Origin of the sequence: Treponema sp. OMZ 790 (genome assembly GCF_024181285.1) — a bacterium.
GTDB lineage: Bacteria > Spirochaetota > Spirochaetia > Treponematales > Treponemataceae > Treponema_B.
Map to the genome: position 1 here is coordinate 2,132,475 of NZ_CP051201.1, position 57,671 is coordinate 2,190,145.

Here is a 57,671-nt window from a genome sequence, read left to right on the forward strand (position 1 = left end):
TTTCAGCCAGGAGCTTGTAGAAACCTTGGCAGAATATTCAGGCGTTCCCGTATGGAACGGATTAACCGACCTCTTCCATCCCACTCAAATGCTTGCAGACCTTCTTACAATCGAAGAAAATTTCGGATATTTGAAGGGGCTTAAATTCACATACATGGGAGATGCCAGAAACAATGTAGCCAACTCCCTCATGATAGCCTGCGTAAAGATGGGAATGCACTTTACGGCATGTTCGCCCAAACACCTCTTCCCCACTGAAGACTTGGTAGCCGAAGCAAAGAAAATCGCTGCCGAAACAGGCGGAAGCGTAACCCTCACCGAAAACGTAAATGAGGGAACAAAGGGTGCCCATGTTCTTTATACCGACATTTGGGTATCTATGGGTGAACCCGACAGCGTATGGGAAGAGCGCATTAAGCTTTTAAAGCCCTATCAGGTAAACAAGGCCGCTATGGACAATGCAGACAAGGATGCAATCTTCTTACACTGCCTCCCCTCTTTCCACGACCTAAAGACAACAAAGGGTCAGGAGATTCACAAAAAATTCGGTCTTCCCGAAATGGAAGTAACAAACGAGGTTTTCGAATCTCATAAATCAGTTGTTTTTGACGAAGCCGAAAACCGCATGCATACAATCAAGGCTGTTATGTATGCCACAATGTGCTAATATTTTTTATATTTGCTAACCTGAGACTCTTTCTAAAAACTTTAGGAAGAGTCTTTAATTTTTTGGAGGTCAGCCTTGTGATTCTTGAACTTAAAAATATTTCAAAAACTTATCCTTCGGGACGAAGGGCCTTACAAAGCATTTCTTTTAAAATAGAAGAAGGGGAAATCCTTGCAATAATAGGCCTATCGGGAGCCGGAAAATCTACAATGCTTAGATGTATAAACCGCTTGGTCGAGCCGGATGAAGGAGAAGTTATTTTTTTAGGAGAAAAAATAAACAGGCTTAAAGGGAAAAAATTAAGACAATACCGCTCAAAGATAGGAATGATTTTTCAAAATTATAATCTGGTCGAGCGTCTTAATGCCGTCGAAAATGTTTTGCACGGCTGCCTCGGCTCAATTCCTTCTTACCGCGGAGCCCTAGGCCTTTATACCGAAGAAGAAAAGGAAAGAGCCTTTGCCCTTTTAAAAACTGTGGGCATGGAAGACTTTGCCTTTCAAAGATGCAGCGAATTAAGCGGAGGTCAAAAACAAAGAATAGGCATTGCAAGAGCCTTAATGCAAAGCCCCAGCCTTTTATTATGCGATGAGCCCATAGCCTCCCTTGACCCGCAGTCGGCAGAAACGGTTTTAAATTATATCAAAGAATTCGCAGTAAACAAAAACATTGCCTGCCTTATAAGTTTACACCAAATGGAAGCAGCAAAAAAATATGCCGACAGAATCATCGCACTCAATAACGGAAAAATAGTTTTTGACGGAAGGCCTGATTCTTTAAATGATGAAATCCTCCATAAGGAAATTTTTACACAGTCCTCTATTACAGATTCTTCTATTGAGAATTCTTATGTTACAAATTCTTCTAAATGCAGCGGAGAAAAAACTTTATGAAGTTCGATTTAAAAATTCACGCAGAGGAAAAAAGGCATAGAGGGTATTATCATAAAAAAACGGCCTCATACTCTTGGGAAAAAAAGCAAATCTTTTTTGCAAGAAAAAAACTAAAAGCAATTTTAATTCTTTTAAGCCTTATTTTAATTTATTACTTTGCGGCAAATATAACGGGCTTTAAAGACCTTAAAGCAGTTTTTAAATTTCCCTTTGCAATAGCCTGGCTTATAAAAAACTTTATACCCGACAATGAAAGTTTAAAACATATTCCGATTATAATAAAAACTTTAGGCGAAACCTGTGTAATAGCGGCCTCGGCAACTACCGCAGCGGCTTTTTTTGCCCTTATCTTAGCCCTCCTCGGCTCTCAAACCACAGGAATAAATAAGCCCTTTAAAATAATCCTTACCCTTATAGCTTCGTTTTTAAGAAACATTCCGCTGGTAGCATGGGCAATGCTTTTATTGTTTTCGTTTAAACAAAATAATTTTACCGGTTTTTTAGCCCTCTTTATAATTACCTTGGGTCATCTGGTAAGGGCTTTTAAAGAGATGATAGAAGAAACGAGCGAAGAATCTTTTACGGCTTTACGGGCTGCGGGCGTTCCGTATTTTCCGGCTCTCTTTAATGCCGTATTCCCAAGCATAGCACCCGGCCTTGTTTCGTGGCTCTTATATACGATCGAAACAAATGTGAGGGACTCGGCCCTCATAGGAATTTTAACCGGAACGGGAATCGGTTTTTTATTCAATCTTTATTTTAAAAGTTTCAGGTATAACAGCGCAGGCCTTATTATTTTATACCTTGTAATCATAGTTTTACTTATCGATATTCTTTCAAATAAAATAAGGCGGATTCTTTTATGATTGAGCAAGCAAACAAAATTAAAAAAATAAAAATAAGAAGATTCTCAAAGCAAAGAGTATTAATTTTATTTGTTCTTGTTTTTTTATCCGGCCTTACAATTATAAGTTTATTTCAAATGGAAAAGCCCGACTACGGAATTCAAAAAGCTTTTTTACAATTTACGGAATACTCAAAGGATTTATTTTTTTTCCCAAAGCTCTCGCAAAAATATTCTTATGCGGAAATATTTTTTTCTCTTTTGGTAAGTTTAAGCCTTGCCCTTTTAACTACCGTGTTCGGAGTGGTGCTTGCTTTCTTTTTAGGAATCGCTGCATCGGAAAATCTTTCAAACAAGTGTCTTGTAAAAATCATAAGAACGGCAATGTCCCTTATCCGCTCAGTGCCGACAATTATTTGGGTTTTAATATTTTCGGTAACCGCAAACATCGGAGCGGAAGCCGCCGTCCTCGGTATGAGCTTTCACAGCACAGCCTACCTTGTAAAAGGCTTTTCGGAAAGCTTTGACGGCATAGACAAAAAAACGATTGAGGCCTTAAAAGCCTGCGGGGCAAGCTACATCGAAATTATAAGTCAGGCAGTTCTCCCGACTTCGATAAACAATTTAATCTCGTGGAGCTTCTTTAGATTTGAAATTAACTTCGGAAATGCGGTTGCTGTAGGAGCTGCTGCAGGGGCCGGCGGAATAGGTTACGAGCTTTTTATGGCAGGCTCTTTAAACTTTAATATGAGTGAAGTCGGCTTTATATCCTATCTTATTTTCGGAACGGCTATTATTTTGGAAATATCTTCGACAAGGATAAGAAACAGGATTAGACATTAGGCCTTTGAGTTTAACGGGGCAGGAAAAATCAAAAGAGTTTTTTTCTCCTGCCACGCTAAACATTCCGTTAAAACTTTTAAGCAAAAGAACTACTTGGCGTTATTTTCGACAATTTTTACAACAAGCTCAATTCCCTTTTCGATTGATTTTGTGGGAATGAGCTCGAAGCGGCCGTGAAAATTATAACCGCCTGCAAAAAGGTTAGGACAAGGAAGCCCCATAAAAGAAAGGCGGGCTCCGTCAGTCCCTCCCCTGACCGGAACTATATGGGGTTCAATACCGACATCAGTCATAGATTTTTTTGCAAGCTCAATTATTTCCATGTGCGGCTCGATTCTTTCTTTCATATTGTAATAGGAATCTTTTATTTCCATCTTGATTATGTTGCCGTATTTTTTATTTAAAAAATCTACAGCAGCCTTCATAAGTTCTTTTTTGTGAAGGAAGCTTTCCATAAAGTGATCGCGGATAATGTAAGACATCTTTGTAAAATCAACGCTCCCTTCAATAGAAGTTAAATGAATAAAGCCTTCATAGCCTTCGGTGTATTCCGGCTTTTGTTCTTCGGGAAGCATGTTCTCCAATTCTCTTGCCGCAGAAAGAGAATTAACCATCATATTCTTTGCAGAACCCGGGTGCACATTCTTTCCTTGAATTTCTATCTTAACGCTTGCAGCATTAAAGTTTTCGTATTCGAGTTCACCCAAGGGGCCGCCGTCTACAGTATAGGCAAAGTCCGCTCCGAATTTTTTTACATCAAAAAGATCGGCTCCTCTTCCGATTTCTTCATCGGGAGTAAAACCGATTTTTATTTCGCCGTGTTTAATTTCGGGATGAGCCAAAAGATATTCTATAGCGCCCATGATGATTGTAATACCGGCCTTATCGTCTGCACCCAAGAGGGTTGTTCCGTCGGTTGTAATAATCTCCTGACCTTCAAGCTCTTTTAAGAAGGGAAAATCTTTGACGGTCATGGTGTACTCATCGTTCAGTTTAATATCCCCGCCCTTGTACACAAAAACTTTCGGATTTACGCACTTGCCGTCCAAATCGGGAGCCGTGTCCATGTGGGCTATAAAACCGATTGCGGGAACCTTTTTATCGGTGTTTGCAGGAATCGCCGAATAAACATAACCGTGCTCATCCTGCTCAGCCTTTAAGCCCATCTCGGTCAATTCTTTTACAAGATATTTTCCAAGTTCAAGCTGCCCGGGAGTACTGGGACAACATTCATTTTCTTCATTGGACTTAGTGTCCATCGAAATGTATTTTTGAAATCTTTTAAGATAATCCATAATGTCTCCTATAAAAATGTTGTAGTTTACGATGAACAGCCTAGCACTTTTAAGGGCTTGTGTAAAGTAGGGAGAAGTAGAACAATGTATATGTCTTGGAGAATTCTAAGGTAAATATAAAATACGCAAAATGTAAGCTATAGCTTAAAATTTATTTTTATTGTATACTAATAAGTGGAGTGTTAAATTATGCAAAAAAGTTATTACGCTTTTTTAAACCATACTAATTCTGATATCGTAAAAAAAGATAATCCGTATCCGCATTTTAAAACCTATGCATTTTCTTCCGAAATAGGAAAAGGCTATTCTGCTATTTATGATGTAAGCTCTTATGCACATATTTGTATTGCCGATCATATTTACTATGAGGATTTTAAATATACGGTACCATCGGATGAAGGTATTTATCTTCAACAATATGATTCTATTGCTTCCGACAAAAAATATCCTGCAGGAAGGGTATATGCCGGAATGCAATACATTCAACATTACACTAATGTTAAAACGGTTCAGTATGTTATAAAAAAGGAAACCCCTGCATCTATTATCGGGCTTCAATTAAAACCCGAATATTACGGTGCATATTTAAAAAACACCTTCGGCATTACTGAAGAAAATTTTTGTACAAAAATTTCTCTCTTGCCGAAAGAAAACTATATCCCTGAAATTTCTTTTATATTGAATCAGATACGGAAATTTTCAGGAACCGAAGCGAGTGCAAAACTTTTTTTTAAAAGCAAAATTGACGAAATTGCCGCCCTTCTTTTACGAAGAACCGAAAACATACAAAAAGCGGAACACTCCGTTTTTTCAGCCGACCATGCAGCTATTATGCAAACGATTGAGTTCATAAATAAAAACTTACACAAAAGACTTCCGCTTGAAACGCTTGCAAAAATGTCGTGTATGAGTCCTTCAAAATTTAAATATGTTTTTAAAGCCGTTACCGGTTTCTCGCTTACCGATTATCTTGTTAATAAAAAGATGGAAAAAGCCTGCTCCCTGCTTTTAAATACTAATATGTATGTTGCAAACATCGCCCAAAGTCTCGGCTACCGCAGCACCGGATATTTTTCCGCCTGCTTTGAAAAGTACACAGGCATGCTTCCGAATGAATATAGGATGAGGTGAAAGGTTAATTTTCTTCGGTGTAATACAGTTTGTAGAACTTACCTTTTTTGTCTGTTCCTTGTTCAATGTTTTGAGTGTTGCCATCGATAACGATTTTTATTTTTTTATCCAGTTGAATAACCCGCCTGAATGACCGTTGTTGTTTTTTTCGCGCTGCTTCGGAAACAGGAAAGTTATCATCTATTGAAATGCCTGTTTCATCTTCATAGCGTTGCCTATACTGCCTGAATTTTTCGATGGTCTCTGGTTCAGTCATAACTTCATCGGTAAAGTCGTCAATATCAAATTCATCTTTATCCTTAAAAAAATCCAAAGATTTATTTAAAATATCGATTTGATCGGTTTTTGAAAACTTACCTTCTTTTGGCAACTCTTGTGTAACGAAGTTTTTTGCTAAGGTTATAAAATTCTGAGTATTGGTATACTCATTTTTTCGGAGACGGACATGAAGGAAGTCTTCAAGCCAATAACGAGCTTCAACGCTTTTTCCAACATTATCTACTATAGCAACTACATAACCATTTTTTTGTTCTTTGTTAAAAATGAGACAACCCTTATCCAGTTTTTTAATATTGATACCCTTTTCGCTTCGTAAGTTAAAATTACCGTTTTCCTGCAAAACTTTTAAAAAGGTGTCTTTATTTTCAGATTTAAATAAACCTACTGCATCGAGTTTTTCGCCGTCTAAAATACAGTCCTTGAAATAGACAATATAAAATTCTCCACCCTTAATTTTAGGGTGAGTACTTTGTTCGTAGAGGTGGCGAGCCAAATTTTTGGATTGTTCGTAAAGTTCTTCCTGATTATCAAAAATTTTTGAAACATAAGTATATACTTCATTCAAAGCTAAATCACTTTCATGGTAAAACTGATAAAATTCCTCAGAAGTGAAAGGGGTGAGGAAGTAGGATATTAAATTCTGTTCTAACTTATGGTCAATTACGATGGTGTTTTTTGACAATGAAATACCTTCATTAGCAATTTTGTTTCCTACAAAATGAAGAGAATTTGTCGATATATATGCATCTAAATATGTTATCACAATTATTTTTCCTTTATATCTTCTAAGAATTTATTGTACACAACAGTCTTTTGTTTATCCATCTCAGATAATAATTGAGATTTTAATTTTTTCTTTGTCTTTACATCAACCCTTTTTTCGGTATTGAATTGTGATATATTTATTTCAAATTCTGCATTACCAATTTTCGAAGTAAAATCAGGAAATCCTAAATTCAAACTCATTTCTCCCTTTGAAGCTTTATAGGAATATGAAAATGTTGCCTCAACACTCCATAAAAGAATTGATTTATGATATTTTGGATCTTTCATAAAAAATTTCTTATCTAAATTATCACCTGACAATAATATTTTTTTCATATTATCCATCCATTTGATTTCATCAGGTAGAGGCATATCTTCTTCAGGTTTAATGGATATATCTTTTATATTTTTACAAATAAAATAATCTGTATCTAATTGAGTTGTTAATCTATAGAAAAAAATAAATCTACTTTCATTGGTAAATTCTGAAAAAATAATCCTCTTTAACTTTTCATTTTCAGAAATAAGACCTTTTTGTTTGTATTTTTTGACTTGTGATTTTACAATTTGTTCTGCCAAATCTTTTGTTTCAGGTGATGTATAGGTTATTCTGATATGCCCCTTGCCTTGTTCATTAATAATTTCTATTTTCCCCGGGAATTTATTTGTTTGCTCAAACCAAGATTTATTTCTATCATGTCTTATAAGCATAAAGTCCGCAGTGAGATAATTTGGATTATCATTTATTCTTGTAAAATGTATAGGACGTTCAAGTTCACAAGTAGGCAAATATTTTCTTATAAAATCATCTTCATTAACTGATAAAATATCCTGAATAAATATTGAGTCGCCCGAACCCCATGCTATTTCTCTTGATATAGTTTTTTCATTGTCTTCTTTTTCAGAAAAAGAATGCCGTACTTCTTCAAATTCTTTTGGAGATAATAATAAGGTCTGTAAAATAGGTACGGTGTATACTTTTTCTTGATTTAAAGCGAAAATGCCTCTTTCTTTTAATATTCTGTGTATATCTGCTTTTGATATTACATTCTGATTTGCATATCCGCGTAACATTTCTCCATAAGGGATAAATTTTTTTATATCTTTATGTTGTATGTTCATAATTAAAAGCCTCCTAAAATATCTTTATAATTTTTTACTTTTACTGTATCAGTAAAAATTTTATCTTGAAATGATTGTTTTGCCTGATTACTATCATTTTTATGTTTTAATTCATTATAATCAGGAAATGCAAGAATCACTTCTCCAACTAGATTTTTTGAAATATCCTTTGCTAAACCCATTAAGCGTATACATTCATCGGTTTCAAAGTTATCTATACTCGCTAAGAGTAGACAGGTTTCCTTATGATTGTCTTTATTTTCTAATTTTATTGGAATAATACTTGAATTAAGGTATTCAACAGGAAGAAAAGTTCCAGTATCAGGTCTTTCTTGAGGATTCACATTCCGCCCTGTTGAAGGATACCAAAATGAGTATTTATATTTTGAATTACTTTTTACAAAACTCATTACAGTTAATATAAAACAAGCTCGCTTATTATCGATAATATAAATGATGTTATCTCTAATAACATCTAGTCTTGCTGTAGCAACTTTCGCAATTAGATCATCGGTGCTTGATTCATCATTATTTAACCAAAACAATACACCAACATTATTCACAGAAGTAAAGTTAAACCTTTGTATGATATTTTCCTTTTGAGTAGAGTTATCAAAACAGTCGATAGTATATATTAAATCTTTCATAAAATCTTTAAATTTCGTTGTTGGACTATTTGGATATTTTTTTGTTTGAAATTTAGATGATATAATGATATTATTTAGTTGTCCATCAACAAGAGGACTCATGTATGAATATAAAAAATCTATTCCATGCGTTTTCGATGGCTTACCTTTTGTATTAGTATGTTCTTCATTTGAACACTTTATTTCAATACCTTTCTGTAAATCAGCCCATCCCACAACAGATAAAATTTTTTCTACCAGATTCTCTCCATATTCTCCGATTTTCTTTGACCATTCTCCCATGTTTTATATCTCCTTATATAATTTAAAATTATCTGATTATTCTACAACCACTTCTCCAATATCATTTTTTTCTTGTCTGCACAAGCGGACAGTACCGATTTTGCAGCAGTGATAGCGGTTTCGTAGTTTTCTATTTCTTGTACAATGCGCTGCTGCTCCTCAAGCGAAGGTACAGAGATTGAAAAATTTAAAATATGATTTTTATCTCCTCTAGGCATTTTTACTCCTCGTACATTTTTCATAATGTATTCAAAAAATGTGTTCTGCTTCATAGCATAATATATATAACGTGCATTTATTCCTGAAATTGGGCGGAAAACCAGTACATCTGGGGAGCAGCCTCCTTTTTTATTCGAAAACCAAATTTTTTTAAGATAGGGTCGAATATTAGAAACTAAAATATCATTTTCTGCATATTCAATTACGCTATCTATATTAGGCACGCCATTATATACACAAACACCATCACAATTCTGTAACATATTATCTGTACTAATATAATCTTCTAAAGTGATTGCTGAGAATTGTATCCTGTTAGTTGTATATGGGGCAATCCTTTTTAACTGAGCTATTTCTCCTTTTACTTCACTCATCATTTTTTCAATATTCCGTTTGTTTTCTTCAATAGTGTGTTGAGCAACACTGTATTCTTCATCAACTTTTTCACATTCAGCAACAATTTGTTGTTGGATAGCAAGCGGCGGAAGAGGGATTTGAAATTCTGCAATATTATTGGAAAGATTCTGAATATTTGTACCACTACTTTGAGAACGAATTGCGTCGCGCATCGTTTCAGTATTTAGCGTTTCATATAAAAATTGCGGAAGCAAATTTTTATCAAAAACTCTTAAAATCCCCATGAAGCCGCCTGCATAATAAGATTGATTTTCTTTAATAAATGCAATCTTTCCAACATGTTGTTTACTGCCACTTGAAAAACACATAAAGCAATCATTTTTTTTTAATTGTTTTTCTTTATCAAATGAAACCATATCAGATACAAATATTTCTTTTATTATTTCAAATTGCCCTTCAAGCGTAATATTATCTGCTGTTAGAACAATATTTTTTGTTTTCTCTTGTGTTTGATATTTTTTATCAAAAGTAACTCCTCGTATAATACTGACAATTTCTCCCAACTTTACCAGCGGATACTTACTCTTTATTTCAATTTTTTTATCTGCGGTGAGTTTAAGCGCTTTATCAAACTTTACTCGGTTAAAATCAAGCATAAAGTGTAAAGGGATGAGCGAAGCAAATTCTTTTAGATTATCCGGGATTATTACAGGTTTTTTTTCAAAAGCGGTACGGATAAGCGTATTCAGTTTTGCGGTGTCCTCCAAGTCGGAAGGATTAAAAAGCGGTGTTCTAATATGCTGTATGCCCTTATTATGTGCAAGCTCGTCATCTTCTTTTTCATTAGTAATGCCGAGATATTTTATCCCCTCATTACCCTTTGCACCGCTCCATTCGTAGCCTAAAAAAGCTTTCATTTCTTTACTTGCGGCAGGCGATCGTATCACCGCCACCTCTTGCCCGTTCGTCATAGCCAAACAAAAAAACAAAAGCTTTTCCTGTTCAATTTGACAAACCGAATAATAAATATGTTTTTCAAGCTCATCGCTTTGCATTTCTTTTGTATATTTGCCGCTTATCTTCTTTTTTTGAATAGCTTTTGCTTTGGCATCATTTGAAAACTCTGTAATATACTCCTTAAATATTTCATAAGAGCCTAATACTTTTTTCCAATCAGCGGTATAGGTAAAAAGAGCCTTATAATCTTCCGGCTTTACGCCTATATGCGTACAATAGGATTCAAATAGATGATAATCTTCAAAGACAATATCTTTACGTGTATCATTATGAAACCAGCTGTGTATGCGGTTTTTATAATGGTCATCAAGTACCGGATGTGTTTTCTTTTTACGCAAAAAAAGTGTTACCGTATTTGTACCTGTTTGACCGAATGTTCCCGAACCGAATTCCGCAATAGCGATAATATCAAACGTACACAAAATAATTTCACGGCATTTAATATACATACCGCCGTTACTTAAAATACTAGAGGGAAGAATAAGAGCTGCAATGCCTTCATCACACAAAAGCTGTGCCGCACGTTCTATGAAAAACGTTTCTATGGCATTATTTTTAACCGTATCGTTTACGAATTCCGTTAAACGAAAGCGTTTTTTATCGGCAGCGTTTAAGGTTTCTAAAAATCCTTTTACGCTGTACGGCGGATTAGAAACTAAAATGGAATAACTGTTATCTTTGACGCTCTTTTTGCCGGTTATACGTGAAAGAGCATCGGCATAGATAATATTTATATCATCCTGCCCGTACATAAACGCAGCAACTTTAGAAACCTTAGAAAGACGGTATTCTTTTTCGATACCGGTAATTGCCGAATAATATTTCTTTAAATGTTTCTTTTCGACAAATCTTTTAATCTGCTGAGCGTATTCATTTAAAAAATGCCCCGCTCCGCAGGCATAATCAATAACACGGGGCGCTTGTTCCGTTCTGTTTATCATCGTTTGTAAGGGCAAAGATGAAACGATAAAGCGCACAAGCGGCTGAGGGGTAAAAAACTGCCCTTCACTTTGCTTTACTCCCTGATTTAAAAAACCTTCAAATAAATCGCCTAAAAACTGATTTTGTTCCTCCGTTTTTAATTTAATATTTTCAAGCATTTGCACTACTTTTAAGAGGATAACCGCATTTTGGCGGAAAAGATTTTCATTATGTACTTCGATAAAAGAAAAGTCGCTGTTTGTAAAAAACTTTAATTGCTTAAAATATTTTAAAACGGTATCGCGGGTAGCATCGGGATCATTTTTAAAAAGATAAAATGCATTGTATATATCATCATTATCAATGTAGATAACATCTTCCGATAAAAACTGCTCCATACCTATCTTATATAATTTTTGCAGGCGGTCTTGTAAGCTAAAATAATCATCATAGGCAGCGCCTTTCCAATGAAAAGCGAGTTGTTTGGAATTTTCTTTTTCATCAACAACCTTTGCTAAAAATAAATTGACTAATTTGTCAAAAGCATTTTCTCTGCCCGATACATTATGCTGCCGTAAAATTTTTGCAAATTCGTGATATTTTTTCTGCATTGAAGCGTAATCAATTTCTTTTAAATCTCGAGCGGTGTAATTTTTCTTACCTATGTTATACGCTTGCATATCATCTTCAAAAAGCCCTACGGAAGAAAAGTCTTTTTTATATGTTTCTTTCCATACATCAAAAAGCTCTTTGTTGTTTCCAGCCTTTGCATAGCTTTTGGGATTTTCCAAAGTTTCTAAAAGTTTTTCATTATCTTTTACCTTTATCAGATGATATTCGGTTTGTATTTTACCGTCTGCAAAACCACTTGTATAAAGACAGAGAAAACTTGTTGCCCGCTCTTGCTGAAAGTAACTGAAAAGCTGAGCGCCATCTTTTAAAGTTGTCTCCCACGCATGATTAAATTCGTCCCCTTGCGTTTTACATTCAATAATTAAAAGAGATTTTTTTGCTCCATCCTGATCTATTGTCCTGACCCAGATATCCGCCCTTCCGCTTTTGCCCGAATGTCCGAGCTTCCAAAGCGGTTCAAGCTCCATATCGCAAGGTTTATACCCCTTTTCAAGCAGACGGCACACACATTCAAGCACGACAAAATTCTCATTTTGGCTGAAATTCGTCGTTGTATTTGCACCGGTGTCTATTTCAGGAGGATAGATGATTATTTCTTTGGAAAAATCGACTTGAATATCACAATTATGTTGTTCAAAATGCTTTGAAAATATTACATCCGATTGAATAAACCTTAGTTTCTTTAATACTTGCTGAAAGTTTGTTTTTGTTATCATCTGCCTATGCCCTAAATTCTCTTAAAATACCCAACGGTTTTATTATACCCGTTTTATGCAAAAAAACAAAGAGGGCATGATGTGCAGATGTGCGATTTTGATAGTAATTAATTTATAGAAAGAAATACCGGTTTTCCCGGACTCCTTACAAACAAAGAACGGCCGTCAGTTATTGGATTCTTCCCACAATTTTCTATATAGGCCTTCTTCTTTTATCAGTTCCCCATGTGTGCCGCACTGGGCGATGTGCCCGTTTTCGATAACCAAAATTTGGCCGGCGTTGCGGAGACTTGTCAGCTTGTGGGCAATCATGATGACGGTTTTATCTTTGAGCAGTTCCTGTAAGGCTGCTTGTATTTTGGCTTCGTTTTCGGCATCGACATTGGCGGTAACCTCGTCCAAGAGCACAATCGGGGCGTTTTTAAGAAAGGCACGGGCAATCGAAATGCGCTGTTTTTCTCCGCCCGAAAGCCTCAAGCCCGCCTCTCCGATAACCGTATCGTAGCCCTTTTCACTTTGCATAATAAAATCGGTGCAGCCGGCACGCTCAGCCGCCTGATACACTTCCTCCAAAGAAGCGTCTTCCCGGCCGAGTTTGATATTATTCAATATCGTGTCGTTAAATAAAAACACATCCTGAAACACAAAGCTGATATTGTGCAAAAGGTTTTCGTAATTGAGTTCTTTAATATCGGTGCCGCCGATACTGATTTGCCCCTTTTTTATATCCCAAAAACGGGCAAGCAGATTCACAATAGTCGTCTTGCCGCTCCCCGAAAGGCCTGCAAGAGCGGTTACCGTTTTTTCTGGAACTGAAAAGCTGATATTGTGCAGCACCTCTTTTTCGGCGTAGGCAAAAGAAACATCTTCAAATTGAATATCGAAGGTGTGCTGTTTTTGAAGATCGAGCAGCAGGTTCCCTGAAAGGTTTTGCATTTCCGGAACCGCTTTGATGGCATTCATACGGTCGATTGACTGCTGAGTCATTTTAGAAAAGATACTGAAAATCCCCATCGCTTCAATACCGCTGAATAAACCGAAAGAGGCAGTCATCAACAAAAAGATGTGCGCAAAAGAAAGTGTTCCCCGTAAAAAAAGCAGGGCGGAAGAAAAAACTATTCCCGCCGTAACAAGCCGTAAGCAAAACTGAAAAAGAGAACCGACAGGAATATGAGCGAGTTCCGCGCGGATGGAAAAATCCCGTAAATTCTTTACCGCTTCAGCCGTTTTTGAAAACCGCTTTTCCGCCATGTTGTATATTTTAAGCACATGGATCCCGTTGATAAATTCAACAATATCGGCGGTAACTTTTCCGATAAAGTCCTGCCGGTTTATTTTTAATCTGTCTTGCAATGTAGATAATTTTTTGTACATGTACCATACCGGAATAAACAAAAAAGCGGTGAGCAAAAAGATGCGGTAATCGAAGACAAGCAAGACAGTAAGTCCGATAGCAAAAACAGGAATACCCACGGCGATTTTTTCGATAACGACCATGCCTTCAATTTCCAAAAACGCCGCATCGGAAGTAATGGTCGAAACCAAGTCGCCCGTGTTTTTTTCATTGAGAAAGCCGAGCGATACCTTGCGTAATCGTGTTCCTAAGTTTTTACGCTCGCGGCACATTGCCTTATAACCTGCCCCGCCGCGGAAATAGAGCGTAAAGTAACGCAGTACAATTCTGATAAACACCGCTGCCGCCATAATGCCGATGTACCGGTACATAGTGCGGACATCAAGCGTTCCCGAAGCGGCGGGATTAAAAAGCGGTACGGCGTTTACGATTTTAAAGGCGATGATAAAAGGTATCATAATAAAAAAGCCGTCGATAAAACTTAATACAACGGAAAAAACAATTTCCTTTTTTTGATTTTGCATAAGGGCCAAAAAAGCTCGCACCGTTTTTAACATAAATTTCCTCCCTGTCCTTGATAAAGCTTCTTATACACTGCCGAATTTTTTAATAATTCTGTATGTGTACCTTGAGCCTCTACCCGTCCATTTTCCATAACGATGATTGAATCACTTTCTTTGACGGTGGAAAGGTTGTGGTCTATCGTGATGACGGTTTTATTTTTACACAGTTCCTGTAATGAAAGCTGAAGCTGCCGGCGGTTTTCCGCATCGGTGTGAGTAGTCGCTTCATCTAAGATAAGTACCGGTGCATTCCGCAAAATCGCACGGGCAATGATAATGCGCTGCCGCTGCCCGCCGGACAGTTTTGTTCCTTCATTGCCCGCATAAGTGTTCCAGCCCTTTTCAAGCCGTTCGATAAAATCCGAACACTGTGCAAGACGGGCAGCTTCTTTTACTTCTTCATCGGAGGCGGCGGGCTTACCCATTCGGATATTTTCCAAAATACTCATGTTGAATAAAAAAGTGTCCTGCGTAACATAGTTGACATGTTCCATTAATTGAGCAAGAGTCATATCTTTGTAATCGATTCCGCCGATTGTGATAGACCCCTTTGAAACATCCCAAAAGCGGGCAATCAAATTGGCTATTGTTGACTTACCCGAACCGGAGTGCCCGACAATCGCCGTCTTTTCCCCCTCTTTAAAAGTTAGCGATACATCGTGAAGCACATTCCCCTTAGGAGCATTGTTCGCATTGCCGGTTTTATCGGCAGCCGTAATTTCATTGTATGAAAAGCACACATTATGAAACACAATTTGGTTATTCGGAATATGCAGAGCAGCTGCTGCGGCAGTTTCTTCCAATTCGGGAGCGGACAGCACTTCTTCAATCAGCTTTTTACCGTTTCTTATGTGATAAAAGTTGTCCATAAATTCGGTGAACTTTAAAAGCGAAACTCCCAAGCCCTCTGCAATGATGACGGCAAAAAGATAGAGCGGCGCTTCAATCAAACCGGAAGTAAAAAGCAGTCCGCCGACTGAAAGCACGCTCACCGTAATCGACGACAAGAGTACAAAGGCGGGAGCGCTTACAAAATACATTTTGTTGTACAGCTTTAAGGTTGACCTTTCGTAATTGTCGATGGAATCTTCAAACTGAGAATAGGCCTTTGCTTCGGTGCCGAATATTTTGATTTCCTTATTCCCGCGGATATATTCGATAACCCTGCCGTTCATGTTTTCGAGGGTGGCATAATAGGTGTTGGCAAAATCGTTCATAATGCCGATATACATCGGAAGATAAAAAACCAAGGTTGCTGCAGCAGGTACCAAAACGGAAAGAGCAAGCCGCCAATCCGCTGCAAAAAGCATCGCTGTAATGCTTAAAGGGATGAGGATATTCGAGGTGGTTTCAGGCAGTGCGTGTGCAAGCGGAAATTCAAGCCGTTCAATACTATCGATGAGCATTCCATGAAAATAGCCTGCACCCTTGTTCCGCGTAAAACCCAGCGGCATCTTTATCATCTTTTCGGTAAGAGCAAGCCTTATTTTTTCCAAAACGGAAAAGGCTGTCTTGTGCGAAATCGCCGTCGATATGCTGTGCAGCACCAGTTGAAAAGCAAAGGCTGCAATGATAACGCCTACATAAGCCGACACTTCTGCAAGAGAAGTTCCGCCTTTTGCCAAACGCATAAGAAGACGGTGCACCGTGATATACGGCACCATCCCGCAGCCGACCCCCAGCACCGCAAGACTTACGGACACCGTATACGCGGGAATATTCGGCACAATAAAATCTTTAAATCTCATGGTTTGTTTATATATCTTTTTAAAGAAGCTGTCTGCAAAACCGGTAAAAGTTTGTCCGATAGCAATATATTTTGGCTGAGAGTGATAGAGTGGAATAAATTATTACATCAGTTATTGACATTATTCTTGTGAGTGCTTGACACTTACGCACTTAGCAATTTTATCCTTTTTATTTAAGACTTTATGAATCTTACATGGGAGATTGCTATTTTTTTTCAAATATACTATAATAAGCGAGTTTAGGTAGAAAAAACAATGGAAACATTTTATAGAAAGGCATTAGAAGATTTAAACACAAGACATGATGGATCAACTATTTTTGAGGAATTTTGTCATATTATCGTAAGAATAATCTTACCCGATTATCATTTCTCAGCACCTGCTGGCGGAAAAGGAACGAGCGATGGAGGCCGGGACGGATTTGATGCCAATAAGAACGCGAGAATGGCATGTTCTATTCAAAAAGAATATAGCAGCAAAATTAAAGATGAATTAAAGAAAACTTTAAATGAAAAAGAGCTGTTTTTCTTTTCAAATCAAGCAATCAGTGAACTTGACAAGGTAAAATATGAGAAAACAAGCAATATAAAATTACATATTTTTTCATTAGAGGATTTGGTTACAAAAATTAAAGCTATTACTTCTCAAGATGATGAGAGAAAAGTTGATTATTTATTAAGACTTTCCATTGAGTGTTTCGACTTTGTAAAAGATAAACTCCGTTTACATGAAAAAACTATACAAACTACTAACAATGAAATTTATACTTCAAAACTCATGATAGAAAACACAGATACTATTCTAATAACGAAAGACCCTGTCGGAGAATATTTAATTTCACAGTTTAAAACTATAGGATTCTCAAATTTACCTCATTTTTTTCTAAAAGGGCAATGCGGAATCGGGAAAACTTTTTTAATGAAGCAAGCCCATAATACATTATTAAACTGTGCAGAAAAGGATTTAAATTTTAAAGCATTACCTCTTTTTTTCGATCTTAAAGACTTTCCTGATGAAAATTTTAAAATTCCAAATAAAAAAAATATTTTTCTAATTTTTCTAGACGGATTAGATGAAATATCGGAAGAAAATAAAATAACTCTCAGTCATAAAATACATGTTGCTCTCAACGAATATCAGAATATACGCTTTATCATTGCCGGTAGAGATGGGGCCTTCAATATCGAGATTTCAAATGCTGTAAAAAATAATCAGAGTTTAATATTAACCCCATATAATGACCGTTTCGATGAAAAGTTAGCATACTTAATGAAAAAGTATAACGATTCACCTGTACGAGATTTATTAACTATCCCGTTGTATAGAAATTATTTTATAGAACACAACGATCAAAAATTTAATTCTTCGGTTGAATTCTACAAATCATTTGTTTTTAACCAATTGGAAACCGATAAAGAAAAATTTGATGAAGCTGAAAAAATCCCAAAACGGATGAACAGAAAATCAAAAATAAATATTGAGCATCTAGCAAAAAAATTACAAAAATTATGTTACCAATTATTTTGTAAATCAAAATTAATTCTATCAAAACAAAATATAATGGAATATTTTACTGAAGATGAATATCTCTATCTTATTCAATCATCTCTACTTCATTATACTGATGATAATACAATAACATTCATTTCTGCATTTTATTTTGAATATTTTACGGCATGTTTTTTTGAACTAAAATCATATTCAGATATTAAAAAGATATTTTTTATTAATGGCGGAAAAGATATCAATGTGCGACATTTGAATATATTTATGCTGTTTTTAAATATTCTTGATAGAAAATCAAAAGTATATAAAAAAATTTGCATTGATTTAGAGAAGCTCAGTCCGTGTTATATCTTGCTCACAGATTTTGAACTTTTGCCGTCTATAGAACGGTATAAATATTATATTTCGATACTTAATTACTATGATGAAAATAAAAAACACATATATTATACACGATTTTATCAAAGTGCCGATTTACTCGCAAACATACCATCTTTGTCAAGCAAGATGATGATGCTTTTACCTGAAAGTTACTATGAAAAAGCTTGCGCATTGCATATTGAAAAAATTCAAAATTTCTTGAAAAAACCTCATCAAAATACCTTGATGAATTTTGCAAATGCAATTATTCTACTTGGAGTTTATGATCAAAAAATATGGAATGCTTCGCAGCAAAATAAAATAAAAGATATTACCATACCATTATTTCAATTCTTTTTAAATAATCCTCTCGCTAAAAAATTATCAGGGCTGTTATCAGTAGATAGTATTTTATATTTGTATTCAGCTTATGACTGGACAAAAAACTGGAATTTGGAACATTGGAATGATTTTTTTAAGACTGTCAGTACCGACTTCAATAGTTTAGAATCTCCGATAACCGGCGAAAAAGAATTTTCATTTAAGTTGAAAATGTATAATGAATTTCAAGAAAATCCAAATATAAATGTATTATTATATCCTGTTATAACCTATCTATTAAAAATGGAAGCCATGGATACACCTATTGCATCTCCCGTGCCTACTGAACTAGATGATACTTATAACACTCCGATGCTGTCAAACAATTATGATTTATTTTATTTAAAACATAATTTAGAAAATACAAAATTAACTCCCAAAATAATCATAGACATATTTTCTTTTATGGCTGAAAATAAAATAGAAACTTATACAACAACTAATCTTGAATATAGTGATGTCATAAAAATTTTATATCAGAATTTTAAGGAAGTTGCTAATATTCTAGAAGAATATGATTTTGATATAACATACAAAATACTTCTATATCTTTTAGACACAAGATTTCATGCCTTTGATATAAACAACATACATACTATTAACGATACCTTAAAAAAAAGGTATATCAAACGCTTATGTAAAGATATAGTAGGAAGAAAAATAAATTATGTATTCTTAATGCCAAAACTTTTTAGCATACTGTTGGATATAAATGATCAAAAGCAAGCTATAACTTTATTTGAAACATTAAATTGTCCAGACTTTATAGGCATTTACAAAGATGTAGTGTATTCCATAATGTACGATAAAATTCAAACTCATATATTAACATCATATATACAGAATATATATGAAACATCTGATGTGTTTGAACAAGAACGGTTTATTAGAAAGGAAAAAGAAGAAAAACAAAAACAACTTACCTTAAATATAGAAAAAATGACAGCTCAAGAAGAAGAGGTCATGCTCAATAAGGGTAAATTACTGTCAGAAATAGATAGCGTATTTGAATTTCTGGATACGAACAATGCTTTCCATCCTAATGAAACAGAAAGAAGCAGACTTTTATATTTATGTCTTGAGTATATACATGATGAAATTGAACTTGATAATAAAAATACTTACAAAACACCTCCGGTCTTTTCATCATTTGTAATAAATTTTTTATTCGATGTATCGCATAATGATAAAAAGATAGATAGAGAAGCTTTAAAAAAATATATATACAGATGGTTTGAAGCAGATAAATACTATTGGCGTTTTATGTTTTATCTTTATATAAAAAACAACAAACATGAAGAGGCTAATAACTTTATCCGTAATCATAAGCTCTTATACGAAAAAATAGAGAAGAGCATGAAACAAGAAATAACTGAATTTATGGAAATATGCAGTATTTCTGATTTTACTAACAGAGAACTAGAACATCCGCTACTTACTCCTTTTATTTATTACTTGCAAAGCATTTATAATAATACATGCCCTAATTGGTTTGATACAAAAAATATTCTTGTTTTTTGTTTTATTTCATGCTGGTATTTTTCACTCTCTCCCGGAATGAGGATTACTACAGATTTTACTTGCGGAAAATTCTCGAGTATATATGATTGGCTTTCGAATGTATTTAGATGTACTAATAATGATATGTTAGAATACTGTTTAGAAAATTTAGATATAATACAAAGTGATCATATATCAGCCCAATGCATTGATTTTATATTAAAAAATATAGATAACGATAGATTTAAGAATAAAATAGAAAGTCTGTTGTTATCAAAAACCAAACATGAAATTCTTGATTACAAAAAAAAGAACTCTAGTTCTACTGTGAATACAGTATTATCAATCTTTTGGAAAAAATGTAAAAATAATCAATATGTAAAAGCAATTCTTGAAATGCAGCTACTGGATATTGAGCAAATAAATGAAAAAAATAATCATTGTCAAGCAGAAATAGAAAACTATATTATCAAATATGCTTCATGCGAACAAAAGCAAATTCTTATTAAGGAAGTGAAAAAGAAACTTTCCAATGAGAATATCGTCATTTTTTTAGCAAAATTAGGATATAAAAAAGCTATATACATTGAAATTGATAAATATCTTAAAGGCAAAACAATTGATCAAGATATATGGTCTGATTTTGTTTTACCTTTTGGATTTATGAAGAAAAATACTATATTACTCAATGCTTTTATATCACTATTTACTTATTCTATTGCTGAAAGCAATGATAGAAGGCAATGTTTGTTCCGTATTTCATGTAGAAATATTCGACTTCACCTGACAAAATGGAATTTTTTTGTATTTAAAATAAGGACAGATAACCTAATAAAAAAATTACAAGAGGAGAATAAACACTATCAATTTATAGAAAATTTTCAAAAAGAGATGATGCAATATCTCTTTTCAAATAAATAATCAGATTTATTTTGTCGTAAAATTTGCTCTTGGTACCTTTACAGCACTGTAAGTTTTACGCTAATTTTGCCTTGAAACAAACATACCCTATAAGATAAAAAGCATACAAGGATGTATGCTTTTTATCAGGCTTTCTTTTCTTCCCTTTTCCAATCCTCTACTCCATATCCTTAAAATGCCTTTTTAAGATGAGCTTTCCGATATATACGCCTGCAATACCGAAAACGATAGCGGATACTATGCCGATAACGGCGAAGGTTCCGGTAAAATATTTCACATATTCAAGTATCTCTTCTCGGCTCATACCCATTTCCTGCCACTTGGCCAATTCCCGTTCCAAAAAGAAAAGGAAAGGGAACACGCCTCCGGTAAAATATGTAGCCTGTGTAAGTCCGTGACCGATACCGACCGAAAGCGTTTTGAATCCTGTTTTTGCGATAATCACATCGGCTATCAAACCTGCAATGACAACAAAAATTAAACAGTTAATACTTCCCATTCCGGTCAGCGTAAAAAGCGCAACGCCCAAACCGGCAAGCAGCGTCAATACGCCGAATCTCCGAACAGTCTTTACAACAAAAAGAACAATAGGCCCCATCAAAAGTCCCGTCATACCGGGCGCAAATACATGCATAACGGGGATAGTAACGGCTGTCAATATTCCGACTCCATAAATAACGGCTGCATAAATCGCCGCCATTAAACCGATTAAAACAAAATAACTGATTTTCCAGTGATTGGTTTTTGTTTCCATACCTTTATAACCTCTCTTTAAAAATATATTCCAACTGCATCGAGCCGTTCAATTGAAAATCTTCGGCTATCCGTCCGTCTTCCAAAAGAACCGCTCTATTGCAGGTGTTTAAAATGAATTCATAATCGTGCGTGATAATAACGGAGGCGTTTGTCTTGCCCGTTATCGAATCTATTAACGCACAGACATTTTGCATACTACCGTAATCCAAACCGCTTGTCGGTTCGTCAAAAATAGTGAGCCGCTTCTTTTGCAAAAATGATGCGGCGACTACCAAGCGCTGTTTTTGTCCCATCGACAGTGTTGTCGGGTGTTGTTCTTGCAAGGCCGAAAGACTGAGCTTTTCAAGCACTGTTTGTATTAGGTTTTCTTTGTCGGGCAGTGCTTCGTTACCGAGCAGTAAATCATCATATACGCTGCACCCGAAAAGTTGAAAGTCTACATTTTGCATCACGTAACCGGCGGTCTTACTGCGCACCCTTGCAGGGAATGCTCTTCCGTCCAACAAAAAGGTACCGTTCTGTTCCTTTTTTAATCCGCACAGGATTTTCCCCAGCGTTGTTTTTCCGCAGCCGTTTTTACCGATTAAAGCAATCTTGTCTCCGGGATATATCGAAAGATGTATTCCTTTTAAAACCTCAGTGTTTTTCCGATATCCAAAATGAATATCGTGCAGTACAACCAAGGCTTCGTCTTTATGCTGCCGCCGCAGAGCGGGAAGCGTATTGCTGTTGTTTTGAAATAAATGCAAACAGCGAAGACCTTGTTTGTGGAGCTCATCATTACCGATAGTGCGTAACGAATCTTTTTCATATTCCCGTACTATAGACCCGTTCTCCATTACGATGAGCCGGTCGCAGAGTTCTGCCAAATAATGCAGCCGGTGCTCAATGATGAGTATCGTATAACCTTTTGATTTTAGCTGTGCAAGTATTTGTGTAAGCAATTCAACGGATCGATAGTCAAGATTGGAAGACGGCTCGTCCATCAGTACAACGCGCGTGTCCAACATTAAAACCGAAGCGATTGCAATCTTTTGTTTTTCACCTCCTGAGAGTTCCGAAAGCTTTCTGTTTAAAAGCGGTTCCAGCGATAACAGTTTTGTAACACGGTTCAGCCGCTCTTGTATTTCCTCTTTTTCTATACCGTAATTTTCGCACGGATATACAAGGTCTGAAAGTACATCGGTTGTAAAAAACTGGTTTTCGGGATTTTGAAAGACGGACGCTGCAATGTTTGATATATCGCATATACGCATCGATGAAAGAACTTTGCCGTTTAATGTAAGACTTCCGGTTATTTCCCCTTCATAAAAACGGGGACACAGCCCATTCACACAGCGGAATACCGTTGTTTTTCCGCAGCCGCTTTTTCCGGTAATAACAACCAATTCTCCTTTTTTTACGGACAAAGATATATGTTGAATTGCCTGCACCGCCGCACCGTTATACTGATAGCTTACATCATTCAAGTTGATCATACGCGAGGCTCTCATTCAAAATAATTTTGCGTACATACTTGCCGTCAACACTATGATTGCAGCGAGCGAAAACACGGCATCTACCGGCCGGAGTTTGACATCAAAGTACGATGTTTTTTTATCGGTGTTTTCAATTCCCTTAACCAAGGCTGCACAGGAAAGCTCTTCCGCAGTCTTTAGGCTTTTAAACAACATCGGCACGATTATAAATTCCATCGTCCTTATCGGATGGAGCATAGCTGCATGTTTTGAGGTGTATAGACCTTTCAGTTTCATCGCATCGATAATAACCAGAAAATCATCTTTTATTGCAGGAAAATAGCGGAACATTACCGCTATGCTGAGGATAATGCCTCGCGGCAGCCGCATACGTTCGAGCGCCATTGTAATTTCCGAAATATTTTTATGCTTTTGAATTACCGTTCCCAAAAGCATAAAGGGAATAATCCGCTGCACGATAAAAGCGAGTATTCCGATAACGGAAAAAATCGCGGATTGAAATATCGGAACATGCACATGCAAAATCAGTTGATAATAGGAAAAAAGCACTGCAAACAAAACAGTGTAGCACAACCAGACACCGTATAATCCCGTTATGACCGGCACCGCAGCCGCAACGATAAAAGAGCTGAGCGTTACCTCCGCCTTTCCGGAAATCAGCATAAAAACCATAATCACTATGTCTAAAAAAAGAAGAGTTCTAACATCAACAGCGGTTTTGTTTTCTTTCATATCGTGCTCCTTTTACACACGCAGGTTGTTCCAACGTGCAGTGCCACCATTTTTAAGAGCTATTTTGAATTAGGACTAGCTAACATATTGAAATGCAGAACGCTGCTAAAACCATTAAAAACCACCTGCTGTTTTTCCTCGGCCATATTTTTCCGTATAATAGCAAAATAAGCCCTCCGCTGCTATAAAAACGGCGGATTATTGTCTGTTAGCAATATATTTTGCCTGAAAATGAGGGGAGATGAGAAGATAACTGTATTCTAAGTAATAATTAATATATATCTTTTTTTAAAATTTCTCACACCTTCTGTAATAAGGCGAGCATTCTTTCCTTATCGTACGGTAACATACCCGACATCTGCGTTGAAAGAGCCCTTAGTTTGCGGCAGTTTCTCCTCGCATCCGTTCAAGTATTTTCTCTTTGTCGTGTTTAGGGCACAAAGCAGTAAAGCCGGTTTTGTTCATGGCAAGGATGGTATCGCAGCTTGCCAGTAAAAATTCATAATCATGGGAGATGATGATGACTATTTTACCCTGTTGCTTGAGCTGCGCTGTCCGCTTGGCAATAATCCGCATATTGGCTGCATCGAGGCCGCTTGTCGGTTCATCCAAAATGAAAACGCCCCGATCCAGCATTTCGGCTGCTGCAAGGGTGAGCCGCTGTTTTTGTCCGCCGGATAAACTGAAAGGGTGCGCCTCCGCTTTTTCAAGCAGCCGGTATTCATCCAAAAGAACTTGTACCGCGTGCAGCTCTGCAAACGGCGCATTCAATTTCAGTTCTTCAATGGCGGACACTCCGAAAAGATTTGAATCGGCATTATTCGCAAGATAATATATCAAGCGTTTCCGTTTTACCGCGCTCAGTTTTTTTGTGCTGAAGATAACCGTTCCCTTTTTTTGCCTTATAAGGCCGCACAGTATTTTTGCAAAAGTTGTTTTACCGGTGCCGTTCATACCGATAATTCCGTACACCTGTCCGCTTGTAAATGTATAATTCAAATTATGAAATAAACAAGTTTTACCGTAACCGAAAGAAAGATTAACAACCGAAAGCGTATTTTGTACAGGTTCAGTATTCTGCCGATTTTCTGTGAATTGTTTTACTCCGGCAGACGAAACCGAATCGATAAACGGCGATCCCTGTACAGGTATGCTATCTAAGTGAATTGCGCGTAAGCCGTATTCACATAAAACGTGTCGCGGCAATGCAAGGAATTCATCTTTTGTGAATCGCGCAGTAAGCCGTCCGTTTTGCATAAGATAATACACATCAATAATGTCTTTCAGATAATACAACCGATGTTCAGAAACAATGAGCGTTTTCCGGTTTGTTTTAAATCAAGCATAATTTGTTTTAAGGCTTCAATGCTCTGCATATCGAGGTTTGCTGAAGGCTCATCAAACACATAAACCGGCTGGTTAAAAGCATATATCGAAGCGGCTGCAAGTTTTTGCCGCTCTCCGCTTGAAAGGCAAAAAACATTTTTCCCCCGCAGGTGTTCCCCGTTGACGGCAGTTAAAGCTGTTTTTATTCTTTTTCCAATCTCCGTCCGTTCCACACCGAAATTTTCCAGTGCAAAGGCAATTTCATCTTCTACCAGCGAAGCGAAAAATTGACTTTTCGGATTTTGGAATACCGAGCCGACTTTTTTGCCGATTTCATATATTTTTTTGCTTTGTATATCTTCGCCGTCTATGGTAAGAGCGCCTTCCGCTTTGCCGTTAAAAAAGCTAAAAGCGAGACCGTTGATAAGCCGCGTAAGCGTTGTTTTCCCGCAGCCTGAAGTACCGATAAAAGCAACCGCTTCCCCCTCATTGATTGTAAGCGTAACGGAGTCTACACTGTTTTCTTGCCCGTTATCTGCTGAGGACATATAGCGGTAGCTCACATTTTTTAATTCGATTTTACTCATACTGGCAGCTGTTCCCAATAATACAATATTGCACAAAAGAGAGCGGTAATGATAGAGATAAGCCAATCGCTTTTTTTAAATTGAATAAGCCTCCGTGAAGAATGATCTCCTTCCGCTGATATTCCCCGCACCTCGGCCGCAGCTGCAAGTTCTTCGGCAGTTTTCGACGCTGAAAAAATCATCGGCACAAAAAGATATTCCACAGCGGTCAGCGGTTTTTTCCACGAACAAATACCGCGCAAGCGTAAGGATTCGATAATTTCGCGGAACTCATATTTTACGGTAGGAAAAAACCTCAGCATAAAAATGAGCGGCAGATGAAAGTTTCGGTGAATATTCAATTTTTTAAAAATTGCCCGCAATTCTCCGGGTTGTGTTTTTACAATCGGAAGAGCAGACATAAAAACCGCCGTCATTCTGGTAATGATAAAAAGAAACATCTCAGGGATAAGTATGCCGAGTCCATTGCCTTTTGAATCAACAACCCCGACGCAAGCGTCGAGGTATGTTGTTCTCATAAGGTGGTTGCAGTCGGCTTTAATACCCTTTGTTATGGCGCAAAGCGTTGCCGAGAAACGGCAGGTATTAAACCCTCCGCACGAATAAAGGCGCAGCACAAACACAAGACTTAAAAGGAGACTACAGCGGACAGCCGTTTTCCATTCTTTTTGAAAAGCGATATAAAGCAGCAGGAAACTTATCAGCATGCAGAACACGGTATTTTTCGACACTGTTGCGGATAGGAATACCGTGCCTGACAATACAATCAATTTTGTGCGGAAGTCCATACTCTTCACCATTTCTGTTTTTTGTATGGCAAAACCTGCAACGGGGATTTTATAATAATCCTGCTTTTTTAAAGTGTTTTGCCATCAGCTTGTTTCCCAGCCAACAGCCGATAAGTGCAGCAATAATGGTGGCGATAAGTGAAATCAAAATCCATTGCAGGGAAGTGTAATACTTTGTTTGAACGGCGACCTGTTCGGGAGACACGCCCGTTTTGATAAAGACATCTTTGAAAAACCAAATTTCACTCATTCCGTGAGCAGCTCGCGTAAACGAAGTAATAATCCATGCCGCCGTTATCCGTTTTATGTTCCGATAACTGTCTTTGCCGATCATGCTTGCTTCCGCCAATAGTCCTCCGGCCAAAAACCACGGAATCATAAAGGGACCCATAAACACACCAGCCATAGCTGCATGGAGCGAATTGTAAATAAAAGCAACGCCGGGTTTTCCTACCTTCATTGTCATGTAGACAAAAAAAGGTGCTAAAATCAATGCGGTAAACACGGCATTAAATATCATATTAAAAAAAAGCGATGCGCCCGTGACTATGGAAAATGCAATAAAGACAACTATCATCAAGGCAGAAAAAATCCCTATGGTTGCCAAATCTTTTACCGTTAATCTTTTTGATATATCCATCATAATACCTCCAAAGCTCTTTTCGAGTAGGAAGCATGTTAGCAATAACAAACTTAAATGTCTTTACCGTTCAGACCGTCTTTACCCATTCGGACGCACATTTTACGGTATTCGCTCGGAGAAAGATGGTATATTTTTTTGAAAGCATCGGAAAACTTTGCCGTACTTGCATACCCGCAGCGGAAAGCAATGTCTGTTATCGTTGCCGAACTATCACGCAAGGCTTCCGCCGCCTTTGTAAAGCGGAGATGTTTTAAATCGGCATAGATGGTTTTTCCGTAAATCGTTTTATAACATCGCTTCATTGTGGTTTTTGCAATACCGAATTTTTCGGCAAGTTCATCGTGAGTAAGATGAATATCGGGATGTGCTTCCATAAAGCGATGGATTGATTTTACAATACTGCAATTTGTTTTATTAAAAAATTCTCTTTGCTGAGGAGTGTTGTTATTTTGTGTACCGAGATATGACAGTAATTCCGCCATTTTGATTTTTAAGTACGGCAGCATCATATTGTCGGGTACGGTGTAAAGCCCTGCAAAACTGTTTTGCATAAATGCCGAGTGTTTTAATAAGAACGGAGTATCTTCCGTATAGAGTTTTTGTAAAACGTTCGTGTAATCGATATGCGGAAAATACGGTGCAAGATTTTTTTGCGCGGAAAAAGACGGTGCAATTAAAACGGTAATTCCCTGATAACAGCCTATAGGAAATGCCGATTTTTTATGCGTGTTTTGCAAGGAATGAGCTGAAAAATCTCCTGCCGATAGATGTACATGAGTACCGTCTTGCATAGTACAGCTGAAAGCTCCATACTTGCAATAATTTATTTCCAATCCCTCTTCCGGCTCCACATCCGTTTCAGCAGTGTTCAAATGAATATCATTAAACAAAACGTCCACACCATAAAAAAGCGTATATCGGATAATCTGTGCCGTTTCCTTCTCCTGCGTACCGTATGCATACACAGAAGCGTTTGGTGAGTCTTTTATTTTTTTATATCCGCTTCCGTAAATGCGGTGAAAAAAGTCGTTTGCGGGCATAGAAAAGTCCTTATGTAGAGATCATTATATGTAAAAAAGTAAGGAAAAACAAGAGATGGAAAGTTGCTAACAAAGAAAAAATGTTAAAATAATCCTTGCCTTTTCGATATACAATTTATATATTATATGTCAGGGGGAGGAAATTATGAATATCTTAACACTATCAGGTGGCGGATTCAAAGGTCTTTACACAGCTAAAGTTCTTGAGCGACTTGAAGAGGAATTAAAAGTTCCGATTGCTCAGAAATTTGATTTAATTGCAGGGACATCTATAGGTGGAATCGTAGCATTAGCTCTTGCATATGAAATTCCATGTAGTCAAATTGTTGGTTTTTTCAATGAAAACGGCAAGAAAATATTTAAGAAACGATTGAATTTTGCAATAATACCCAAATATGGCAAGAAACACTTAAAAGATGCTTTAGCTAAAATATTCGGAGATGCCAAGATAGGAGATTTAAAACACAGAGTTATTATACCTACTATTAATTATTCCAGCGGAAAAATTCAATTATTTAAAACAAGACATCACTCAACTTTTATAACAGATTACAAGAGAAGTCTTGTTGACGTTGCAATGTCAACTGCTGCCGCTCCGATTTATTTTCCTGTCTATCATACTGGTTACGGCGACTTTGTTGATGGCGGTTTAGTTGCAAATCATCCAGGTTTCTTTGCCATCCTTGAAGCCAAGCAATTTCTTAATACAGAAGAATCTGATATCTCAATGCTTCATATAGGTACATTATCGCAGCGATTTACATCAGATGGGCGTACAAATTTAGGATTGTTACGATGGCGAACAAAATTACTTAATCTACTTTTTTCTTGTCAAGACCAATCTGTAAATCAAATAGTACAATTTCTTTTAAATGATAGATATTATTCCATCGATGAAATCATAACAGAACAACAATCAAAAAAAATTGCTTTAGATAAAGCCGATGATACTGCTATAAACATATTAATACATCATGCGGAAGAAAAAGTAAAAGAGTTTATGGGCACAAAACAATTTACAAATTTAAAAGAATATACAGCACAAGAATTTAAACCTATTCCACTGGAATAAAGAGAGGTACAATAATGAAAAATTTTGATAAAAATTTTTACAGAGATCCAGACAGCTTTTTATCTAAATTGAAAGTATCAGAAAGTGATTATGAAATAATTCATAAGGTCATTGGTAAAATTAAAGAAGCACTTCAAAAAGGGTTATCGAAAGAATATGGGAAATCGCCTAGATTTATGACTCAAGGTTCCGCCAGGTACGGCACACTAAATAATCCCTGTATAGTTCCGCCACAACAAATGGATTACGATATCGGCTGTTATTTACCATTGTCAGAACATATGGAAGAGGAAAATCCAATAGATGCAGAAAATATTTTCTTTAAATCTGCTGATAAAATTTTAGCGGAGTTAGTAGAAAAAGAGCATTGGAAGTCATACTCTAAAGAAAAAGATACATGTTGTAGAGTTGAAATAAATAAAAAAACACATATTGATGTGCCTTTATATTCTGTCCCCGATGAGGAATTTAATACTATTAAAGATAGAATGCCATTAGCAGAGATGTGCCATTTCTCTAAATCCTTAGAAAGCATTGATTCTGATACTTTGACATGGGATGATTTTGAATTCACAGAAGTTCTTCTAGCTCATAGAAAGATAGGGTGGAAAAAATCAGACCCTAGGGATTTAAATATACATTTTGAAAATGTTGCGAGAACTAAAGGACCACAAATTATACGCCTTTTTAGATATATGAAAGCTTTTCGTGATAAACAATGGATAACTAAAGGACCGTCCTCTATTTTTCTAATGTGTGTTATTGATAGAGTAATACTAGCCATGAATAAAAATGGAGATGCTATCGCTTTTTTGCAAGTTTTAGAAGAGTTCTCAAATCTCTCATCGAGGCATGTAGAGAATCCTACAAATACTGAGGAAAGAATAAGTATATCTTCAGAGGATTATAATAAATTAAAGACCGTTTCGCTCGCATTTTATACCGATTTAAAAAAGGCAATTTATAATCAATACTTATCAGGAATAGAAGCCTCTAAATTAATCCAAAAACACTTAGGTGATAGATTTCCTGTAAAAGACAACCAAGATGATGATGAAATATCACGAGAACAAGTATTATCGATTACCGGCACGCCGCAAGAAAAAGAATCGATCCCATTAAGAACTCATGCCGGATAATATACTTCCAGAAATTACTTACCAGTTTTTACAATTTGGTTTTACACTCTGTGCCTCTTGTAACCCTCATATAATTAAGTATTCTGGTTGTATAAATACTGAAAAATATGGGGATATACACATAGATTTTGAATTATCGGATACATTAGTAGATTTCCCCACAGCAAAAGTCAATCAAAAATCACAGCATTTATTCAAACCATTACATTATCCTCATTTAGAAAGAAATTGGAAAATTTGTTATCATAATAATTCGGTATTCTTTGACTGCACAAACCCGCAGGAATACATAGCATTCATTATAAATAGTGTAAAATCAATTCTTGAAAGCTATAAACATGATGATATGGCGGAAATAAAAAAGGAATTTAGAAGCTATTGGTGTGCAACAGAAATATACTATGGAGATTTTGATATAGCACAGCCGGTATTCATTAGTGAAAAACGAGTCCTGAATAAAAGAACACAGAATACCTATGAAACTTTTATTATCACTCTTGATGATATTCCTAGTATAGCTAATATTCAATGGCCATTGGAAACAATACAGGATCTTCTACTATGGTTAGATAAAGTATCCTATAATGATAAAAACTTAGAAAAATACATCTACTTATGCTTTCAGCAAAAACAGCAAAATATATTTATAATTATAAATATATCTAAAGATGAAATGTTTTTGGGTGTTAAAATATCTCCTTCATCAATATTAACAAAAATACACACGCCAAAATTACGTAATAGCACCATTAAAAATGCTATTAAAAATAAAAATTATCTCTTTACACGCTTCTTTATAAAAAAAATTAATCCGATAGAATTGATCTTCGATAATTTTGATGATGATTCTAATTATTCAAGATCAACACTATTATATAAAAAAATTGCTTTGATTGGTGCAGGAACATTAGGAAGTAATTTAGCGAATATTTTAATACGTAATGGATCAGGATTACCTAATACAGAAGCTACATTAGTAATAATTGATAATGATATTTTTGAACCTGAAAACTTTTCAAGGCATCACTTAGGACTAAATTATGTAGGTTTGCCGAAAGCAGCGGCTCTTGCACATGATTTAAAACTTAGAAATCCTTATGCAAATATTCAAGGAAAGATAAACTCTGTTGAAAAAATTGATTTAAATAATTTTGATATTGTCATTGATTCAACAGGGGAGGAATCATTAACACTTTATTTAAGTAAATCTGTCCATAAATTAAAAACTAATGCTTTGTTGATATCAGCATGGATTACAGATGCAGGGAAAATCATAGAAGCTTTTGCGCAACCTAATAACGCCCAATCAGCTTGCTTTAATTGTTGTAGAAAATCAGCGATATACACAAAAGCAGAAATACAAAAACTTCCAATGAGAGATTCCTGTCAATCAATCTATATCCCTTTCCCTGTTACGGCATCATTACAAGCTGCTATTCTAGTAGCGAAAATACTCAATCAACACATAGTATCACCATATAAAACAACAACTTTTTTCAAACAAAATATTGACCCCATTGATAGCGTTCAGGTAGAAACTATAAACAAAAGTGAAGATTGCATAGTATGTGGCAAAAATTAAAAAACGGGATTATTTTTAACAAAACTCCGATGAAAATTTTATTATTTTCAGATAGTAGCATATCAACTATGCGAAAGTTTATACAAAATACAAATTCTAAATATGAAGCCGGAGGTATTATACTGGGAGAAGTAAAAGGTGAACATATTTATGTAACAGATGTAAGCTATCCTAAAAAAAATGATATTCGTAAAAGTACATACTTTGAACGTAAAGATAAAGCTCATATCTCATTCTATGAACATAGATACAATCAAAATAATTGTATAAAATATTTCGGAGAATGGCACACTCATCCTGAAAAACAACCAATCCCATCTACCACCGACATCAATGAGTGGAATAAAATATGTAAAATGGTAAAAGAACCAAATATATTTTTAATTATTGGAATAAACGGTATCTATATTGATTTACGATGGGGAAAAAGAACCATTATCAAATGCTAATTTATATTAAGGTTCCTCTAAAAACCTGTTTTTTAGCCCTAATCATTTTAGCGGTTTTTTATAAATTGTCTAGTGTAAAAATCGGCTTCATTATCTTACTTTCCATCTTTATATCCTCTATCTCCTCCAATTTTATTTTTTTAAATAGCAATATCATATTGGGCGTAAATAAGTGAAGATCTGCGATAAATCATAGCCAAAGTTCATATTTTAGCGTAGATAAAATCCTGATAATTTAAAACCTGCATCCATACACATATTCGCTTCTTTATGGTATAATATAAACCGTAGGAGGTTATTATGAATCGTAAAATTTTTTGTGAAAAAGATGGAATTTTAATTACATATACCGATAACGATGTATGTTTTGAAGATTCTAAAACAGCCGAAGCTATCTTGCTTACAAATAGAGGAGAAATAATACATTCTAATTTTGATGTAGAAAAGAATGAATATTTTAAAAATTATCTTAAACAGATTTATCAATCTATAACGGCATTCCGCAATCTTGATGCACTGGAGAGCGCCTGATGCCCATATATCTCCGTACTGCAGGTTATAAAATTTATTTTTGGTCAAATGAATACGGTGAAGCTATTCATTTTCATGTTACAAAGGGCAATCCAAGCAAAAATGATACAAAAATTTGGGTTTTATCGAATGGGTCTTTTCAATTAGCTCACAATAAGGGTAAAATTCCTGAGAAAGATTTGTCCCGCATTTTTTCTGCTATGCAAAGTTACTATTTTGACTTTATAAATTTTTGGAAAACATATCATGACTCAGAAGTACAATTTTATCATTAAAAGGAGCTCCCATTTACATGAAATCTAAACCCATAAAAAAATAGTCTTATGCCTTATTTTTCTCTTTGCTTTAATTTTAATAGGAATTGCAGGCATAAACATCTACATGCTTAACTACTCGAAACCTTATATTTATAAAAATGTTCCCACCTTACCGAAAAAATATGTTGTGATTATATCGCGGATCGAAGCCGCGTAGATTGCTCTCCCCTACATCGAAAACTTTTTTTTCATTTGGCTGAAAATATCGGCAATGCGTTCTTCTTCGGCTTGGGCATCTGGTTCGTGGTATTCGACGAGGTCAGCAGGAATTTCATCCAAAAAGGGAGAGGGAGCGCATTCGGCGATTCCTCCCTGTTTCCGCCTTTGCCGGCAGCTTGTGATAAAAAGTTTTTGCTGAGCGCGGGTGATAGCAACATAGAAAAGGCGGCGCTCTTCTTCGACATCTCCGTCATTTTCTTCAACACTCCGCGCATGAGGAATAAGACCGTCCTCGGCGCCCGCAATAAATACGACAGGAAACTCCAAACCCTTTGAAGAGTGAATGGTCATAATGTTTACCTCGCCCTTATCTTCTTCAGTATCGTCGCGGGTTAAAAGGGTAATGCGGTTAAGATAATCGTAGAGGCTTCCGTCCCAGTTGTCGGGATTGTTTTCCCAATCGTCCATCGAGCGTAAAAAACTTTCGATATTCATCATTTTAAATTGGGCAGCCTTTTCGCTTTTTTGATATTCGGCGATAAGATACTCGTTATAGGCAATGTCGTCCAAGAGCTTTCTTACCTTTTGAGCAAGGCCCTTTCCCGAAAGAAGATGGGTGCGGTGAGTGCTTATAAGCTCGGCAAATTCCTTTAAGTCTTCGATGCTCTTTCCCCTCATGTCCTCAGGAGGATTTTCAAGGAGGAGGCGGATTGCGCTCCGCATCGAGCAGGCGTTTTCGGTTGCAAGGGCCGAAAGGGTTTCGAGAGTTTTTTTGCCTATACCCCGCCTCGGCGTGTTTATAATGCGCAAGAGGTTTACATCATCGTCAGGGTTTGCAACCACACGCAGATAGCTTATAAGGTCTTTTATTTCCTTACGCTGAAAAAAACTCGTTCCTCCCGACATTCTATACGGAATGTTTACTTCCAAAAAGGATTCTTCCAAGGGGCGGCTCAAACTATTGGCTCTGATTAAAACTCCGAAGTCGGAATATTTAAAGCCTTCCCTCTGCTTTAAACTTAAAATCATGTCCGAAATAAAGTCGGCTTCAGCAGCTTCGTTTTCGGGGATAAAAATTTCGATGGGCCGGCCCGAATCTTTTTCCGACCAAAGGGCCTTAACCTTGCGGTTTACGTTATGAGAAATTACCCCGTTTGCGGCAGCCAAGATTGTGCCCGTGGAGCGGTAGTTTTGTTCAAGTTTTATTTCAACCATTTCGGGGAAGTCTTTTTCAAAGGTGCGGATATTTTCAAAACTCGCACCCCTCCACGAATAAATAGATTGATCGTCATCGCCTACCACGCAGATATTTTTGTCGGCGATTAGCTTCATAAAATTATATTGCTGTGTGCTGGTGTCTTGAAATTCGTCAACCATTATGTATTGGTATCTTTCGCGGTATTCCGCCAAGACATCGGGGTGTTCTTTAAATATTTTTATGGGGAGCATTATAAGGTCGTCAAAGTCTACGGCATTGTAAAGTTTAAGCCCTTCCTGATATTCTTTATAAAGAGCCTTGTAAGAATCGTGCTCGTTTGTCCAATCCTTTCTTCCCATTTTGATGTTTGAAAAAAGAATGCCGACCTTGTAAACATCCAAGGCATCCGCGGAAAATTTAAGCTCTCTTCCGCATTCTTTAATCAGCTGATTGCGGTCGGTTTCGTCATAAATACTGAAGTTGCTCCTCCAGCCTATTTTGTCGATGTGGGCACGCAGTACCTTGACTCCAAAGGCATGAAAAGTGCTCACGGTCAGGTTTTGAAGTTTCTTACCGGTTAGCTCCTTTACCCGATCTGCCATCTCCTTAGCCGCCTTATTGGTAAAGGTGAGGGCCAAAATCTGAGACTGAGGAATTCCCTTGTCGAGCATGTGGGCAATTCTAAAAGTGATAACGCGTGTTTTCCCCGAACCGGCTCCCGCAATTATAAGCACGGGCCCGTTAATTGTCGTAACGGCTTTAAACTGTTCGGGATTAAGACCTTCAGTAAATTCATTCATAGGAAGGGTGAGTATATCAAAAAAATGGGAAAGTTTCTATAACTTAAAACGGAAAATTATCGGGCATCATTAACTGATTTCCACTCTTTTATAGTTCTTTTTCTTTCGTCAAAACTTAAGCCCTTTGATCCAGTCCTCTATTATCGGCTCCAAGGTCTTTACATCAAAGCCAAGCTTTAATACTTGAACCCTATGCTCGGAGATGCCCCAATTTTGGTAAGGGTTATCGTAGTTTTCATCAAAGAAATCATAGATATAGTTCTCGGCATCGTTTTGCTCGTTACCGAACATCGAAATCTTTTGAACAGCGGACTTTTCAAGCACCTTTCTGATTGAAGGCCTTATGCCTTCAAAAAAGAGGCCTTTGTGAATTTGATATTTATCTCCCCTCATGGTCTTAATCATTTCCGATATTGAGCCTGAAGGATTCATTTCAAGTTTAGGCCTTTCAAAATAAGAACTCAAAACAGGTTCTTCTTTTTTAACTTCCTCTGTTTTTTTATCCTGAACTGTTTCCTTGTTTTGTGCAATATTATTTTTTTGCCCGGCAGCTTCCGAATTTTTTGAAACTTTTTTAAGGCTTATCTTTTCAGTCTTTTTATTGGGAGTCTTTTTTTCTTTTTTCGGTTTTGCCTTCTCTTTTAAAGGAGCTTGCTTATCAGGAGCCGTATCGGAAAGTTCTTCCTTCTTTTTTACAGGTTCTATCGAAAGTTTTAACCTTGCCCATTCTCTTTGAAGATAAAGGTCTCCGCTTATGCTGTAATAGTAACCGTTTACAAGGTTCAATAAAACTGCCTGCAAAATTTCTTCATCCTTCCAGCTTCTAAATCTTCCGATTTTTACGGCCTGAAAAATATTAAAATTATTGGTTTTATATTTTCGGCTGTATAATAGAACAATATTTTCAAATCCGCCGTCTGCATAAACCGGCCAATATTTTAAGGTGTAGGCGATGACCTGATCTTCAACCCGTTTAATATCGGGAGAAATAATTATCGCATCTATTTGTTCTTTTGTAAAAACAATTTTTGAAAAGTCAAAGGTCTTAGGAGGCTTGTAGGCAGCCCGTTCTCTTTTTTGCCGCGACAAAATTTCGGCCTGTTCATCACGATAAGCCTTCACCGATGAAAGGGTATCGGTAACATAGAGACGGATAAGCTCTGCCGATTTTTTCATAGCTGCCTGTTTAAAGCCTATGATGTCGGCATAGCGCGCATATTTTTCGGTAAACGAAATCGAAGCAAACCTGTCGGAAGAAACGGCCGAAACTATCTTTTCACATTCCTGCACAACATTGTAAACATCATTTGTATCAAGATTGGCCGTTCTTTCGGTAATAAAACCTATTACCTGCTTAATCTGCATTATAGTTTTTTGCGCAAGCTGAATTAAATTTGCAGTCAGCAATTCCTGAAATCTATGCGACCTCTGTCTATATGAAGACATCAGTTCATAGCGCATAGAATCATCGGGATATTTGCGCTTTAGTTTTCCGTTATATAATAAAAGAGCTTCATTAAGACGCCCCGTCTTTCTAAGTTCAAAATATCGTTCAATATCAAGATCGTCCGAAAGACTCACCTGAGGATATTCTTGTTTTAAGACTTGTTTTTCAAGTTCAGTTATTTCCATAAAAATCCGCCGATTTTAGGCAAAAATTATACTGTAATAATATAGTAAAAAAAGAAAAAAAACAAGCTCAACAGCCGAATTTAAAAAAATTATCAATGAAATTTTATATTGACTTTTAATACGTAATAATCTATACTTAATACGTATGGAGGTAAATATGTCAAAAAAACTTACCTTAAGTATTGATAATGAATTGATAGATTTTGCCCATCTTTACTCCCAAAAAAGCAGGATATCCATTTCAAGATTATTTGAACAATATCTTATCAGTTTAAAAAACACCGATGATCGGTGCATGAGCCGACACAAACTAAATCCAAAAACGGCAGCCTTGTATGGTATCTTTGAAAAACAACCAATACCGGATAAAATAATATTGACTATATAATTTCAAGAAATTTAGCCGATTTTAAACCGGCAAGAGTTGAAGCTTGTACACCGGAACAGTTTCTTCGCTATAAATAACCTAAAATCTTATATTCAATGCAAGGCCCATTCCTTTAGGGCTTATTATCGGCATAGGAGTAAACGATACCTTGTCGGTTTTTTTTATCAAAACCGAATTCAATGTTTTATTGTAATTTATTACATATAAGCTTGCTGTAAAATCTGACGCGATACGGTTTACTAACATAACAATGCCTGCCGTAATATAGATAGAATACGCAATAGTTAATTTTTCCCATCTGATATTAAAATTTTCTCTTGTATATGTAGATACATCAAATATGATTTCCAAATTATAAATAAGAGCTGAAAACGCCGTGATGGTTGCTATCATATCAATCCCCATATGTATACCGCCTCCAACCATATCTCCGCAAGCAAAATTCCCGCTGCCGAAGCCGATAAAACCATTCAATAAAAGAGGTATCACCAAATCTTTTTGATGTTTCCTTTGAAGCAACAAAATTTGATCGTTGTTTAATTTTTGAGAATATTCAAAAATCAAATCTTTATTTTTAAAAAGACTTTTATTGATAAGCTGATCGACAGTTAAATAATAAGAAAAACTTTCATCATTTTCTTTGGTTTCTTTAATTTTCTCTTCAGAATACAAAGATATACCTGCAATCAAAATTAATATAAACATAAACAATTTTTTCATCACACTACCTCCAACCATACTAGAATTCTAAACTGAGTTTAAAATTCTGTCAAGCCGAAAATATAGAAAAACTTTAATATGGTAAAATGAATCTGATTTTACTTAAGATTATTTAATAAATATCACACCCTTAAATCTACTGATAGAGGAGGTTCGCATTTTGACGGCTCCCCATAGCGGACAAAAACGGAGGCGGTTTCCGAATCGAAAAAGCCTGTTTCCGTTAAGCAGGAAGTAAAAAGTTTTTCCAAATCGGCTTTTTCTTTTTGAGAAAGCTCAGCGTTTTCACTCATAAATGAAAACTCTTTATCCTGCAAAGAAAAGATCCAAGATTCACCTTCATCGGACGATTCTTTTTTAAAATTGCACCTAAGTACCAGAGACTTAAGTTCTTTTAAGCCTATATCCAACAAGAGGGCCAAGGAACCTGCTGCCTTGGAAGAATCGAATTCTCTTTCAAAGGGAAGGATAATCCAATGGAGCCCCTCGCCTTTTAAATGGTTTATCATCTCCAAGACCTCATCGTCATTTTTATCTCTGCCGCCGCCGAAAATAGCTGCATAGATTTGCGAAAAAAGCTCATCGGAAAGTTCAAGTCCCTTGCTTTCGATGAGGGAGGCGGCAAAGGCTCCTCTTTCTTTTTCTTTTAAACTTGATTTAGCTGCTTTTTTTTGCAAAAAGTTAAAAATACGGTTTATCGATTTTTCGTCGAGACGAGTTTCAGTTGCGGTAAAAAAGGCGATAATATTTGAGATTAATTCGTTTTGAGGGAGACCCAGTTTAGAAAAGATGTCCTTTGAAGAAGAGGTCTCGCTTCCTTTTTCGGGGAGGAGGAAAATTCTTTCTCCCTCTATCAGCACCCGCATCTTTAAGCTGTCGCCTTCTTTGAGAGCACCTGAAACATTCCCCTCAAAAATATGGCCGTTAAAAAAAATACGGGCTGCTCCGTCCGTCTTTAAGCTTAAAATTTTGGCATTTACAATGTCGCCGTTTTTTAAGCTCATCGAAGCTGAGTCAGCCCGTCTTGAAGCGGTAAAAAAAAGTTTTGTACCGTCCGTATAAATCACGAAGTTTTTCGCCGATTTAAAATTTTAAACTCAAAACTATGAGTTCTTTTTGGTGATAAGGGTCTTAATCTTAGCGGCCTTACCTACCTTGTCTCTGATATAGTAAAGCTTGGCTCGGCGTACCTTTCCGGGGCGTACCACTTCAACCTTGGCAATTCGAGGTGAATGAAGAGGGAAAACGCGTTCAACGCCTACACCATAAGAATTTTTTCGTACAGTGAATGTTCTTCCGATTCCGGAATTTTTAAAACAGATTACCAAGCCTTCATAAACCTGAATTCGCTCGGTCTTTCCTTCAACGATTTTAAAGTGAACTTTAACCGTATCTCCTACGCGGAAAACGGGAGGGTTTTCAGCCTTTTGCTGAGCTTCAATTTTCATAATAAGATCACTCATTTTCAAACTCCTTAAATATTTTTTCTGCTTCCTTTGTCCACGTTCCGCAATTTCTTGCTTTTTCGATAAGTTCGGGCCGGTTTTTAAGCGTCTTTTCGATACGCTTTTTCAGCCTCCACTTATGGATGTTTAGGTGGTGTCCTGAAAGGAGCACTTCGGGAACCTCTCTTCCCTTAAAATTTCTTGGTCTTGTATATTGCGGATACTCAAGCAAAAATCCCGAAAAACTTTCCTCTTCAAGCGACTCACCGGAGATAACTCCGTCTATCAGGCGGTAAACCGCATCGATTATCACCAGGGCTGCAAGCTCGCCTGAGGACATCACGTAGTCGCCGACCGAGATTTCATCATCGACATATTCGTCGATAATTCTCTGATCTATGCCTTCGTATCTTCCGCAGACAAAGACGAGCTCTTCTTCTAAAGAAAGCTCTTTTGCAAGCTCTTGGTTAAAGGGCTTCCCGGAAGGAGTAACATAGATTACTCTTTTAGAAGAAGCATTAACCGAATCCAATGCGAGGCTTAAGGGTTCCGGTAAGAGCAACATTCCGGCTCCCCCGCCGTAAACGATATCATCGCATGAGCGGTGCTTGTCAAAGGCAAAGTCTCTGATGTTCACCAAGTTGCAGCTAATAATTCCCTTTTCTACAGCCTTAGCCATAATCGAAGTTTTAAAAAAAGCTTCGGGTATTTCGGGGAATAAGGTCAGCACATCGAATCTCATTCAAGAATCCAGCGGTGCATGAGCTCCACGGTTTTAGCCTTTAAGTCGATTTTTCCGATAAATTCCTTGTTAAAGGGAACATAAAAGCTCGATTCCGCAGCAGCCTCGGAGGTTTTGCCGGCTATTTCTAAGAGGTAACCGCCTCCGCCTTCTGCTACACTTGTTATTTTTCCAACAAGAGTTCCTTCGCATACAAGATCACAATTACAAAGATCATGGACATAAACTTCACCCTCCTCAAGGGGGGCGGCCTTGTCCCTAGGAATAAACAATTCCGAACCCGTCAAGCTCTTGGCGGCTTCGGGGCTGTCTATCCCCTTAAATTTTATGAGAGCATCGGCCTTTCTTAAATTAACTTCTTCAATTTCAAACCAGCCGTCTTTATACTTTTGCTCTCTTAATTTTTCCTGCGGGATACTTAAAAAAACTCTGTCAAATCCTAAAAAATGCCCGTATTCCCCGGAAAAACTTTCAACTTTTACAAATCCTTCGACCCCGAAGGTACCGCGGATTCGTCCTGTTGCCAGCAAATCCATTATTAGTCTACGATTTCAAGCGAAAAACGCTTTCCCGACTTTCCTGCACTTGCGCTCAGCAAGGTTCTGATCGACTTTGCGATTCTTCCCTGCTTTCCGATTACCTTGCCGATGTCGCCGGAGGCTACTTTAAGCTCGATGACAGTTCCCTTTTCGTTTTCACTTTCCGATACCGTTACGGCGGAAGGATCGTCAACAAGGGATTTGGCAATGTATTCTATTAAATCTTTTTGCATTTTGTTTTCCTTTTCACTTCTTCAAGTGATTTTACACTTATAGAGTGAATTCTTTTTTGTTAAGTAAGCGTCTAACCGTGTCGGTTGGCTGTGCGCCTTTTCCCAACCAGTTTCTAACCTTATCGGCATCAAAAGAAATCTGTTTTTCTGCCGTTTCGATCGGATGATAAATGCCAACTTCATCGATGGTTTTGCCGTTTCTGGGCTCTCTGGCATCCTGAACAACAATTCGATAATAAGGGCGTTTTTTAGTTCCGAGTCTTTTAAGTCTGATCTTTACCACATAAACCTCCCGGGATTAACCCAAAATTTCAATATAAACCCCGTACTTTAATGAAAACAGGGGTAAGAACGCATAATACTATAAAGAAAAGAATTAGTCAATAGGGAATTCCGCGGATTATGCTACTTCCTGATATCCACCAAATCGGCCCCGTCTATCATGGTTTCGGTAAATTTTCCCATATTTTGCATTGTGAAAACGGCCCCTTCAAGCATCTTAAATAGAAGGGGACAGCCGCTTCCTTCGCCAAGCCTCATTTTCATGCCGAGCACAGGCTCAAGACCAAGCTCTGCCGTGCATATTTTAGCCCCTTTTTCTTCCGATTTATGAGAAGCAAAAAGGTAATCCCTTACAAGAGGATTTAAGCTTACGGCGCAGAGGGCTGCAAGGCTGGAAATATAACCGTCGATTACGGCAGGAAGTCCGCGGGAAGCAAGACCTATGTAGCAGCCGCACATTGCCGCGATATCGAAGCCTCCGACCTTCGAAATACAGTCTACCGCATCCCCTTTTTTGGGAGCATTTATTTCGATAGCTTTCTTTACGGTCTTAATCTTCAGCTCATACATCGCCTGTGTTGTAGAAGCTCCGCGCCCGACAGTCAGTTCAGGGTCTGCCCCGCAAAGGCCTGCAAGCACAGCAGCCGTTGTTGTGGTATTGCAAATTCCGAGTTCTCCTATTCCGGCAATATCGAAGCCCTCATCTGCTATTTTAAAGGCAGCCTCTATTCCGGTTTCAATCATACGGATGCAGTCTTCCCTGCTCATCGCAGGGCCTTGGGCTATATTTTCTGTACCGCATTTTATCTTTTTGTTGATAACATCTTTCCGTTCACTCGTTTTTATCATCCCGACATCGTAAACCCTGATATCACTTCCTGCCCATTTTGAAACGGCCCCTAAGCCCGTCTTCCCGGAGTGCATAATCTCGGCAAGCAGAAAGGTGGTAATCTGGGGCTGGGAGGTAATTTTTTCCGCATAGACCCCGTTATCGGCACAAAAAACAGCCGTTATTTTTTTATCGATTTTTAGCTTGTCAAGGCCCTTGATTTTTGCAAGCCTGACCGTCATCTCTTCAAGCTCTCCCAAAGAGCCCGGCGGATGAGCAAGACTGTCCCAAAACAGCTTAGCCTTCTTCCCCTCTTCTTCCGAAACGGGTTTAATCGAACTCAGCGTGTTTTCTAAAATATTCATAAAAGTACCTCTAAGTAAGTTTTTAAGCCGATTTAATTTTTATTGACAAAAACGAGTAATTATACAACTCTGCTTATAAAAGAATCTTAAACCGATTTTGCATAAGAATACATTCTTATCGTTTCAAATTCCTTAAAATGTTTATTTTCTTCTTCAAGATCATAAAGATTCTGAAGATTAAGCCAAAATTCCGCTGTCGTTCCAAAAAACTTTGAAAATCTGATTGCCGTATCAGCCGTAATAGAGCGCTTACCATGAATAATTTCTGAAATTCGCGTTTGCGGAATATTTATTGCTTTTGCTAAACTATATGCAGTAATATCCATTGGTTCTAAAAATTCTTCCTTTAAAATTTCTCCCGGATGAATATTCAGTAATTTATCATTAATGATAGTCTTGAATTCCGACATTATTCTATAATAACGCAAAACGGAAGTATTTGTCAAGATTTTATATAAACAATCTTGTTCGTTTCATTTAAATATTGTTTCATCTATGATAATTTTTATATATCGTTTTAAAAGCAATTATCAATATGGAAGCTAAAACATACCCAAAATCAAATGGAACCATGAAGCACCCATACGTAAATATAAACACACTAGGTATCATAAAAATTCCCGCATAATATTTGACTGAAACCAGGCCTAAAATAACATTTACTATGTAGATAATACAACCGATAACAAATAGTATTTTTTGTAATGCAATAAAATCTTTCAATAAAATTTTTAAGTTATCATAAATTGTGATAGAAATAATTATACCAGTAAAAAAACTTAAAATAAAAAATCCATAAGGTTTTATTAACTCTTTAATGAGCATAATAACTGCATTACCTTCAGTAACAGATACAAAAATCATTAACATAACTATATTTTGAAAAAAAATATATCCAATAAGTAAAATTCTAATAGGAACATAAAAAAATTTTCTCTCCATAAAAACGACCTCAACAACCATATCTCCACTATAATTTTTAATTCGAAAAAATATTATACTTCTTTTTCACATTTTCATAACTATCAGGTAAATATAGTTTCCGATGCTTGAATTAACAATATCAAATATTTCAGATCAAGATGCCATGTTATACAGTAACACAGCCCCATCTTCCTGTCAAGAACTTATAATTTATAAAAAATAGATTCTAAAAATTCTTTTATCAAAAAAACAACTATATAATATGAAATTATATTTGTTACTGCTAGATGATTTAAAGTACATGACCATATTCTAATTCCAAGTATAATAAAAATTTACTCATCAAAATAACATCATTTTCTTTATCATAAGATATATTTTTTGCTTACATAACTAAGAGATAACAACAAAAAAATATTTTTGACTGCCTATTTATTATTCTAAGTAACTTTTATATCGTGCATATTTGTATTTTAAATGCAATAGTTTGAGGTGTCAAGTTGATTTTTAGGAATTTTGGTTATAAAACGCGATAAAGCTGTACAAGATCTTTTTTATTTTTTGTTATAATTTCAGTATCTAAAATTTGAAATCCGCTTTTTATATAAAAATTTATTACCTTTTCTATTTTTTCGCATTCAATAAAAACAATTTTTCCGCTGGTCAAATTTAAAATATTTTTTACTTGCTTTAAAACAATATCCATTAAATCAGAACCATTAATTGATTTTGATTTTTTATTGAAATTTTTACTAAACTGAGCAATAAGAATCGCAGGTATTTTATAAGAATTAGAATCTTTATCATAATATCCAAAACGGCTAATAATTTTTATTTCTGACTTTGATAGAACCTCTTTTTTCAAAGTTAACATCTTTGTAGCTAATGTAAAATATCGCATCCTTTTTTTGAAGAAACCACAAGATAGGTAGATGAGGTATTAAGTTTTGTTGATTGGACTGCTTTTTCTTTCAAGAATTCTTCAACATCTTTATTTGTTGAAGAAAACACATCCGACATAGATTTAAAAAAAATCTCCCCACCTTCTGTTGCTAATAGATCAAATAATCTAATAATTTCAAAACTATTTTCTTTTTGCATTTATCAGTTCTATTAGGCGCTCTTGAGAAAGTGTTACAATATTGATGTCTTTTAACGGCCTTTGGTTTTCTTGTTCTGAAAATAATTTTACAAAATTACCGGCTTCTTTTTTTGTTTTTATAACAAAAGATTTTGCCAAACTTGATGTAGCCATCTCTCACCTCCATACTATTTAATTATACTATATTTGAATAAGAAATTAAAGTCTCTTGGGACTTTCTTGTCCGCAAAAATTAAAAACACCTCTACCCCAACAATCCTTTAATTTCTTCCGGAGTCAGAGGGCGGTGTTTGCCGGGGGGGAGATCTGATAGGTGTACGCAGCCTATTCTGACGCGTGTAAGTTTTTTTATTTTGATATTAAAGAATTTTAAGACGCGGCGGATTTCGCGGTTTTTGCCTTCAATCAAAACTATGCGCATCTTGTTTTTGGCTAGGCGCTCAGCCGAAAGGGCCTTATAAAAAACACCTTCGATGCGCACTCCCCTTAAAAATTTTTGGAGAACCTCATCGGGGTATTCAAAGACTGTTATCACTTCATATTCTTTTTCGATTTCGGAAGAAGGGTGCTCAACCCTTGCAGAAAAATCTCCGTCGTTCGTAAAGATGATGGCGCCTCCCGAAAGCATATCCAAGCGGCCGATATTGTAAAGCCTTTCGGTATAGGTATCCTTTAAGAGGGAGGCCGCGATGGGTCTATCCTTCTCATCGGCAAGGGAACAAACATAGCCTTCAGGCTTGTTCAATAGAATATATCTTTTTTCGACCTCAGGGAAAATTTGTTTTCCGTCAAAGCAGATTTTTTCATTACCGGAAACCTTTGTGCCGAGCTCCGTTACGGTTTTGCCGTCTACAGTTACCCTTCCGTTTAGGATGAGGTTTTCCGAGGCTCGACGCGAAGCTACTCCGCAGCGGGCTAAATAAACTTGAAGTCTTATTTCTTCCATAAAATTAAAATACTTTACCGGGCAAGCTCGAATCTTTCGCTTTCGGTTTCATCCAGTTTCGGAAGGTCTGCAATACTGTTAAGTCTGAATACTTTTAAAAATTCTTTTGTGGTACCGAACATTGAGGGCTTGCCGGGAACATCTTTTTTGCCGACCTCTTTTATAAGGTCTTTTTCAACAAGGAGGCGGATCATGTTGTCTGCAGAAACTCCGCGGATAGCTTCGATTTCGGCCCTTGTTACAGGCTGTGAATAGGCGATTATAGAAAGAGTTTCCATGGCGGCACGGGAAAGGCGGCCTTCATTTTTTTTGCCGTAGCGGTCTTTTAAGTGTTCCCACAATTCTTTTTTGGGCATTATAACCCAGCCGCCCATCATCTTGGCAAGCTCGATTCCGCTTTGAGGCGCAGCATAGGCTTCCTGCAAGGCCTTGATTGCATCGTTTACGATTTCGGGCGAGAGGCCTGATATTTTACAAAGAGCCTCATCGGTTAAGGGGTCGCCCTCCAGATAAAGAATGGCTTCAATCAATGAGATTTCTTTTTCCAAATTATAATTCTGAACCATTATCCTGCTCCCAAGCTCGTATCTTTATATCGCCGAACATTCTGTTTTGCCAAATACTTGCCATCTTAAATTTAACGGCTTCCAAAATAGCCATAAATGCACAAACCACATCCATTAAATTTCCCTTACGCACAATCAAGTCGGTAAACATGCATTCACCCTTTGTTTCCAAAAACTCATTCATCAATGCAATCTTTTCGTTTACCGAAACTTCTTCATAAAGGTCCAAGATGTGTTCGGCCTTATAATTGGACATGAGCTGAGAAAAGGTCTTTAAAAGATCCCAAGTATCTACGCGCTCCCAAAGTTCTTCTTCACCGAAGGGCAGAGCGTGCTGAATTTTTTTTCTTTCAAAAAACCATTCCGCCTCACTTTCTTTTTCTTCCATGAGCTCCGAAAGCTTTTTATATTTTTGATACTCTATGAGCTTATCGACCAGCTCGGAACGCGGATCTTCGATGTCTTCATCATCAACGGAAACTTCAACCGGCAAAAGCATTCTGCTTTTTATATAAATTAGGGTTGCTGCCATCGAATAAAAATCGACAAGATTATCCAAATCGGGTGCAATTGCATAATCCAAATATTCCAGATATTGCTCCGTAATTTCGGCAATCGGAATATCGTAAATGTTTACCTCATTTTTATTTATCAAAAACAAAAGAAGGTCTAAAGGTCCTTCAAAGTTTTGTACCTTAAATTCGGTGTTGGAATAATTCTCTTCATGTGCGTCCATCTGACTTAAAGCTTGTGTACTCATAATGCCGGCTCCTATAAAAATTCCTATCTTATTGTTCGGCATTTTAAAAAAAAACTTAAAAAAGACTGTCGTCTGCCGGAAGACCTACAACCTCAGATTTTTTCGGTTTTGAAACAGCAGGTTTTTCTTCAAAACCATCTTCCGCTTCATCCTTCTTTCCCTTCAAAGCATCTTCTCTTGAGTCTTCTTCTTTTTTAAGAGCTTCTACTGCCTTTTCTTGTGCTTCCTTTTGTTCCTTTGTTTTTTCTACAAAGCTTGAAACAAAGGGTCTGCCCGGGAAAAGTTTTTCTCTCAATTCTTTTTCAATCTTTTTAGTTATCTCTATATTATCTTCCAAGAATTTAACGGCATTGGGCCTTCCCTGCCCGATCTTATCGTCTCCGTAAGAATACCAAGAACCGCTCTTTCCGATTATCTCTTGTTTTACGGCAGAATCCAAAAGGCTTCCATAGGGACAAACCCCCTTGCCGAAAAGGATTTCCATTTCGACTTTTCTAAAAGGAGGAGCAACCTTGTTTTTTACAACCTTTACGCGGATCTTATTTCCCCATGCTTCATCTTCTCCCTTGCCGAGAGTTTCAATCTTTCGTACATCCAATCGGACGGATGCATAAAATTTAAGAGCATTTCCTCCGGTAGTGGTTTCGGGGCTTCCGAACATAACGCCTATCTTCATTCGGATTTGGTTGATAAAGATTATCATACAGTTGGACTTGCCGATAATGGCGGTGAGCTTTCGCAAGGCTTGACTCATCAATCGGGCTTGTAAGCCCATGTGAGAATCTCCCATTTCTCCGGCGATTTCTGCCTGAGGCGTTAGGGCAGCTACGGAGTCAATTACGATTATATCGACGGCACCTGAGCGGACAAGGCTTTCGGCTATTTCGAGAGCTTGTTCTCCCGTATCGGGCTGAGATACCCAAAGTTCATCAATGTTTACACCCAAGGCCTTAGCATATTGGGGATCGAGGGCATGCTCGGCGTCGATAAAGGCGGCTATGCCTCCCTGCTTTTGCGCCTCGGCGACGGCATGAAGAGCTATAGTAGTCTTACCCGAAGATTCGGGGCCGAATATTTCGATAATTCTGCCGCGAGGATAACCGCCGATACCGAGAGCCTCATCCAAGAGGATACTTCCTGAAGGAATTGTCTCTATGTTTCCGATAGCGGAATTATTACCTAACTTCATCAAGGAACCCTGCCCGAATTGTTTTTCAATTTGAAGACGGGCGGCCTCCAGAGCCTTTAACTTATCGTCCGGACTTGTAACCGCCGGTGTTTCAGTCTTTACTTTTGCCACAATACTCTCCTATAAAAAATTTTTGAAGCAAATATCAATTTGCGAAAAAAGTTTTTTCAAGTAGTTTTGCTTTTGCAAAACTACATACAATAATGCAATGTTTTGTGCAAAGCACAAAACTCGAAGATAAACAGTGAGGCTGAATTTCTGCCGAACTGTTTATCGAATCTCCTATAAAAAATTTTCTCATTCTACTAATATTATATAAATTAAAAAGCTTTTTTATCCTTTTTTTTAAAAAAAATAAAAAAGTTTTGATTTTTTATTATACCCATTCCAAATCTTGAAACCTAAGCTCTCCCTTATAAGATGAAAAAAACATAATGATAGTCAAAAGTATTAAAATACCGCCATTAATTCCAAAGTCTTTTAAGAAACTTGCTTTTACTTCAGAATCTTCAAAAATTAAAGGGCCGATTTCTTTAAAAGCTTCTGAAAAAGATATATTGAACTCTGCCTTAAGAATATCATAAAAACGCCAAGCATATTCCAAATAAGTTCCTGCAATCAAAGCCGCAGTTAAAATTACAAACATACAGACAAAAGCCTTTATTGTTAATTTTCCTGCTAACTTTTTATAAACATTTGATGCTCCGACCGATAACAATGCAGGAACCATCCAAACATAATAACCGGCTCGGCCTACTAAGGTATATAAAATTACACCGCAAATTGCAACTCCAATTACGCCTAAAATTCCTAACAAAAAATTTTCACTCTTTTCTTTGTCGGCTTCTTTTTTAATTTTCAAGTCCATACCCAGATCATGGAATTCGTTTTCAGTTAAAAATAAATATTCGAGACCCAATCTTGCAAGCCTTATAGAGCCGTCGTCTTTACCGTTAGCAAAGCCTCCGCTTTGATAACCATTTTCCTTCAAAATAGGAAGGATAATACTTATAATTCTGTCAAAGAACTCTTTATTCTTTTCGTTTTCTTTTGATGTAGTCAGAGCAGTAAGCATCTTATAGTTGATAATGATTCTAGCCTTTTCAACTTTAAATTTTGCCCGCTTTAAACCGTTGAGAGGTTCCAATAAACGAGTCAAAGCGGTTTCATCTCCATCTTTATAAGCTCCCAAAGAAAGCTTACATTCTCCCGTATGTAACTCTGACGTGAAGATACAATAAAGCCCTTGGTGCCTGCCGTAATATACATTCCTATGTCTTTTAAATCCGTATACTTCTTCAAAAAAAGAAAATTTTTTCATATTATATCTCCAAACTTTTTTATTTTAAACTCTTTCTTCCAGTTTTTTCATTGCCTTTTTCGGCCAATCCGAATCTTTGAGCAGTGCACGGCCGACACCGATTAGATCGGTTTTTCCTTCTTGCAAAATTTTTTCGGCAGCTTCGGGAGTCACAATACCTCCGGTAAGAATTACGGGCACATCTACTTTTTCTTTTACGGCCTGAGTTATACGTCTGAACCAGCCTTCTTCTTCAAGCTCGGGGTTTGTATAACCGCAAAAACCGCCCGAGATATCCAATAAATCGACACCGGCCTTTTTAAAAAGAAGGCAGGCTTGAACTGAATCTTCAAGAGAACTGCCTCCGGAAACATAATCGCAGGCCCCCAAGCGGACAGCAATTAAAAAATCGGGACCGGTTATTTTACGGATCGATTCTATAATTTCTATATGAAGTCTTGTTCTGCCTTCAATAGAATTACCGTTATACTTATCTGTGCGTTTATTCATAATGGGCGAAAAAAACTGGTTTAGTAAATAGCCGTGAGCCGAATGTATTTCGACACCGTCAAAGCCGGCTTCCTTTGCTCGCCTTGCAGCCTGAACAAAATCGTTTACAGCCTTATCGATATCATTTTGAGTCATCTCTTTAGGCAATTCATAGTTCGAATTTTTACGAGGAATTTTAACACAGCTGGAACTTAAAGCATCGTATCCTGTGATTTCATGCCTTGCGGCAGCACCTGCATGAGAAATCTGAGCGATAACCTTTGCTCCGTTTTTATGCAAAACATCTCCAAGTTTTTTAAAACCTTCAATTGTAGAATCATCTGCGATAGAAAGCTGCCCTACACTAGCCTTTCCTTCCGGGCTTACATAACTGTGTTCAGTTATTACAAGTCCCACATAGGAACCTTTAGTTTTTTCATCATAATAATCACAAAGCGCTTGGCTGACAAGGCCTCCTTCATCAGCCTTTTCGGAAGCCATAGGAGGCATCACCAACTTGGTATTAAGTTCTATATTCTTAATTTTAAAACTTGAAAACAATAAAGACATATTACAACCTCCTTACGATAATTTGCATTCCGTATTTTACCATAAATTACAAAGAATTGTAAGACCTATTCGGAACGCTGATAAACAAGACCGATAATCAAAAAAATAAGAGCCGCTACAGGTACACTGAAAACTATAAGCGATACATATCTCGGGGTCAAACAAACAAAAAATGCAATTTGAAGTTTAAAAATATATCTGAGAGTTTCCATCAATGTATAGGCCAGAAATGGACTTAGAGGATAAAATAAAAAAAGCCTTTTATTTAGTCTTCTGCCCGGCGATACTCTAAACCCCCATGCCAGTATAAGAACCAATAAAGAAACAATCAACAATAATAAGGGCTGAGTCAATCGGTATAAAATTTCACTCAAATAAGCTTCTTTTTTTAGACCGTACTTTTCCGCTATCAAACTAAAATAATACAAATCGGATATCTTCATAATTGAAGGTCCGCTCACAGATTTTTCAATCAAAATAAAATCGGCCATAGTCATTGGAAGCAAAATATTATGAAGATTTTCCTTTGGGATTTCACCTGTTAAAATTTTAGGCAATATATTTTTTCCTTCAGAATACCTGTCAACCGAGCAAATTTGGAGCATCAGTTTATGTTTGCCTTCACTGTCGGCGGAATCTATGAGTTTTGCATACGGAATCATGATTGACCATTTTTCGGTATCTGACATTCCTAAACGTGTATACACCGTATTCATAAGATATATTTCATTGCGGCTTGTTGAGCTTCCGTAAGAAATACCGTGTATTTTTATTTTTGCATATTCATGAGTATGTTCGGCAACCGTAAAATTTATATCTCCCTTAATTACAAAATTAGGAATATTTTTAAGTTCGTCGGTAAAAAAAACATATTTTTCAAGCTCAATCCTCGAAAGATTTAAAAGATGCTCAACTTCAGGGTCTCTTTGATCCGAATTCAATTTTTTAATGGAAGAATCTATCTGCAAAAAAGAATAATAAGCTTTTAGATAATCTCCTCTTTGCAAAGCATCATAGGCGGCTTTTTTATTTTTATATATTTCAATCAAGGGAGCATCAATATATGAAGCAAGACCTTTTTCAACTTCGGCCCAAGAACGGGCGGCAAGATTTTCAGCATCGGCTTTTAAAGGATTTCCATCCTCAAAAGTTTGAAAAGCAAGTTTTGCGTAATAATGGGCTGTATAAAAATCGAATGACAGAGCCGCTCTTTCCGCTCTTTTTAAAGCAGCTTCAGCAGTCATGTTACTTATTTCATCTGAACCGGACATATTCTTTTTTAACATCGAATCGGATTTGTCAAGGGAAACTTGCTCATTCGCTATTCTAATTTTTTCATTTAATTTCATGGTTTCTTCAGACCACGGCCATATTCTCAAAGCTCTTTCAATATGATCGCTTGCCTGAGCATAATCGTTTCTGCCGTAAGCCTCTTTTGCAAGCTCAGTGTATTCTCCGTATGTAAGGGTTTGAGAAACAGCTCTGGCTTGATGTTCCATCAAAATAGGTTTAACCACTTCAGTCAATACAACATAGAATGATAAAACCGCTAAAGAAAAAATAAAAAAATGCTGAACAAACCTTATCATTGCGGAAGAACGCCGCTCTATTTTAACGGGGCCGAATTTTCCGAAAATAATCGGATAAGCAAAGGTTAAAGCACAAATATAAATAAAAGGAAAATAGAAAATAAACAATAATAGGGATTCACGAATTTTCCATGAGAATAAAAACACGGGAAGCAAAGTTTCTTTTGACTGCAAAAAAAACACATAAACAAAACATCCCAATAGACCTATTAAAAGGTGAATAAATAAATAAGAAAAAAATCTTGAAATTTTATGCATCTATTTCCCCCTCGATAAAACTGCCTAAATTATCGGGAATGAACGTATTAAACTCTTCCTTCTTCGCTTTTATCTTTTTAGGTTTAATGGGTTTAACCCCCTTAACTTTGGGCATCTTTATTTTTTTCTTTTTACTTTTTTTAGGCATCTTCTTTGACCGTCTTACAGAAAGCAATATTGCAGTATAAATGTAAAATACTAAAGATGTAAGACAAAACAAAATAGGGCGTATCCAAAAATTTGGGATTTCAAAAGGAAGAAAATCTTCTATACTTAAAATAAAATCTTCAGTTCTTATATAACTGTAGGCGTATAAAATTAAAACCAGTAAAAACGGCAAAAGTGTAAAATTAACTATTTTCCATTCCGTGATTGTGGTAAAAACCCAAAGAGAAAATATCAGCAAAAAAATTGATCCGGAAAAAATAAGATAGGATGTATACGATACTTTATACTGCTCATATATATCATAGACAAAAGGCTTTAAAAGGCTGCCTGACGCTTTGATAAAGGCAGGCTGTTCTATAAAAGTCTCTAAATGCTTATCATCAATTAACGTCTTTTCTTTTGAGTTAAAAGCTTCATTTATTTTTTGACCTTGGGAATATATAAAAGGAATAACTAAAGCAAAAAATAATATAAACGATATAATCAAAGACAAAAATGATAGGCCGTACTTTTCGGGATGTCTCATCATAAAAACATAGACCGAAAATATAGCGATAATACAGGCTAAGGGCAATATCAGATATAGGCAGTGTAAAAAAGCATACAAAAACAAGCCCTCCGCCCTTCCGGACATCATAAACTGCCACATTCCGACTGACAGAGAGAAGGCTAAAACAGCTAAAATAAAATTCGAGACAAATACTACAGGTACAAGCAGCCAATTTTTCATATAAGACTTATTTTATCATAAAATTGCCGATATAACAAGGTGCAAGTAACTCAAATACAAAAATGCAGAAAAACTTTCCGTTAAGTTAACAGCCTCAGCGGTTTTTCTTTTTTATTATTTTTTTTACTCCGGTTTTTTCTGCAGAAGGCTTTTTTAAATCGGCAGCTTTTTTCGCCTTAGCTTTCGCCTTCTCTTTTCTGTTTTTTTCGATAAATTCTATACACTTATCAAGGCCCTGTAAAAAGGGGCGCATTTCATCTTCAAAAACTACAACTGCATGGCGGTCAAAGCCAAGGCCTTCCGAAGCCTTGCTTTCCACTACCTGTAAAAAAACATCGCCTTTTGTATTTTCTTTAACATTAAAAAAATAGGTTCGGTTTTCTGCCGAAACCTGAGTCGTAAAAAGTTCACCTCTAATTCCCATAATAATTCTCCAATAAAAATGTTTTGCAGCTTATGCACCGAGATCGGCACGTCTTACCATTTCACCCTGCCACTCGACCAAATATTTTTCATCTTCGATCGAGAAACCTTTTATATCCGCCATTATTCTGAATACAGGTTCGGTACCGGAACCTCTCATCCATATAAATCCTACGGCTTCATTATTTGAATTATAAAACTGGATCTTAAGTCCGCCTCTTCCCGAAACGGAAAAATCCTGCAAATCTTCAATTCGTTTCGTTCCATTGTTTGAAAAACTGCGGTAACTTACAATACCGAATTTTTCTTTAAGTTCATCCTTTCTTTTAAGCCATTCTTCTTCAAATATTTTTTGATACTGCCTTTTTAAAATACCATGATCTTGTGTGCCGATTTTTAAAAGAGCTCTTTGTTCCCCGGTAGGAGTTGTATTATACTGCGGAAGAGTTTTTAAAATATCAGTCAATGTAAAGTCGGGCCTATATTTATCCATTTGTTTTGATTTTTCGCACCAAATATGAAACAAGCCTTTTTTGATAAATTCCGTTTTTATCAAAAGTAATTTTAAAATTGCAAAAATAGTATTTAACGGGTCTCTTACCTTAGCAGGATGAGTTATGTTTCCGCCATTTGAACCCTCACCTAAAATGCGGACATTATATTTTTTTTCGCGCAATTCGGCAGCCAAATTAACAACGTTGGCCTCGCCTACTTCAGCTCTAAAAACTTCAACACCTAAACAAGCTGCCGCTTCTTCAACTCGTAAAGAGGTCGGACCGTTCACGGCAACAGCAGTTTTTTTTGTTCCCGTTTTAGAATAATAGGAATCCGTCAATTCTGCAATTACGGAAAGAGTAAACACTTCTTGCGCTTCAAGCGGAACGGCTTTGTTAAGTTCGTCATTCCAGTAAATTATATTTCCTCTGTCGCCGTCACAATCGGGCATGTAACCCAAAAAGCAATTTTTATCTAAGGGGCTTGCATTGGGATCCAAATGAAGATACTCCATTTTTTTTGCACAAAAATCTAAGTTAGCACCTTCAGGTAATATTCCGTGTAAAATATTTCCCGGTTCTTCATTTATGCCTATCAGCTCGATTTCATGATCTTTAAAAAACTGTCTATCGATAGAAGCTGCCCGAGCACTTCCGTTAAAATCTGCAACAATCACAAGAGGACGTCCTTCTTTTTTTGCGGCAATACCGGCTTTTTTTATTTTATCAAAAAAAACATTCTGCACTTTGGGATCGGCAGAGTTCGCAATTACAGCCTTAGAATAATTATAGTATGCATTTAAAGCTTCTTTTTTTATATATACTGTCTGCATTTTTATTTCTTGCAATTTATTCGAATTAAAATCATGCAAGATCTTCAGCGCCTCGTTTTCAGCATCCTCGGCTTTAATTCTTTCTTTAAACATGTTAATTAAAATTTTAGCTTGTTCACCGTCAAGAACTCCCCCGGAGTTCAATCCGAATTTAATACCGTTATGGCCTATCGGATTATGGCTTGCAGAAATATAAATAAATGCAGCATTGACCGATTTTGAATAAGCCATTATCTCGGGAGCAGCAGTACATCCTGCAACTTTTAATTCGTAAGAAGAGGAAAGAACAGCTTTAATAAAAACCTCTTCTATAGCCGGACCTGTAGGCCGGGTATCCCGCCCGATTACTATAGTTTTTATTTCAGGGAAATTTTTATTTAAAAATTCGGTAAAAGCTAAGGCAGCATGGCATAACAATATTACGTCTTCATATTTTATTTCGGAAGTTTTATCTTCTTCTTTTCCCGATTCGGCAAAGACCTTCCGCCAGCCTGAAGCCGACAATATCATCTTTGATATTTCGTTATTTATATCGATGTTATGATCTTTATCTGTCAATTCCCAATACCTCTTTACTTTCAGCCCGAAAAATTTATTAACCTATTTTTTCTCTTAATATTATTGTATCAACTTGTTCAATTTGTTGAAAATCCATAGTCATCTTAGAAATATTAAGCTTCTTAGGAACATTTATAAAAAGAACTACCTTGGAATGCTCTTTGGAGGATTTTGATGAGCGGACATTCGTCGATACAATGGAGGCCGAATATTCAGCCAAAACGTTTATAATATCCGTCATTGGAGGTGTACTTCCATGAAAATATATTTCCAAGAATTTATTTTGCCTTACAGGGAAAATTTTAAGTTCAAGCCTGTTCACCAGAGAGAGGGTCAGTAATGAAATAGCAGTCATCACTATTCCCGCGGTATAAAGACCGCTTCCTATTGCCAAACCGATTCCTGCAATTACCCAAATTGATGCAGCCGTGGTAAGTCCCTTTACATTAGCCCCTATCTTCAAAATAGCTCCGGCACCCAAAAAACCCATACCCGAAACGACCTGAGCAGCTATACGTGCTGTATCGCCTTTTCCGCTGACTTGAGGAAGCCAGATGGATATTATCATCATACCGCAGGCACCCACACAGATCAAAATATGTGTACGCAGTCCTGCCACCTGCCGCTTACCTGAACGTTCCATACCTATACAACAACCGGCTAAAAAGCTCAAAAGTAAACGAATTATAATGACTTTGTCGGTTAAAGCTGCAGCATCCATAAAAAATCCTTATGACGGTTATTGTAGGTTTTTGAATCTTTGCCCTGAGGGGGACTTGAACCCCCATGCCGTTAAGCACTAGTACCTGAAACTAGCGTGTCTACCAATTCCACCATCGGGGCAAACAATGTAATATTATATCATAAAAGAGAGGGAGTGTCAATTATGCGGGAAGAAATCGATAATTTGAGTTAATACTTTAAAGAGCCGTAATAAAAGTAAACAGTCCGAAGATGATGCCTGGTAAATTGGCTATTGCAATCGGCCAATCCCGTTTAGGTTTTTTCATAAGCCCGTACATTACCCAGAGTGTATAGTCTACGAGACCTTGTCAAGTTTTTATGTTATAATAGCCTATGCATTTTGTAAAAGCAAAAGGAATTCTATCTCCAAAAAACGGAATGAATATTTATCGGGGCTGCTCCCACGGCTGTATCTACTGCGACTCAAGAAGTAAATGCTATCAAATGGCTCATGACTTTGAAGATATCGAAGTTAAAGAAAACGCAGTAGAACTTTTAGAAGAAGCCTTACGAAAAAAAAGAAAAAAGTGTATGATCGGAATGGGCTCAATGACTGATCCCTATCTTCCCCTTGAAAAAGAACTAGGTCTTACAAGAAAGATTATCGAAACAATTTACAAATACGGTTTCGGCTTTACACTGATAACAAAATCTTCCCTCATCCTTAGAGACTTGGATCTTCTAAAAGCAATAAACAAAAAAACAAAATGCGTTGTTCAAATGACACTGACTACCTATGATGATTCCCTGTGTAAAATACCGGAGCCCAATGTTGCAGTAACAAGCGAAAGATTTAAGGTATTAAAAAAGCTGAATGAAGAAGGAATTCCGGCAGTGGTTTGGCTTACTCCCATTCTTCCATTTATCAACGATAATCCTGAAAACATAGAAGGCATTTTGAGGTATTGTATTGAGGCTAAGGTCTTAGGAATAATCTCATTCGGGATGGGATTAACTCTAAGAAAGGGCAACAGGGAATTCTTTTATAAGAAACTTGACCAACATTTTCCCGGATTAAAACAAAAATATATCAAGCTCTACGGAGAAAACTACTCGGTAATGAGCCCTCATAATGCAAGTCTTATGAATTTATTTTTTAAGCTATGTAAAGAAAACGGCATCGAGCATAATCCCGATAAGATATTTTCATATTTAAACAAGTTTGAAGATAAGCAGCAAGCTCAATTGGAATTTTTTTGATAGCTGCAAAAGCAGCCTTGACTATTCCTATAAAAAGCACTATCATAATATTAATTCCTTATGAAAGATTTACGAAAAAGAACCTTCAATGT

Annotated in this window: 56 protein-coding genes and 1 tRNA gene (2 of these 57 cut by a window edge); 15 read left to right on the forward strand and 42 right to left on the reverse strand. The window is 36.7% G+C overall.

The genetic code is table 11. The annotated features are described in order from the left end of the window. The 4 genes from argF to E4O01_RS10235 all read left to right on the forward strand — a co-directional run. Positions 1-667 carry the 3' portion of an ornithine carbamoyltransferase gene (gene argF, locus E4O01_RS10220; protein WP_253686958.1) on the forward strand. Its footprint begins 350 nt before the window's first position, so 667 of the gene's 1,017 nt are visible here — the last part of the coding sequence; its start codon lies off the left edge, out of view; it ends in the stop codon at positions 665-667. 77 nt (positions 668-744) lie between these two features. Beyond that, entirely contained in the window at positions 745-1,560 is an 816-nt protein-coding gene (phnC, locus tag E4O01_RS10225) for a phosphonate ABC transporter ATP-binding protein (protein WP_253692091.1), read from the forward strand. Beyond that, positions 1,557-2,426 (forward strand): ABC transporter permease subunit, encoded by an 870-nt coding sequence (locus E4O01_RS10230; RefSeq protein ID WP_253692092.1) that lies wholly within the window; start codon positions 1,557-1,559, stop codon positions 2,424-2,426. Before phnC ends, E4O01_RS10230 begins: the two co-directional genes overlap by 4 nt. Further along, the gene (locus E4O01_RS10235) at positions 2,423-3,247 is read left to right on the forward strand and encodes a PhnE/PtxC family ABC transporter permease (RefSeq protein ID WP_253692093.1); all 825 of its coding nucleotides are present in this window, start codon (positions 2,423-2,425) and stop codon (positions 3,245-3,247) included. The genes E4O01_RS10230 and E4O01_RS10235 overlap by 4 nt, the downstream gene beginning before the upstream one ends. An 89-nt stretch (positions 3,248-3,336) precedes the next feature. Here E4O01_RS10235 and pepT read toward each other — a convergent pair whose 3' ends face one another. Next, entirely contained in the window at positions 3,337-4,542 is a 1,206-nt protein-coding gene (gene pepT, locus E4O01_RS10240; RefSeq protein ID WP_253692094.1) for a peptidase T, read from the reverse strand. 189 nt (positions 4,543-4,731) lie between these two features. On the opposite strand from pepT, the gene E4O01_RS10245 reads away from it, so the two are divergent. Beyond that, entirely contained in the window at positions 4,732-5,673 is a 942-nt protein-coding gene (locus E4O01_RS10245; RefSeq protein WP_253692095.1) for a helix-turn-helix domain-containing protein, read from the forward strand. A 4-nt stretch (positions 5,674-5,677) separates the two neighbouring features. Here E4O01_RS10245 and E4O01_RS10250 read toward each other — a convergent pair whose 3' ends face one another. From E4O01_RS10250 to E4O01_RS10275, 6 genes are all read right to left on the reverse strand, one after another. Continuing rightward, positions 5,678-6,715 (reverse strand): nucleoid-associated protein, encoded by a 1,038-nt coding sequence (locus E4O01_RS10250; protein ID WP_253692096.1) that lies wholly within the window; start codon positions 6,713-6,715, stop codon positions 5,678-5,680. 2 nt (positions 6,716-6,717) lie between these two features. Then, positions 6,718-7,839, reverse strand: a complete 1,122-nt coding sequence (locus E4O01_RS10255) for a GapS4b family protein (RefSeq protein WP_253692097.1) — start codon at positions 7,837-7,839, stop codon at positions 6,718-6,720. Between the two features lie 2 nt (positions 7,840-7,841). Further along, entirely contained in the window at positions 7,842-8,768 is a 927-nt protein-coding gene (locus tag E4O01_RS10260; RefSeq protein WP_253692098.1) for a GapS4a family protein, read from the reverse strand. 41 nt (positions 8,769-8,809) lie between these two features. Then, positions 8,810-12,631 carry an N-6 DNA methylase gene (locus E4O01_RS10265; protein ID WP_253692099.1) on the reverse strand — a complete coding sequence of 1,274 codons (3,822 nt, stop codon included), beginning with the start codon at positions 12,629-12,631 and terminating at the stop codon, positions 8,810-8,812. A gap of 165 nt (positions 12,632-12,796) precedes the next feature. Beyond that, positions 12,797-14,542, reverse strand: a complete 1,746-nt coding sequence (locus E4O01_RS10270) for an ABC transporter ATP-binding protein (protein WP_253692100.1) — start codon at positions 14,540-14,542, stop codon at positions 12,797-12,799. Further along, positions 14,536-16,296, reverse strand: coding sequence for an ABC transporter ATP-binding protein (locus E4O01_RS10275; protein WP_253692101.1), 1,761 nt, complete (start codon positions 16,294-16,296; stop codon positions 14,536-14,538). Before E4O01_RS10275 ends, E4O01_RS10270 begins: the two co-directional genes overlap by 7 nt. A 255-nt stretch (positions 16,297-16,551) precedes the next feature. Between E4O01_RS10275 and E4O01_RS10280 the strand changes: the two genes are divergently transcribed. Further along, a complete protein-coding gene (locus E4O01_RS10280) occupies positions 16,552-20,964 on the forward strand; it encodes an NACHT domain-containing protein (protein WP_253692102.1) in 4,413 nt (1,470 codons plus the stop codon). A gap of 157 nt (positions 20,965-21,121) precedes the next feature. On the opposite strand, the gene E4O01_RS10285 is transcribed toward E4O01_RS10280, so the two are convergent. From E4O01_RS10285 to E4O01_RS10320, 8 genes are all read right to left on the reverse strand, one after another. Further along, positions 21,122-21,718, reverse strand: coding sequence for an MptD family putative ECF transporter S component (locus E4O01_RS10285; RefSeq protein WP_253692103.1), 597 nt, complete (start codon positions 21,716-21,718; stop codon positions 21,122-21,124). A gap of 4 nt (positions 21,719-21,722) precedes the next feature. Continuing rightward, entirely contained in the window at positions 21,723-23,198 is a 1,476-nt protein-coding gene (locus tag E4O01_RS10290; RefSeq protein ID WP_253692104.1) for an ABC transporter ATP-binding protein, read from the reverse strand. A gap of 15 nt (positions 23,199-23,213) precedes the next feature. Beyond that, positions 23,214-23,930 (reverse strand): energy-coupling factor transporter transmembrane component T family protein, encoded by a 717-nt coding sequence (locus tag E4O01_RS10295; protein WP_253692105.1) that lies wholly within the window; start codon positions 23,928-23,930, stop codon positions 23,214-23,216. A 375-nt stretch (positions 23,931-24,305) separates the two neighbouring features. Continuing rightward, positions 24,306-25,136 (reverse strand): ATP-binding cassette domain-containing protein, encoded by an 831-nt coding sequence (locus E4O01_RS10300; protein WP_253692106.1) that lies wholly within the window; start codon positions 25,134-25,136, stop codon positions 24,306-24,308. Between the two features lie 77 nt (positions 25,137-25,213). After that, positions 25,214-25,843: an ABC transporter ATP-binding protein gene (locus tag E4O01_RS10305; RefSeq protein WP_253692107.1), complete on the reverse strand. Its 630-nt coding sequence runs from the start codon at positions 25,841-25,843 to the stop codon at positions 25,214-25,216. Beyond that, entirely contained in the window at positions 25,840-26,631 is a 792-nt protein-coding gene (locus E4O01_RS10310) for an energy-coupling factor transporter transmembrane component T family protein (RefSeq protein WP_253692108.1), read from the reverse strand. The genes E4O01_RS10305 and E4O01_RS10310 overlap by 4 nt, the downstream gene beginning before the upstream one ends. 49 nt (positions 26,632-26,680) lie before the next feature. Further along, positions 26,681-27,274, reverse strand: a complete 594-nt coding sequence (locus tag E4O01_RS10315; protein WP_253692109.1) for an MptD family putative ECF transporter S component — start codon at positions 27,272-27,274, stop codon at positions 26,681-26,683. A 50-nt stretch (positions 27,275-27,324) separates the two neighbouring features. Beyond that, complete coding sequence (locus E4O01_RS10320; protein WP_253692110.1) at positions 27,325-28,314, reverse strand: helix-turn-helix domain-containing protein; 990 nt, start codon at positions 28,312-28,314, stop codon at positions 27,325-27,327. 145 nt (positions 28,315-28,459) lie between these two features. On the opposite strand from E4O01_RS10320, the gene E4O01_RS10325 reads away from it, so the two are divergent. The 6 genes from E4O01_RS10325 to E4O01_RS10350 all read left to right on the forward strand — a co-directional run bounded on the left by E4O01_RS10325 (position 28,460) and on the right by E4O01_RS10350 (position 33,362). Then, positions 28,460-29,386, forward strand: coding sequence for a CBASS cGAMP-activated phospholipase (locus E4O01_RS10325; RefSeq protein ID WP_253692111.1), 927 nt, complete (start codon positions 28,460-28,462; stop codon positions 29,384-29,386). 14 nt (positions 29,387-29,400) lie between these two features. Next, complete coding sequence (locus E4O01_RS10330; RefSeq protein WP_253692112.1) at positions 29,401-30,525, forward strand: CBASS cGAMP synthase; 1,125 nt, start codon at positions 29,401-29,403, stop codon at positions 30,523-30,525. Next, complete coding sequence (locus E4O01_RS10335) at positions 30,515-32,107, forward strand: ThiF family adenylyltransferase (RefSeq protein WP_253692113.1); 1,593 nt, start codon at positions 30,515-30,517, stop codon at positions 32,105-32,107. Before E4O01_RS10330 ends, E4O01_RS10335 begins: the two co-directional genes overlap by 11 nt. After that, a complete protein-coding gene (locus E4O01_RS10340) occupies positions 32,092-32,556 on the forward strand; it encodes a Mov34/MPN/PAD-1 family protein (protein WP_253692114.1) in 465 nt (154 codons plus the stop codon). Before E4O01_RS10335 ends, E4O01_RS10340 begins: the two co-directional genes overlap by 16 nt. A 300-nt stretch (positions 32,557-32,856) precedes the next feature. Continuing rightward, positions 32,857-33,087 (forward strand): hypothetical protein, encoded by a 231-nt coding sequence (locus E4O01_RS10345; protein ID WP_253692115.1) that lies wholly within the window; start codon positions 32,857-32,859, stop codon positions 33,085-33,087. Then, on the forward strand, positions 33,087-33,362 hold the full coding sequence (locus tag E4O01_RS10350; protein WP_253692116.1) for a DUF4160 domain-containing protein: 276 nt from the start codon (positions 33,087-33,089) through the stop codon (positions 33,360-33,362). Before E4O01_RS10345 ends, E4O01_RS10350 begins: the two co-directional genes overlap by 1 nt. Before the next feature lie 210 nt (positions 33,363-33,572). On the opposite strand, the gene E4O01_RS10355 is transcribed toward E4O01_RS10350, so the two are convergent. Both E4O01_RS10355 and E4O01_RS10360 read right to left on the reverse strand, forming a co-directional pair. Beyond that, positions 33,573-35,561: an ATP-dependent helicase gene (locus E4O01_RS10355; RefSeq protein ID WP_253692117.1), complete on the reverse strand. Its 1,989-nt coding sequence runs from the start codon at positions 35,559-35,561 to the stop codon at positions 33,573-33,575. A gap of 108 nt (positions 35,562-35,669) precedes the next feature. Then, a complete protein-coding gene (locus tag E4O01_RS10360) occupies positions 35,670-37,193 on the reverse strand; it encodes a hypothetical protein (RefSeq protein WP_253692118.1) in 1,524 nt (507 codons plus the stop codon). A 157-nt stretch (positions 37,194-37,350) separates the two neighbouring features. Between E4O01_RS10360 and E4O01_RS10365 the strand changes: the two genes are divergently transcribed. After that, entirely contained in the window at positions 37,351-37,581 is a 231-nt protein-coding gene (locus tag E4O01_RS10365) for a DUF6364 family protein (RefSeq protein ID WP_253692119.1), read from the forward strand. Positions 37,582-37,659: 78 nt separating this feature from the next. Here E4O01_RS10365 and E4O01_RS10370 read toward each other — a convergent pair whose 3' ends face one another. The 25 genes from E4O01_RS10370 to E4O01_RS10490 all read right to left on the reverse strand — a co-directional run bounded on the left by E4O01_RS10370 (position 37,660) and on the right by E4O01_RS10490 (position 56,478). Next, the gene (locus E4O01_RS10370; protein ID WP_253692120.1) at positions 37,660-38,301 is read right to left on the reverse strand and encodes a P13 family porin; all 642 of its coding nucleotides are present in this window, start codon (positions 38,299-38,301) and stop codon (positions 37,660-37,662) included. Positions 38,302-38,423: 122 nt separating this feature from the next. Then, positions 38,424-39,368 (reverse strand): hypothetical protein, encoded by a 945-nt coding sequence (locus E4O01_RS10375; RefSeq protein ID WP_253692121.1) that lies wholly within the window; start codon positions 39,366-39,368, stop codon positions 38,424-38,426. A gap of 36 nt (positions 39,369-39,404) precedes the next feature. Beyond that, positions 39,405-39,764, reverse strand: a complete 360-nt coding sequence (gene rplS, locus E4O01_RS10380) for a 50S ribosomal protein L19 (protein ID WP_002670222.1) — start codon at positions 39,762-39,764, stop codon at positions 39,405-39,407. Further along, positions 39,757-40,488, reverse strand: a complete 732-nt coding sequence (gene trmD, locus E4O01_RS10385; protein WP_253686948.1) for a tRNA (guanosine(37)-N1)-methyltransferase TrmD — start codon at positions 40,486-40,488, stop codon at positions 39,757-39,759. The genes rplS and trmD overlap by 8 nt, the downstream gene beginning before the upstream one ends. Further along, complete coding sequence (gene rimM, locus E4O01_RS10390) at positions 40,485-41,024, reverse strand: ribosome maturation factor RimM (RefSeq protein ID WP_253692122.1); 540 nt, start codon at positions 41,022-41,024, stop codon at positions 40,485-40,487. The genes trmD and rimM overlap by 4 nt, the downstream gene beginning before the upstream one ends. Before the next feature lie 2 nt (positions 41,025-41,026). Further along, on the reverse strand, positions 41,027-41,260 hold the full coding sequence (locus E4O01_RS10395; RefSeq protein ID WP_253692123.1) for a KH domain-containing protein: 234 nt from the start codon (positions 41,258-41,260) through the stop codon (positions 41,027-41,029). Positions 41,261-41,297: 37 nt separating this feature from the next. Continuing rightward, entirely contained in the window at positions 41,298-41,543 is a 246-nt protein-coding gene (rpsP, locus tag E4O01_RS10400; RefSeq protein ID WP_010692354.1) for a 30S ribosomal protein S16, read from the reverse strand. A 122-nt stretch (positions 41,544-41,665) separates the two neighbouring features. Then, complete coding sequence (gene cobT / locus E4O01_RS10405) at positions 41,666-42,736, reverse strand: nicotinate-nucleotide--dimethylbenzimidazole phosphoribosyltransferase (protein ID WP_253692124.1); 1,071 nt, start codon at positions 42,734-42,736, stop codon at positions 41,666-41,668. A gap of 86 nt (positions 42,737-42,822) precedes the next feature. Continuing rightward, positions 42,823-43,146 (reverse strand): HigA family addiction module antitoxin, encoded by a 324-nt coding sequence (locus E4O01_RS10410; RefSeq protein ID WP_253692125.1) that lies wholly within the window; start codon positions 43,144-43,146, stop codon positions 42,823-42,825. 79 nt (positions 43,147-43,225) lie between these two features. Further along, complete coding sequence (locus tag E4O01_RS10415) at positions 43,226-43,678, reverse strand: hypothetical protein (RefSeq protein ID WP_253692126.1); 453 nt, start codon at positions 43,676-43,678, stop codon at positions 43,226-43,228. A gap of 502 nt (positions 43,679-44,180) precedes the next feature. Further along, complete coding sequence (locus tag E4O01_RS10420; protein ID WP_253692127.1) at positions 44,181-44,525, reverse strand: hypothetical protein; 345 nt, start codon at positions 44,523-44,525, stop codon at positions 44,181-44,183. Between the two features lie 17 nt (positions 44,526-44,542). Beyond that, positions 44,543-44,680 carry a hypothetical protein gene (locus tag E4O01_RS10425; protein WP_253692128.1) on the reverse strand — a complete coding sequence of 46 codons (138 nt, stop codon included), beginning with the start codon at positions 44,678-44,680 and terminating at the stop codon, positions 44,543-44,545. A 64-nt stretch (positions 44,681-44,744) separates the two neighbouring features. Next, a complete protein-coding gene (locus E4O01_RS10430; RefSeq protein ID WP_253686939.1) occupies positions 44,745-44,915 on the reverse strand; it encodes a hypothetical protein in 171 nt (56 codons plus the stop codon). A 91-nt stretch (positions 44,916-45,006) separates the two neighbouring features. After that, the gene (locus E4O01_RS10435) at positions 45,007-45,708 is read right to left on the reverse strand and encodes a pseudouridine synthase (protein WP_253692129.1); all 702 of its coding nucleotides are present in this window, start codon (positions 45,706-45,708) and stop codon (positions 45,007-45,009) included. A 14-nt stretch (positions 45,709-45,722) separates the two neighbouring features. Beyond that, positions 45,723-46,274 carry an SMC-Scp complex subunit ScpB gene (gene scpB, locus E4O01_RS10440; RefSeq protein ID WP_253692130.1) on the reverse strand — a complete coding sequence of 184 codons (552 nt, stop codon included), beginning with the start codon at positions 46,272-46,274 and terminating at the stop codon, positions 45,723-45,725. After that, positions 46,258-47,034, reverse strand: coding sequence for a segregation and condensation protein A (locus E4O01_RS10445; protein ID WP_253692131.1), 777 nt, complete (start codon positions 47,032-47,034; stop codon positions 46,258-46,260). The genes scpB and E4O01_RS10445 overlap by 17 nt, the downstream gene beginning before the upstream one ends. A 55-nt stretch (positions 47,035-47,089) precedes the next feature. Beyond that, positions 47,090-48,334 (reverse strand): recombinase RecA, encoded by a 1,245-nt coding sequence (gene recA / locus E4O01_RS10450; RefSeq protein WP_305879938.1) that lies wholly within the window; start codon positions 48,332-48,334, stop codon positions 47,090-47,092. 265 nt (positions 48,335-48,599) lie between these two features. Further along, positions 48,600-49,544, reverse strand: a complete 945-nt coding sequence (locus E4O01_RS10455) for a hypothetical protein (protein WP_253692132.1) — start codon at positions 49,542-49,544, stop codon at positions 48,600-48,602. Between the two features lie 24 nt (positions 49,545-49,568). Next, a complete protein-coding gene (locus tag E4O01_RS10460; RefSeq protein ID WP_253692133.1) occupies positions 49,569-50,582 on the reverse strand; it encodes an NADH:flavin oxidoreductase in 1,014 nt (337 codons plus the stop codon). Positions 50,583-50,647: 65 nt separating this feature from the next. Then, on the reverse strand, positions 50,648-52,429 hold the full coding sequence (locus tag E4O01_RS10465; protein ID WP_253692134.1) for a hypothetical protein: 1,782 nt from the start codon (positions 52,427-52,429) through the stop codon (positions 50,648-50,650). Then, positions 52,422-53,327, reverse strand: a complete 906-nt coding sequence (locus E4O01_RS10470) for a hypothetical protein (RefSeq protein ID WP_253692135.1) — start codon at positions 53,325-53,327, stop codon at positions 52,422-52,424. Before E4O01_RS10470 ends, E4O01_RS10465 begins: the two co-directional genes overlap by 8 nt. 94 nt (positions 53,328-53,421) lie before the next feature. Continuing rightward, positions 53,422-53,751, reverse strand: coding sequence for a PUR family DNA/RNA-binding protein (locus tag E4O01_RS10475; protein ID WP_253692136.1), 330 nt, complete (start codon positions 53,749-53,751; stop codon positions 53,422-53,424). 30 nt (positions 53,752-53,781) lie between these two features. Beyond that, positions 53,782-55,587 carry a phosphoglucomutase gene (locus E4O01_RS10480; protein WP_371819653.1) on the reverse strand — a complete coding sequence of 602 codons (1,806 nt, stop codon included), beginning with the start codon at positions 55,585-55,587 and terminating at the stop codon, positions 53,782-53,784. An 85-nt stretch (positions 55,588-55,672) separates the two neighbouring features. Continuing rightward, a complete protein-coding gene (locus E4O01_RS10485; protein WP_253692138.1) occupies positions 55,673-56,356 on the reverse strand; it encodes an MgtC/SapB family protein in 684 nt (227 codons plus the stop codon). 40 nt (positions 56,357-56,396) lie between these two features. Continuing rightward, a tRNA-Leu gene (locus tag E4O01_RS10490) sits at positions 56,397-56,478 on the reverse strand. Between the two features lie 234 nt (positions 56,479-56,712). On the opposite strand from E4O01_RS10490, the gene E4O01_RS10495 reads away from it, so the two are divergent. Next, the gene (locus tag E4O01_RS10495; RefSeq protein ID WP_253692139.1) at positions 56,713-57,579 is read left to right on the forward strand and encodes an SPL family radical SAM protein; all 867 of its coding nucleotides are present in this window, start codon (positions 56,713-56,715) and stop codon (positions 57,577-57,579) included. Positions 57,580-57,639: 60 nt separating this feature from the next. Next, on the forward strand, positions 57,640-57,671 hold the beginning of the coding sequence (locus tag E4O01_RS10500; RefSeq protein WP_253692140.1) for an MFS transporter. Its footprint extends 1,153 nt past the window's final position; only the first 32 of its 1,185 coding nucleotides appear in the window; its start codon is at positions 57,640-57,642; the stop codon falls past the right edge of the window.

Excerpts from the sequence above, each read along its gene's own strand:
- E4O01_RS10230 (WP_253692092.1), top strand. The coding sequence starts at position 1,557 with ATGAAGTTCGATTTAAAAATTCACGCAGAGGAAAAAAGGCATAGAGGG.
- E4O01_RS10235 (WP_253692093.1), top strand. The coding sequence starts at position 2,423 with ATGATTGAGCAAGCAAACAAAATTAAAAAAATAAAAATAAGAAGATTC.
- pepT (WP_253692094.1), bottom strand. The coding sequence starts at position 4,542 with ATGGATTATCTTAAAAGATTTCAAAAATACATTTCGATGGACACTAAG.
- E4O01_RS10245 (WP_253692095.1), top strand. The coding sequence starts at position 4,732 with ATGCAAAAAAGTTATTACGCTTTTTTAAACCATACTAATTCTGATATC.
- E4O01_RS10255 (WP_253692097.1), bottom strand. The coding sequence starts at position 7,839 with ATGAACATACAACATAAAGATATAAAAAAATTTATCCCTTATGGAGAA.
- E4O01_RS10260 (WP_253692098.1), bottom strand. The coding sequence starts at position 8,768 with ATGGGAGAATGGTCAAAGAAAATCGGAGAATATGGAGAGAATCTGGTA.
- E4O01_RS10265 (WP_253692099.1), bottom strand. The coding sequence starts at position 12,631 with ATGATAACAAAAACAAACTTTCAGCAAGTATTAAAGAAACTAAGGTTT.
- E4O01_RS10270 (WP_253692100.1), bottom strand. The coding sequence starts at position 14,542 with ATGTTAAAAACGGTGCGAGCTTTTTTGGCCCTTATGCAAAATCAAAAA.
- E4O01_RS10275 (WP_253692101.1), bottom strand. The coding sequence starts at position 16,296 with ATGAGATTTAAAGATTTTATTGTGCCGAATATTCCCGCGTATACGGTG.
- E4O01_RS10280 (WP_253692102.1), top strand. The coding sequence starts at position 16,552 with ATGGAAACATTTTATAGAAAGGCATTAGAAGATTTAAACACAAGACAT.
- E4O01_RS10285 (WP_253692103.1), bottom strand. The coding sequence starts at position 21,718 with ATGGAAACAAAAACCAATCACTGGAAAATCAGTTATTTTGTTTTAATC.
- E4O01_RS10290 (WP_253692104.1), bottom strand. The coding sequence starts at position 23,198 with ATGATCAACTTGAATGATGTAAGCTATCAGTATAACGGTGCGGCGGTG.
- E4O01_RS10295 (WP_253692105.1), bottom strand. The coding sequence starts at position 23,930 with ATGAAAGAAAACAAAACCGCTGTTGATGTTAGAACTCTTCTTTTTTTA.
- E4O01_RS10305 (WP_253692107.1), bottom strand. The coding sequence starts at position 25,843 with ATGAGTAAAATCGAATTAAAAAATGTGAGCTACCGCTATATGTCCTCA.
- E4O01_RS10310 (WP_253692108.1), bottom strand. The coding sequence starts at position 26,631 with ATGGACTTCCGCACAAAATTGATTGTATTGTCAGGCACGGTATTCCTA.
- E4O01_RS10315 (WP_253692109.1), bottom strand. The coding sequence starts at position 27,274 with ATGATGGATATATCAAAAAGATTAACGGTAAAAGATTTGGCAACCATA.
- E4O01_RS10320 (WP_253692110.1), bottom strand. The coding sequence starts at position 28,314 with ATGCCCGCAAACGACTTTTTTCACCGCATTTACGGAAGCGGATATAAA.
- E4O01_RS10325 (WP_253692111.1), top strand. The coding sequence starts at position 28,460 with ATGAATATCTTAACACTATCAGGTGGCGGATTCAAAGGTCTTTACACA.
- E4O01_RS10330 (WP_253692112.1), top strand. The coding sequence starts at position 29,401 with ATGAAAAATTTTGATAAAAATTTTTACAGAGATCCAGACAGCTTTTTA.
- E4O01_RS10335 (WP_253692113.1), top strand. The coding sequence starts at position 30,515 with ATGCCGGATAATATACTTCCAGAAATTACTTACCAGTTTTTACAATTT.
- E4O01_RS10340 (WP_253692114.1), top strand. The coding sequence starts at position 32,092 with ATGTGGCAAAAATTAAAAAACGGGATTATTTTTAACAAAACTCCGATG.
- E4O01_RS10345 (WP_253692115.1), top strand. The coding sequence starts at position 32,857 with ATGAATCGTAAAATTTTTTGTGAAAAAGATGGAATTTTAATTACATAT.
- E4O01_RS10350 (WP_253692116.1), top strand. The coding sequence starts at position 33,087 with ATGCCCATATATCTCCGTACTGCAGGTTATAAAATTTATTTTTGGTCA.
- E4O01_RS10355 (WP_253692117.1), bottom strand. The coding sequence starts at position 35,561 with ATGAATGAATTTACTGAAGGTCTTAATCCCGAACAGTTTAAAGCCGTT.
- E4O01_RS10360 (WP_253692118.1), bottom strand. The coding sequence starts at position 37,193 with ATGGAAATAACTGAACTTGAAAAACAAGTCTTAAAACAAGAATATCCT.
- E4O01_RS10365 (WP_253692119.1), top strand. The coding sequence starts at position 37,351 with ATGTCAAAAAAACTTACCTTAAGTATTGATAATGAATTGATAGATTTT.
- E4O01_RS10370 (WP_253692120.1), bottom strand. The coding sequence starts at position 38,301 with ATGAAAAAATTGTTTATGTTTATATTAATTTTGATTGCAGGTATATCT.
- rplS (WP_002670222.1), bottom strand. The coding sequence starts at position 39,764 with ATGAGTGATCTTATTATGAAAATTGAAGCTCAGCAAAAGGCTGAAAAC.
- trmD (WP_253686948.1), bottom strand. The coding sequence starts at position 40,488 with ATGAGATTCGATGTGCTGACCTTATTCCCCGAAATACCCGAAGCTTTT.
- rimM (WP_253692122.1), bottom strand. The coding sequence starts at position 41,024 with ATGGATTTGCTGGCAACAGGACGAATCCGCGGTACCTTCGGGGTCGAA.
- E4O01_RS10395 (WP_253692123.1), bottom strand. The coding sequence starts at position 41,260 with ATGCAAAAAGATTTAATAGAATACATTGCCAAATCCCTTGTTGACGAT.
- cobT (WP_253692124.1), bottom strand. The coding sequence starts at position 42,736 with ATGAATATTTTAGAAAACACGCTGAGTTCGATTAAACCCGTTTCGGAA.
- E4O01_RS10410 (WP_253692125.1), bottom strand. The coding sequence starts at position 43,146 with ATGTCGGAATTCAAGACTATCATTAATGATAAATTACTGAATATTCAT.
- E4O01_RS10415 (WP_253692126.1), bottom strand. The coding sequence starts at position 43,678 with ATGGAGAGAAAATTTTTTTATGTTCCTATTAGAATTTTACTTATTGGA.
- E4O01_RS10425 (WP_253692128.1), bottom strand. The coding sequence starts at position 44,680 with ATGTCGGATGTGTTTTCTTCAACAAATAAAGATGTTGAAGAATTCTTG.
- E4O01_RS10430 (WP_253686939.1), bottom strand. The coding sequence starts at position 44,915 with ATGGCTACATCAAGTTTGGCAAAATCTTTTGTTATAAAAACAAAAAAA.
- E4O01_RS10435 (WP_253692129.1), bottom strand. The coding sequence starts at position 45,708 with ATGGAAGAAATAAGACTTCAAGTTTATTTAGCCCGCTGCGGAGTAGCT.
- scpB (WP_253692130.1), bottom strand. The coding sequence starts at position 46,274 with ATGGTTCAGAATTATAATTTGGAAAAAGAAATCTCATTGATTGAAGCC.
- E4O01_RS10445 (WP_253692131.1), bottom strand. The coding sequence starts at position 47,034 with ATGAGTACACAAGCTTTAAGTCAGATGGACGCACATGAAGAGAATTAT.
- E4O01_RS10455 (WP_253692132.1), bottom strand. The coding sequence starts at position 49,544 with ATGAAAAAATTTTCTTTTTTTGAAGAAGTATACGGATTTAAAAGACAT.
- E4O01_RS10460 (WP_253692133.1), bottom strand. The coding sequence starts at position 50,582 with ATGTCTTTATTGTTTTCAAGTTTTAAAATTAAGAATATAGAACTTAAT.
- E4O01_RS10465 (WP_253692134.1), bottom strand. The coding sequence starts at position 52,429 with ATGCATAAAATTTCAAGATTTTTTTCTTATTTATTTATTCACCTTTTA.
- E4O01_RS10470 (WP_253692135.1), bottom strand. The coding sequence starts at position 53,327 with ATGAAAAATTGGCTGCTTGTACCTGTAGTATTTGTCTCGAATTTTATT.
- E4O01_RS10475 (WP_253692136.1), bottom strand. The coding sequence starts at position 53,751 with ATGGGAATTAGAGGTGAACTTTTTACGACTCAGGTTTCGGCAGAAAAC.
- E4O01_RS10480 (WP_371819653.1), bottom strand. The coding sequence starts at position 55,587 with ATGATATTGTCGGCTTCAGGCTGGCGGAAGGTCTTTGCCGAATCGGGA.
- E4O01_RS10485 (WP_253692138.1), bottom strand. The coding sequence starts at position 56,356 with ATGGATGCTGCAGCTTTAACCGACAAAGTCATTATAATTCGTTTACTT.
- E4O01_RS10495 (WP_253692139.1), top strand. The coding sequence starts at position 56,713 with ATGCATTTTGTAAAAGCAAAAGGAATTCTATCTCCAAAAAACGGAATG.